Below are 57,671 nucleotides of genomic sequence, written 5' to 3'. Positions count from 1 at the left end.
GGTAAGTTTGCTGGAAGTCTTTCGATAGCTTTTTGGACGATGCCGTTCCCCGTCGTAGGTCGTGGATCTGCTACGATTACAACTTCATCTAGGGAAGCAACATCTTCTTCAAGAAAAATATCGGAACCATTTTCAAAGCTTTCAATTACCACGTTATAGCTTTTATAACCTATAGAAGAGATAACCAAAGTATCATTTAAATGTTCTTTGGGAACTTTTAAGGCAAAATTACCATCACTGTTAGAAATAGTTCCAATGGTAGTATTTTTGATATACACACTAGCACTTTCTATAGGCTGAAAAGTTAAGAAATCTGCAACCTTCCCATTTAGGTTGGATTGTGAAAAGGCGGTCGCAGTTATGAACATCACGATCACACTTACTAAATGCTTTAATTTAAAGTGCTTCATTATTTTGAAAAGATTAAAATATTAAACTTTGAATATCCATTATTTTACATTAGAACTTTAGGGCTATTTGGTATTCTTTTTAAATATCAGCTTTAAACCTACAACGAAATAAAACCCGATCAACACCGGGCACGATAATCAATAAAAAAGACATTAAAAAAATGATTGTAGATAGTATCTTTTGACTCAATTTCAATCAGTTTTAAAATGTCTTCTTTCCTAACTTCCAAATTTAAAGCTTAGGTTATGTAGCTGGTTTGTACGATACTCCCTCAATAACCATCTTAGAAATAATTTCTCTTAGAATTTCAGACGTACCACCACCAATAGGACCTAATCTGCTATCGCGTAATAATCTTGCCAATGGATAATCTTCCATATAACCATATCCTCCTAAAAATTGAAGACATTCCGTCATTACCTCATCTGCTACCTTAGTTGAAATAAGTTTACTCATTGTAGCTTCTTTTACAACATATTCCCCATCGTTTAGACGTTGGGCAGTTACGTAGTTAAATGTTTTTGCCACTTCTACTTCACTTGCTAGTTGTGCAACTCTATGACGTAGCGCTTGAAACTTCGAAATACTCTTACCAAAAGCAAATCTATCTTTCATATATTGAATGGTGTAATCTAATGCAAACTCACTACGTGCGTGTGCGTTAACCCCCATAATAAGTCTTTCTAATGCGAAATGTTGCATAATATATGGGAACCCCATGTTCTCCTCACCCATTAAGCTTGATGCAGGGATTTCAACATTATCGAATGCTATTTCTCCTGTATCACTTGCTCTCCATCCTAGTTTGTCGAGTTTAGTTGCAGAAATACCTTTGGTATCACGGTCCATAACAAAAATGCTAATCCCTTTGTTACCTAGTTCTGGAGCGGTTTTAGCAGCAACTACTAAGTAATCGCTGTAAATTCCATTTGTGATAAAGGTTTTAGAACCGTTGATTATATATTTATCTCCTTTTTTAACCGCAGTTGTACGCATTCCAGAAACATCACTTCCTCCAAATGGTTCGGTAATACACAAACAGCCAATTTTATCTCCCGAAATACTCGGTGCTAAATATTTTTCTTTTTGTTCGTGATTAGCTTCTTTTTTAAGATGTGTCATTGCAAGATAAGCGTGTGCCCACATTGCTGCAGCAAATCCACCACTGTTTACTTTTTGTAATTCTTCTAAGAAAATCACCGTATAGAAAAGATCTAAATTTAATCCGCCATATTCTTCAGGCTGATAAATTCCGAAGTATCCCATTTCACCAAATTTTTTCCATATAAAACGGTCGATGGTACCTGTTTTTTCCCACTTTTCAATGTGAGGTACTACTTCTTTTTGAAGAAAATCCTGAAAACTTTTTCTGAAAAAATCGTGTTCTTCTGTAAAATGTAAATTCATCTGTAAATCTTATCTTGAAATTATTATGTTTAATATTATTGAGTGACACCCACTAATCAAAGTTCTACAAACACACTTTTACCGTATGTAGAACGATGTGGCAGCATTTCTAAGCCTTACTCAGCAGACAAATATAACTGAATTAGCTGTAACTTTCTTTGGCTCATACCTTCAATTTTATTTAGTTCTTCCACGTTCGTAATTTTTTCACGTAGTCGTCGATATTCCCATATCTTTTTAGCCAACTCAAAGGATACTCCTGGAATAGTTGCAATATCTGATGCCGAAGCATGGTTTACGTTAATCTTACTTATTTCTTTTGGTGTTTTTACAGTAAAGACGTTTAATGTTCGTTCTACAACTTCGGGGCTTAAACCATAAACTGCATAAAGCTGTTTTTCGTCACTAAAACCACCTATCGATTCACGATAAGAAACAATTCGTTTACTTAGTGTTTCTCCAATACCGCTCACCTGTTGTAATTGAGTTTCGGTTGCTTGGTTTAAATCTATTTTTTTACTGAATGGTCGCGCTACAAAACCTTTATTTTGATTATATGAAGTAGCACTTACTTTTGAAGCAGAATTATTTACCCAAGCTGGAAATTTAAAATAAGGACTTATCTCGGATAATAATGAATCAGAAACTCCCGTTACTCTTTTAAAATCTGCGGCAGAATTTATCCACTTCCCATCCTTCCTATATTGAAGCAGTTTATCTATTTCTTCATTAGACAATCCTAAAACATAACCTGAATAATCTGTTATGAAATTAGGATTAAACTCAGACCTCTTTGGTTTCCGTTTCTCTATTTCAATTAGACGAAGAGAATCTATTTCATTTTTTATGGAAGTGATTTCTTCAGAAGAAATATCAAAACTTTCCGATTCAGAAAAATCGACAAACCAAAACAAGCACAGTAAAGTGACTATAAGTAACAACAAAAGCAAAATCCCACTTCGTTGCTGTTTCGAGAACGTGAAGTGGGATTTTAATTCCATAATAACTCTAGTTATAAATGTTTGGACATATCTTCTAGTCCGTCGTCGATAGCCTGGTGTTTAATTTTTATGGCTTTCATATATCGGTTAAGTTCCTTGCGTACTACAGGAGTTAGTAACACCACCCCTATAATATTAGGCACTACCATTGCGAAAATCATTGCATCGGAAAAGTTAATTACCGATCCAAGGCTAATAACCGAACCAATCCAAATAAAGATACAAAATAGCAGTTTATATACAAGTTCAGTTACTTTTCCTCTTCCGAAAAGGTAAACCCAACCTTGCATTCCGTAATAAGACCAAGAAATCATCGTAGAGAAAGCAAACATTATAACGGCAATTGTAAGAACGATTGAAAAGTGAGGAATTACACTATCAAAAGCAGTTGCCGTAAGCTCTACCCCTTCCTTAACTTCTACTCCGTATTGAATTATATTGTTGTCGAAGTTTGTAATTACAATCACTAAAGCCGTCATAGTACAAATAACCACTGTATCGATAAACGGTTCTAAAAGTGCAACAATACCTTCGGAGGCTGGATACTTAGTTCGTACTGCAGAATGAGCAATAGCCGCCGATCCAACTCCGGCTTCATTAGAAAATGCACCACGACGAATACCTTGAATCATAACTCCTACAAGTCCACCTGCAATACCAAGTCCAGAAAAAGCTCCTTCAAAAATAAGAGCAAATGCCTCACCTATATGATTGTAATTTGCTATTAGTATAATAAGTGCACCAAGTACATAAATACCGGCCATAAAAGGAACAATTTTCTCAGTAACCTTTGCAATTCTTTTAATACCTCCAATTATAACAAAGGCTACAATTATAGCCATTACAATTCCAAACCATATCGATGCACTCGTACCTTGAAGGTCGAAGAGTTGAACAAATTGTGCTGCGGCTTGATTGGCTTGAAACATATTTCCTCCACCAAAAGAACCACCAATAACAAAAATTGCAAATATTACTGCAAGTACTTTTCCAAGTCCGCCCATCCCTTTTTGAGCCAACCCTTTTTTAAGATAGTACATCGGACCACCATACACAGTTCCGTCTGGACCTACATCTCGGAATTTAACCCCTAAGGTACATTCGGCAAACTTAGAAGCCATACCCAATATACCAGCTAAAATCATCCAGAAAGTTGCACCTGGACCACCAATAGATAGTGCCACAGCAACTCCAGCAATATTACCAAGACCAACAGTAGCAGAAAGCGCAGCCGTTAATGCTTGAAAGTGTGAAACCTCACCATCAGCACTATCATCGCGAATCGTTTCTATAAGGTTTTCTTGTTCGTTTGGAGTAACATCACCGTATAAGGTATCCACCCCGTGCTTTTCAATGTCTTCATACTTACCCATTACAACTTTCACAGCCGTATAAAACCCAGTAAGATTTATAAGTTTAAAATAAATAGTGAAGTAAAGCGCTCCTCCAATAAGTACTATTAATACCCAAGGAATTTGAAAGGATTCAGAAAATGGAATTTCATAAAAAATACCATCAACAAACCAACCTGTATATTTTTTAAAATTTAAATCTATCCTTTCAGAAGTGGAAAGTTCTTGTGCGAAAGTGAAAAATGGAATGATAAAAGTGATAAGTGAAAGAAGAAATTTCTTCATAGTGGATTTTTAAAATTTAACATTGTTATATTTAAAACAAAGCAAGATGCTTAAAAAAAATTAGAATTTCAATAAATCACCCTATAAATTGTTAAGGCTTTCCTAAACCCCGTATTCTCTTTTAAGACTTTCAATTTGTTCAGGACGACCAATCAAAATTAATTTTGAATCTTTTTGTATCAATAAGGATGGTTCTGGATTTACTATATATTCACCTGTACGAGCCCTATACCCTATAATAGAACATCCGGTTTTTTTTCGAACATCTAAGTCTTTTATAGCTTGTTCTTTTTCATCAGGACACATTTTTTCGAAAGGGATTTGCTCTACGTTAATACTATCTTGTTCTCCAGATATCGTAAGATTGTCTAAAAACTCAACTAAATCTGGCACCACAACTAACGAAGCCATATGGTCGCCTCCTATTTTGTCTGGCATTATTACATTATCAGCACCGGCAAGCTTTAGCTTTTTATAACTGGTTTCTTCACTAGCACGACTTATAATTTTCAAGTTTTTATTCATCTGCCTGGCAGAAAGAACCATAAATAAATTATCAGCATCATTAGGAGTAGTACAAATTAGAGTAGATGCTTTTTCTTTTCTAGCTTTCAGTAAAACGTCATCTTCTATTGCATCCCCTTGAACGAAAAGTATTTTTTCATTAGAAAAACGATCGATCACTTCTTCATCTTTTTCTATTATCACAAATTGCTTAATATAAGCTAGAAGTTTTTGAGCAGCTTGTTTTCCATTCCTACCGTATCCACAAACTATTATATGGTCTTTCATAGATTTTAATTTTTTTAGAACCGTTTTCTCTCTAAAACGTCCCAAATTTTTGCTTATTAAATACTCCGTAATTACAGAAATGGCGTAACCCACAATAAAGATACTCGAAATGATAAAAAGAGATCCAAAAACTATTTCTTGAGGATTCAAAGGCATAACCTCTCCATATCCAACCGTTGTAATGGTAATAACGTCCCGTATAAAAACTGTGCGAGCTGGCGAGCGTGATTGTCCGCTGGACAATCAGCAGAGCAAGCGAACACAGGTTTTCGATTCAAAAACAAATTAAGCATTGTTTTTATATGTTGTTACCAAAATTACCCCCGCCCGAGTGAGTTGTCCTTGTCGTCCGTATTTTTTCTTTTCTAGGTTTGAATCGGCGCACGCTGCGCTTTAATCGGTTTTAAAGTCTTTTTTCCGTACCTCTTTTAAATATGGGTTTTTAAAGGTCCTGCATTCTTTAAGAGTTAGATTTTAATTTTTTTATCCTACTATTTATAAGGAGTGCTACCTATTTTATAATAATTTAATTAATTCCACTTCTAATTCTGAATCAGAAGGTCTTTTTGCGCTAAAATCATATATTTTACCATTTTTGTCAATAATGACATATCTTGGCAAAGCTTGTATCATATAATCTTCTTTAAGTTTTTTTTCAATTTCTTTATCGGCGAAAAGGTTGATTCCTTCTATGTTTTGGTTTAAAACCATTCTCTTCCAGGTATTATATTCGCTTTCGATACAAATATTTAGAAATTTTATTTCTTTATCTTTTAGTTTTTCTTGAAGTTGAGAAGAAGGTTTTATTTCGGATAAACAAGGTTTGCACCATGTAGCCCAAAAATCAATATAGATTATATTTCCTCTCAAATTTTCTAAGGAAATTAATTTTCCCTCACTATCTCTAATAGTAAAATTTGTTGCAGGGCTACCTTTTGAAAGACCTTTGATTTTTAGATATCTATTAGTTATTTCATTTAAGTATTTTTCATTTTTTGTGTAATTTTTGTATAACGTAAAAACTTTATCGAGACTGTCAGTTTGTTCAAAAGTCCAATCAATTGTTCTATACGCTACTTCTTCTTTCAATTTCTTATTTTTAATTCTAAGACTGTCTAAAATTACATACTTTAAGGTTTCAAGACTTTTATCAATTGATTGATGTTTTCTATTGTGAACTTCACTTACAGTATTGAGAAACATTAACACTGTATAGAAGGGTAGGTCCATTAATCTTTCATCATTAATGTCTATTGTTTCAAAAGTTTTCGGAAATCCATTTGACGCTATATAAGAAGGATCAACAGATTGTCTTGCTTTTGGATAGTTCAGATATTTATGAGCTTTATCCAATTTTGCAAAAGTCTCCTCAATATATTTGAATTTGGAATTCTCTAAATTCCATTTTTCAATTAAATTAATTCTATACCGATAAATTGAGTTAGCATGTTTTAAAAATTCTATTTCGTTTAAATTTGAATAAAAACTTGAAAAATTTTTTGAAGATATATTTTTATCAAATTTGTCTCTTTGTAGTAAATAGTTATTCTCTTTTTCGCCCAAGCCAGTAATTCCAATTTGTTTTTTTGATATATTAAAGTTTAACTGGAATCCATTTTTAAGATAGACTAAAATTGTTTTTTCATTAATAGTCAAATCATAATAGCCTTCTCCGACATTTAAGGTATCGTTAAAACTGTTTTTAGAATGGTTTAATTTTATAGTTGCAACCGGTTGTTTATATAATTTAAATAATTCATTTGTTTTTATTTCAAGATGTGTTATATCATTTTCTTCAACTAAACCTTTTAAAATTACTACATCAGAGTTTATTTCCTTTTTACAAGAGCTTAATAACAGAATCAAGATTATAATTCTAAATATGTCGTTCATTTTAGGGTGTTTTTGAATTGAATTTTTTAATCATAAATCGAATACTGAAGTGCGCTTAGTATTAACAAGATCCTTAAGTTTTAATAAAAATGCCATGGTAAGATATATAGCAAAGCCAACACCTAATGTGGCAAACGAAACGTATATAAAGAATAGCCTAACGCTTTTGGCACGCATCCCTAAACGGTCTGCCAATCGTGAAGACACATAAAAACCTCTTTTTTCAAGGTAGTGACGTAATTTATAAACGGCTTGCAACATATTCGCAAATTACAATTTTGTAGTTAAATACAGTAATACGGAATCAAAATTAAAAGTTTATTATTTCCCTTCTTCTGAATTCATAATCGAGTTTCCAATTGCGCATTGTAAACATTTATTTTTATCGCAGTATTCATTTTTAAGCTGAAGTAATGCTTGACTTTGATAAGCGTTTATGGAAATAGACTTTAAAGAATTAAACTTTTTTACAATGGAATTTTCTTCTGAAGCAATTTCAGAAGTTAAATTTATTATCTCCTCTGAAGCATCCCTTCCTTCTCGTCTAGCATAACAGAACTTAATAGGAATAATAGTATTGATAATAAGAAGATCTATAAAACTTTTCGTTATTTGCTTTTTTCTATTAGCGGAAGGAACTCCAAAGTTATAATGATTATTCCAATAGGAACTTGCCTCTATATCAAAGAGCCTATATAACTCATCTAGCTTTTCTGAAGCAATTACCTTTGAAAAAAGATTTGTTTTATTAGCATACAAATTAGCCAATTGCGATAGCCTAATAGTTGGAAAATTAGGAGGTCTTAACCTGAAGTATTTTGGTATTATCACACTACTATTTTCAAGCTTAAATTTGTGTTTCAAATATTCGTATTTACTTTTTAAAGCTTTAAAGTATTGATCTTCCTTATCGCCCTCAAGCATTCCTGCCTGCCCTAACAGCAACGCTTCCAAACTCTCTAAATCCTGACTACATTTTTTTACAACTGAAAAGTTTATCGACTTTCCAATGCTAAAAAACGAATCGCCATTAATTTTTAGGCCAAAGTTTTTACACAGCATTTTAAATAGCAAGCTTTCCCAATGATTTTGAGAATCTTCCAACTCACTTATAATTAAGGTTTCTTTCTTTTGTAGCCTTTCGAAATAAAGCCGCTCCAACCAATTTTCAATCACAAACTCATCTACATCAGCAAAGTCGTTTTCACAATTAATCCATTTCTTAGATTTTGAAAACAGCTTTTGATATTGTGTTATTGCACTTTTTGGAGTGTGGTTTTTAATTACAAAAGTCGGAATCACTGAACCGTCTTTTCTATGAACCTCAACATCGTGAATCCAAACAACGTGGAGAATTACATTGTCATAAGCGGGATCCAATTCGTGATTGTGCGCATACCAATCTGAAGATTTGATATGAATTTCAACATTGCCAGCCCAAAGTTGATTATCTATTTCAATTTGGGCATTAAAGAAATCGGGGCCTGAATTAAAGTTATGGCTCCCTTGATTTACAATGTGTAATTTCTCATTCGTCGAAGTGTAAAACTTAGATGTATCGAACTTCTGAAATTTCCACAAATAATGTAGAAAGTCCTCGTTCATTTCAAAAATCATTAAGAATTTTAAATAAGCCTTAGTAAATATACTGAAATATTACTTGGCTTCCACTTCAACCCTAGAGTCTTTAGGTTGTTGCTTTTTCTCTACTGGTTCAGGAATTGTATCGACAAATAAAATACGATTCCATTTATAAAGCCTACGCATAAGTAGCATATACCTGATTATACCAACAGCTAAAAAAATAACACATACTCCAAGGGCTACGTATCCCAACCACTTTATACTCTCAAAATCTTTTAACTGTAAAATTCCAATCCCCCCTAATAGCAAATATAACGAGGAGCGTATATATGAAAGTAACGTTCGCTCGTTGGCTAACTTTGTGCGCTCCAATGCTAAAATCTCATTAGTATTTGTTGGCACAGGCTTAGTACGTAGAAAGCGGAAAAGTTTTTTAGCTTCGTTTTTCATTATTACAGTTAAAGTTTAATTTTTTCTACTCCGAGAATTCCTTTTGCCTGATCTATGTTAAGATATACTTAGTCATAGGCTTTTTCCTAATCCACAATAGCTCACACCTAAAAGGAACCTCTTTATGATGATTACATAAGTAGACTCTCTAGAGCAGCTCAGTTAAGATACAAAAATATAACTTATAGCCTTAAAACCGATTAATCAGTTATAATCAAGGAATAATCTTAGTTACTTATTCCTCGTCCTCCACAAAGCCTTGCTCACGCATCCACTCGTCGTTATACATTTTCCCAACGTAACGACTTCCGTGATCGTGGAAAAGAACTACAACCACATCATCTTTTGTAAAATGCTCTTTTAATTGAAGCAGCCCTTTAATCGCTGCTCCAGCAGAATTCCCTAAAAAGAAACCTTCCATTTTAGCAAGTTTCTGAGTATAAATTGCCGCATCCTTATCGGTTACTTTCGTAAAACCATCGATAATACTGAAGTCTACATTTTTCGGTAGAATGTCTTCACCAATTCCTTCTGTTATATACGGATAGATTTCGTTTTCGTCAAAAATCCCCGTTTCGTGATATTTTTTGAAAACACTTCCGTAGGTATCAATTCCCCAAACTTTCACATTTGGATTTTGCTCTTTTAGGTATTTGCCTACACCGCTAATTGTTCCGCCAGTACCAACACCAACTACAAAATGAGTCACTTTTCCATCCGTTTGTTTCCAGATTTCCGGCCCTGTACTTTGGTAATGTGCTTTTGCATTACCTGGGTTGTCGTATTGGTTTACATACCAACTATTAGGTGTTTCTTCTGCTAATCTTTTTGAAACAGAATAATAACTGCGTGGATCTTCGGGAGCAACATCTGTTGGACAAACTACTACTTCGCTACCTACCGCTCTAAGAATATCAACTTTTTCCTTACTCTGCTTATCGCTAATAACACAGACCATTTTATACCCTTTTACGATGGCAGCTAGGGCTAGCCCCATTCCTGTATTTCCAGAGGTTCCTTCTATAATTGTTCCACCTGGTTTTAACCTACCATCAGCCTCAGCATCTTCAATCATCGTTAATGCCATACGGTCTTTAACCGAGTTTCCAGGGTTGAAAGTTTCGTATTTGGCAAGTACCAAGGCGGGGATATCCCCAATTATTTTGTTGATTTTTACCATTGGTGTATTACCAATAGTACCAAGTATATTTTCTGCGTATTCCATAACAAATTTTAGAAGTGCAAAGGTACAATTTAATGCTGAAAAGAAAAGAGCTGGATGGTTTTTGAAAATCTAATGACATCATTGTTACCTAATTATTTGTAAAATGATGTTTAATGAGAGTTTTTATAAAACTACTCAAATCGAATAGCCCTAACCGGAGATATTTTTGAAATAATAAATGAAGGAATCAAAAGCATTATTAAACACAGTAGAAAAGTGCCTGCATTTAAAATAAGAATATAGTCTAAGCTTAAATAAACAGGAGCTTCGTTAACGTAATATGTATCTGGATTTAACTTGAAGATTTTACCGTATTTCTGAATTAAAAGCAATCCAATTCCTATTACATTCCCCCAAAAAAGACCAACCCCAATTAAGTACATCGCATTGTAAAGAAATACTTTCCGAATGCTCCAATCACTGCTTCCTAAAGCTTTTAGAATACCTATCATTTGGGTGCGCTCTAATATTAAAACCAATAAAGCTGTAATCATATTAATGCCGGCAACCAGGATCATTATCCCGATAATCATAATGATGTTGAAGTCAAATAGATCAAGCCATTCAAATATGGAAGCGTATTTCTGACGGATAGTCTGTGTGTCAAGAGTACTACTGGTTTCATTATAAACCTCATTCCCAATTGGAATTATTTCGTCAAAATCATTCACAAAAACCTCAAATGCTCCAATTTGATCGTCTTCCCACTTATTTAATCGTTGAATATGTCGAATATCAGCTATTAAAAACTGCTCATCAAACTGTTGAAAACCGCTGTTATAGATCCCTACAATATTAAAACCGCGAGGCCTTGGCGATTTTGACACATCATCGTTTAAGAAAAAAGTGGTCACTTTATCACCCAATTTTAGATGAAGTCTATTGGCTAAATATTCTGAAATTAAGATTTCTGAATTTAAATCATCTTTAAAATTTGGCAATTTCCCTTCAATTAAATAATCTTCAAAATACCCCCAATCGTAATCGCTGCCTACTCCTTTTACAACTACACCTTCAAAATCGGTTTCTGTACGGATTACGCCACCTTTGGAAGCAGTAATTTGCACGTGTTTTATGCCTTCGATGTTTTTGAAAGTTGGATAGAAATCCTGATTTTTTGAAATAGGATTTTGAGAATCGTTGGAAAAGTTAGTGTCGAAATTGGAAATAACAATATCGCCATTAAAAGCTGAAACCTTTTCGCGAATCTTTTTTTGAAGTCCAACACCTGTGGCGATGGAGATAAGCATCATAATAATACCCAACGCAATTGCCGTAATTGCAATTTTTATAATCGGTGCCGAAATACTACTTTTATAGTCCTTGGAAGCAACGATGCGCCGAGCGATGAAAAATTCAAAATTCACTACGATTATATGGGCTTAAATTTTTTCAAAAATACAGTTTTATTGCTTGTTTTAACCATTTTTTCTTGCGGAAGTTCTACTGAGAAGAAAGAGCAGAGAGAAGAGAGAAAAGAGAACCAAGTAGCAAACGCCAAGACTCAAGACGACACCTTGGCATCATTCGGTGACCAAGAAATTGTCGTTGGGGCGGAACAGTTTCAACTGTATTCTGACCTTTTAAAAGATAAAAATGTGGGGGTGGTTGCAAATCAAACCTCTTTTTTAGAAAGTGAAAATCAGCATTTGGTAGATTTTTTAATTTCTAAAAATGTTTCGGTTAAAAAAGTTTTTGCTCCAGAGCACGGCTTCCGTGGGACAGCTGATGCTGGCGAACACGTTAAAGATGGTGTTGATTCAAAAACCGGGGTACCATTAATTTCACTGTATGGCAGTAACAAAAAGCCGTCACAAGAACAACTAAAAGGAATTGACGTCGTGATTTTCGACATACAAGATGTTGGTGCGCGTTTTTACACCTACATTTCTACATTGCATTATGTAATGGAAGCTTGTGCCGAAGCAGGGATTTCAGTTGTCGTTTTAGACCGTCCAAACCCAAACGGGCATTATATTGACGGCCCCATCTTAGAAGCGGAAAATCAAAGTTTTGTAGGGATGCACCCAATTCCTATTGTACATGGAATGACAATTGCCGAATACGCAAAAATGATTAATGGCGAGGGCTGGCTAAAAAACAGTGTAAGATGTGAGTTGAGTGTGATAAGTATGAAAAACTACAATCACAAAATGGAGTATTCGCTTCCTATAAAACCTTCACCAAACTTACCGAACGCCCAATCTATAAACCTCTACCCTAGCCTTTGTTTTTTTGAAGGTACATTTATAAACGCTGGTCGCGGTACCGATATGCAATTTCAAGTATTTGGAGCGCCAAGCTTACCTGCTTCAAAATATAATTTCACATATACTCCACAATCTAATGAAGGGGCAAAAAACCCAAAATTTAAAGGAGAACTTTGTTACGGGAAAGACTTACGAAATGAGCCTAAACTTAAAAAAATTAACTTAAAGTGGTTGATTGATGCCTACAATGCCAATGGCAGAAAGAAGGATTTTTTCAATTCATTCTTCGTAAAACTAGCAGGTACTGAAAAACTGCAACAACAAATTGAACAAGGTCTTACTGCCGAAGAAATCCGAGCCACATGGAAGGAAGGACTTAATGAGTTTGGAAAAGTAAGAGCGAAGTATTTATTGTATAAGTAATTTCATTTCAACTCCGCTCAATGACCTATTCAAACACCGTTAAAAGACTGGTTTTAATATCATAGCGGAGCCGAAGACACTATTTACTTCGGCAAGCGTTTCTTCATTTCCTCTACAATATTAAAAGCTGCTGGACAGATAGCTACATTTTTCATTGTTAAGTTAGAAATCTGCTGAAACTTCTTTCTATCGGTATGTGGGAATTCGCGACATGCCTTAGGGCGTACATCGTAGATGCTACAGTAATTATCCGCACCTAAAAAGGTACAGGGAACACTTTGCAGTACGTAATCTTTATCTTCATCAATCCGCAAGTAGGATTCAATAAACTGTTGCGGTTTCATTCTAAAATGCTTAGCAATTCGTTCGATATCTTTATCGGTGAAAAGTGGGCCCGTGGTTTTACAGCAATTGGCACAAGTAAGACAATCTGTTTTTTCAAACTCTTCCTCGTGTAACTCTTGCATTAAAGTATCGAGATGCTTAGGCGGCTTCTTTTTCAGTTTGGCAAAAAACTTTTTGTTTTCGGCTTCGGCTTCTTTTGCTTTTTGTGGAAGTTGATTTAGAATGTTCTTCATTTCAATATTTCTTTGCGCTCTTTGCGCTTCTGCGGTGCATTCTTACCGCAAAGTCTTTATTTATTTGGCTTCGTAAACCAATTCACCATTTATAAAAGTGGCAATCACCTTTGTATTTGGCAATTCCTTTTCATCAACAGTCATTATATCTTTATCAAGAATTGTAAAATCGGCAAACTTACCTACCTCAATACTCCCTTTTTCATCTTCTTCAAAATTTGCAAAAGCTGCCCAAATAGTCATTCCTTTTAACGCTTCCTCACGTGTTAAAGCATCTTTCATTTGGAAGCCTTCTTCTGGAAAGTGCTCTAAATCTTTTCTAGCTACCGCCGAATAGAATGTGTACATCGGGTTTACGTGTTCCACAGGAAAATCGGTTCCTAATGCAATACTTCCAGCTTTATCTAATAAACCTTTGTAAGCATAAGCCCCTTGCATTCGCTTTGATCCTATCCTATCTTCGGCCCAATACATATCGCTTGTACAATGAGTTGGCTGCACAGAAGGAAGTATGTTGTTATGGTCGTTAAAATATTCAAAGTCTTCCATAGTGATAATTTGAGCGTGTTCTACCCTCCAACGCTTATCATTTTTACCAGTTAATGCCTCTTTGTAGGCACGTAGAACAGCAATATTTGCCGAATCACCAATTGCGTGTGAATTCATTTGAAACTCTGAATTAGCCAACTTAGTTGCAATAGATTCTAACTGTTCTGAAGAAGTCATCATAGCTCCATAATGGCCCGGCATATCACTATAAGGCTCTCGCATGGCAGCTCCTCTCGAACCTAATGCTCCATCGGAATAAATTTTAAACGATCGCACATTAAGCCTGTCGGTTTTATAAGTTCCTTTATCTAAATAATAATCTAAGTTCTCCGGACTATTACTCACCATTGCATACATTCTAAGCTTAAATTTCCCTTGCTTTTGAAGTGTATCAATCAAATCAATAATGTTTCTATCTAAGCCTGCGTCGTCTACAGTAGTTAGCCCATATTTTAAAGCTTCTTTTTCTGCATCTAATAGTGCTTCAATGGAAACTTCTTTAGTTATTTCTGGGTACGTTTTAAAAACCAATTCCATAGGGCTATCTACCAAAACCCCTGTTGGCTGACCATTTTCTAAAATAACTTCCCCACCTGGCATTTTCGTTTTTGCTGTAATTCCAGCCATTTTTAAGGCTGTAGAGTTTGCTAAAAGGGCGTGACCATCAATTCGTCGTAATGCCACAGGAGTATTTGGGAAAAGTGAATCTAATTTTTCCTTAGTTGGAAAGTTTTTGTCCTCCCAATCATTTTGATCCCATCCCCGACCAATGATGTAATCTGCATTCTGTTCCAATTGGAATGTAACAACCCTTTCTAACACCTCGTCATAGCTCTTAGTTCCAATTAAGTCTACTCTTTGTAAGCCTAAACCTAGACCGTATAAATGTGCGTGTGCATCGATTAACCCAGGAACAACCGTATTGTTTTTTGCATCATAGGTTTCCTTGATTTTATATTTTAATTCGAGTTCTGGCTTTAGGCCCATCTCTAAGATTTTTCCATCCTTTACAACTAGCGCGTTCGCCACACTAAAATCTTTATCTACTGTATAAATTGTCGCATTTTTAATGAGCAAATCGGCAGGGATTTTCTCAGGCGCACAGGAAAAAATAAAAGCGGTAAGTAAAAGGAGTAATAGTTTTTTCATCGGAATGAAGTGTTTTAGTAAAGCTGTAAAAATAGAAAACATCCGCCAAAGACGGATGTTTTCAAAGGGTTATTTAAAAATGATTACCAATCAAATTTATATGTAACTCCAGCTAGGCCTTGGATTCCTTGAACTGGATAATTCATCCACTTTTTATAGTTGTCACCAAATAAATTGCTTCCTTTTACAAAGGCTGAAAGTCTATCTGTAAATCGATAACCAAAACTAAGATTAGCATCAACATAAGCGTCTAAGGTAATTTCTTCACCTATAAAACCTGCGTTTGATATATCCTTTCGCTCTCCAATATAAAATAAGGATGCACTACCATACAGTTTTTCAGTAATATTAAAATTAGAGAATACAGAAGCCTTTAGGCTAGGTAAATTCCATGCTTCACTTTGCACATCGGTACTATAACTGTAATAGTTAGCATTAACCCCAATAGAAAATTGTCCTGAAACATCAACCTTAACTTCTCCGAAAAACGCCAATGTATTTATATCGTCATACACTACATTAAACGAATTTCCATAATGATACCCTTCGTTTTGTGAAGTAGTAAAATTTATATCGTTCGATTGAAATAAAGTACTGTTTTCATCTTTACCATAAGATACTCTCGCGTTGTAAGCGAAAGCATTAGAAAGCTTTCCTTTAATCCCTCCAAATGCTTCATATAATTTTTTAGTAGGTGCAATATTTAAGGTTGGGGAAACAAATGGATTTTCCTCCTTAAAATCATAATAGGTATTCTGCTTAATTCCACCCTCTGCACCACCATACGCAATTACAGTTTCGTCAAGCAATCTATACGAAACATTCACTTTTGGATAAAGTGAAAAGTTGGTGTCGCTATTTTCAGTGTCTAAACTCACATAACCTGCAACCCCCAAAGAAACACTAAGATCGTTGTTTATAAAGTTGATAGATGGCGCTAATCCTACATTTAAATAACTGTATTTTATATCGGTTGAGTTTGAATAATCGTTATCAAAACTCCCCATCAAATAATCTAAATCCCCATCAAGTTTGAAGGTCACATTTTCTAAGGGAAAAGAGAATTCTGGTTTCAATTTAGCGTTTAGTTCAGAAGAAGAAAACGAATCTCCGGTATAACGTATAGAAGCCGCTGCCTTATCAAAAAACGAATCGTCTAAAGCAATGCTACCTCCCACATATCCGCTTAAATAGTTTTGCTTGGTATCAATTCCGGCTAAGATTTCATCTGAATAATACCCTTTTGGAACTCCATACCAATTAAATAACTGATGTTCAACTCCTGCATCCAATCTATAGGTAACATCCCTTTGTCTACTTGTGTAGTTTACGTCTAGACTAGTATCGTAATAGTGGTTGTCTAGTTTCACCCCTTTTATATCTCCTTGTGAAGAATTATGTCTGAAAAAGAAACCCGCATTATCCGTACGGCTTAATTCGAAATTACTGTATAACTCTCCTAAAATTGAAGTGTAATTCCCAAAACCTAAAGTGGCATAATTATCATATAACTTAACAGGTTTCGCTTTTTCTACATTTGTAGCTTTTCCTTTGGCAGGAGTGAAGGTTGATGCTACAGGAACAGAAAATATACTATACTTCACATCTTTTTTAGCGGTAGAAACCGAATCGTTTAAGGACGGGGTTTCCTTTACTTTAAATGCATCTGAAATAGTTGGAGTATATGGTTTTACAATATTAACCACTTCAGGATCTAATTCCTTTTCCTGTGCATTTGCAGAAAAATGAAAAAGAAATATTGCTGAGATTGAAAATAAAACTATTTGTTTTATGGACATATTTTCAAAAATTTATATTTATTGTTTTAATAATTTCTTTGCGTTCTTGACGTCTCAGTGGTACAAATCACACCGCAAAGTCGCAGAGAGCGTCGAGGTTTTAATTTCTGGTGTCTACAGATGAATTTGTTTTTGCTTCAGCGTTTTTAATCAGTGCTAATTCTGCTTTTGCTTCTTCAACTACTTCTGTAAATTCAGTGAAGTTTTTAGTAACGCTTTCCAAAATATAAGTTGCTTGATACGCGTCGTTTAGCGCATAAAAGTTTTTAGCCATTAGCACCAAACCTTTTGCTCCATACAACTTATATCCCGAATAATCTTTAGCTAATTTCTGAACCGATGCATTTGAAGCCTCGTAATTTCTTTCTTTGTTTTTGAAATAGGCATCGAAGTACAATGCTTCAGCAGCAAGCTGGCCTGTTGCAATTTTTTGAACTTCGGCATAGGCTGTTTTAGCTTTAGCTTCATTGTTTGTTTTCATCGCAGAACGTGCAATAATTACTTGCGCATCACTCTTAATAGCGTTATCAATTTTTGAATTTTGTAAAACCTTTTCGGCATAGTTTACTGCTTCAGCATACTTCTTCAACTCGTAAGAAGCCTTCATACTGTTAGTCTGTGCAAAGATGATATTCTGTGGAAAATCTGCTTCAGCCTCTAATCTTGTTAAGTATTTTAAAGCATTCTTATAATCTTGCTTCCCTAAATACAATTCTGAAACTCTCGATAGTGCCTGTTCTGTAAATTCACTTCTCTCGCGGTTTACAACATATTCAAAATGTGGAATAGCTTTATCTGAAGCTTTGTTTGCAAAATAAATCTGACCTAAATAAAAGTGCGCTTTTAAAGCGTGTTGCCCGTTTGGAAACTCTTTTAAATATTCTTGAAAACGACCTTGTGCTTGTGACTGTTTGTTTTCTAAATATGGTTGTTCCGCTGCTAAATAAGTTGCATCATCAAGTTCTGTATCGCCAACTTGCACATAATCTAATCCTTTTACCCAACGTGCATATTCATCTACATTACCTTGGTCTATATAAATGATTTTTGCAGACGATACTGCTTGTAAAGCTTCTTGTGTAGATGGAAAATCTTTCGCTACTCGTTTAAAAATAGCTAAGGCCTCATTACTCCTTCCGGTGTTGTCGTAAATAAGTGCTTTTTTAAGCAATGCCTTCGGCACGAAAATACTGTTTGGGGTATCGCGAATCATTTGATCGTAAGCCGAAATAGCTTCTGTGTTTTTATTTTGAGCTATATACGTATTTCCTAATTCGTATAAAGCATCATCACGGTAAACCGACTTTGGATATTTCTTAGAAAACGCAATTAACTCCTCTATTTTCTTTTCGCTTCTATCTACGAATCCATAGCTTATTGCTTTTTGGAATTCTGCATAGTCGTTGTTACCGCCCATTTCAACGGCAGCATTGTAATTTTCCATTGCCGGCCAGTATTGACTCGTTACAAAATAACTATCTCCCAATCGCAAATAAGCATCTTTCTTTCTTACATTTTCCGCCGAAGGCGAACTTACATAACTCTTAAAGTTAGCAATTGCATCTGCATAATTTTTTAATTTGAATTGATTGTAAGCTAAATTGTACTTCAAATTTTTATACTCTGAAATATTTTGAGACCCTGCTAACTTTGCAAACTTATTATAGCCACTTAAAGACTTTTCATAGTTTGCCAATTGGTAATCACTTTCTGCCTTCCAAAATGTTGCGCGAGCAGTGAAGTCTTGGTCTTGTGGTTCTTTCAAACTCTTATCGAAATACATAATAGCTTCATTGTAATTCGATTCGTTATAAAGTTCAATTCCTCTGAAAAAAGCTACTTTTTGATAAGCTGCTTTATCTACGAAGTTCTTGTTGTTTTCCAACAAATCTAGAGCCTCTTTATAGTTTTTTGAAGTGATATAGCTGTCTATCAGTAATTTTTTAAGCTCCTCATTATTAGCATTGTTTGGATATTTTTCTATAAAAGAAAGAATAACTTGTGGCGTGCTTTTGTAGCTATTCCCAATTTCGTAACTCAGTTTTGCATAGTTTAAATACGCATCTTCTTGAATTTCGGCACTGAAATCCATTTCTGAAGCATTTTTAAAAGCGTTTAATGCTTCTTGTTTTTTATTCAGTTTTAAATAACTCTCGGCTAAATGGTAATAAGCGTTTTGCGCAACTGCATTTTTTCCGTCAATAATTTTATTGAATTCACCAATAGCTTTTTCAAAATCTCCTTGTTTGTAATACGCATAACCTAGCAGGTAATAATCTGTATTATTCCATTTACCACGCGTTCCTTTGTACTCCTTTAAATAAGGAATAGCTTCGGAATATTGCCCTAGGTTAAAATAGCTTTCACCTATAATTTTTGAAAGCTGGCTTTTTTCGGCAGGAGAAGAATTATTAAACTGTTCCTTGCCCATATCAATAGCTTTCTGGAAGTTGCCAAGTTTAAAGTTCATATCGGCTTGGTAGTAGCTTAAGTCTTCCGAATAGCGCTCCTCCCCTTTTACATCTTCAAAGTTTTTATTTGCTTCCTCGTAATCATCACCTTCATAGGCGATAAACCCTAAATAGTATTTTGCTTGCGAACCGTATTCTTGTGATGTTATCACTCTATTGAAGTAGTTTTTTGCCTCATCGTAACGTTTAGCTTTAAAATAAACGTATCCATTATTAAAGTTAAAACGCTCTTTCTCGCTTCGGCTTAGGCTAGATTCATCAACTTTGTTGTACCATTTCTGAGCGTGAGAATATTTTCCGTTATCAAAATAATAATTCGCAACATCTATATATGCAGAGTTTCGTTTTAAACTAGTAGGATGATTTTCAACAAACGACTCCATTAATTGATCGGCATTTTGTTGATTTAAGCGAACAGCTGCATTAGCAATGTAGTAAGCACAGTCGCTTTGCACTGTTTCATCATCTGAGCTATTTTTTATTTTATCGAAAAGACTTTGGGCTGCTAAATACTGCCCATTATTATACATCTCCAAAGCCTGATTGAATTCTGCCAGGTGATTTGTAAACACGGCCGTTTGCTGTGAAAAAGATGAAAATGAAAGGAATAGAAAAAGCGAAAAGACTAGAAAATTCTTAATCATTATTTACAGTTTTTGAATGCGTAAAGATATTTAACTTTAAGTGTAGCTTTCTTCGATACTGTAACTTTTAAGGTTTTATTAACGATTGATTTTTAGTGTGATTTTCTAGAGAATATAACGCTATAATTGGGAAATAAGTATGTAAAGTTATGAGAGAATTTAACATTGACTAAAACACTTGAAAAAAATACTGTAATTTTAAAATTTTTAAAACATTAATCCTGTTGTTATGAAGAAGTTATTAATTATTGGTGTGGTTTTATTGACGGTTTCCGCCACTGCCCAACGCAATCCTTTTAAGAATTTAACCGAGAAAAATGGCAAAATAGGAATTGGGACTTCAAATCCAGACCAATTATTAACTGTAAAAGGAAAAATACACACCCAAGAGGTTTTAGTAGATTTGGATGGCGCGGTTGCTCCAGATTATGTTTTTGAAAAATACTTTACAGGCACTTCTAGCTTGATGCCCGAATACAACTTAATTTCATTAGAGGAATTAGAATTGTATTTAAAAGAAAACAACCACTTGCCAAATATTCCATCAGCCGATACAATGAAAGCGGAAGGCATATCGTTAAAAGAAATGAACTTGCTGCTTCTTCAAAAAATTGAGGAATTAACGCTGTACACCCTTCAGCAGCAAAAAGAAATTGATGCTTTAAAAGAAAAAATTTCAGATAATAAATAAGTCCCAGTAATCTATTGCAGTTTGCGGTAATTCAAATTACTTTTGTCTCTCGGCTTCAATGGGAAACCTTAAACACTTATTACGCTAAACGCTTAACATACAACTTAAAAATGTCCAACCACGTATTACAATTAAAAGATGCCGTAATCTATCAAGGAGATAATTTGGTGCTTTCAGACGTTACTGTTTCTGTAGATAAAGGTGAGTTTGTTTACCTAATCGGAAAAACTGGGACAGGAAAGAGTAGTTTTATGAAAACACTTTACGGAGATCTACCGCTTAAAGAAGGTCAGGGTGATATTGTTGGCTACGATTTGGCTACTTTAAAAGAAAAAGACATTCCATTTTTAAGAAGAAAGTTAGGAGTAGTTTTTCAAGACTTTAAGTTGTTAAACGACCGTACGGTAAACGCGAATTTGCATTTTGTACTTACAGCAACCGGCTGGAAGGATAAAGCTGCTATGGAAAATAGAATTAACGAAGTGCTTGACAAAGTAGGGATGAAAACCAAAGCTTTTAAATACCCATATCAGCTTTCTGGTGGAGAGCAGCAACGTATTGCAATTGCTCGAGCATTATTAAACGACCCAGAATTAATTCTTGCCGATGAGCCTACGGGAAACTTAGACCCTCAAACTAGTGTTGAAGTGATGGAAGTTTTACGTGAAATAAACAAAAACGGAAACACTATTTTAATGGCAACTCACGATTATGCCTTACTACTAAAATACCCTTCAAAAACGCTAAAATGCGACGAAAATCAGATTTTTGAAGTTGTACAGAAAACAGTATAAAAAAATTGATAGTTGGTAGTAAAAGTCTTGGCCCTCAACGAGGTTTTACAAAACGTCAATTCAAATTTAATCTTTCATAATACTTGGATCGCGTAATTGAAGCTCACACTCCTTTTGAAGTGTTGGATCTATTTGTAGGTGGATTTTCCCTTTCGCATTCGGCTTTAGCACAGTATTTTTTCCAATTGTAATTCCTTTTTTAGACGTTAAGTTTAAACTGGCATCGTCTTTAAAAGTTTGATTTTGCAGTATTACTTCAGCGTGAGAAGTGAGTTTAAAATTCCATCGATTAAAACTTTGGTTTTCAATTGTAACAGGGCCCTTTTCAGCAAACATATCAAACACCATTTTTACAGCCCGTCCAGTATGTAGCATCCCTGCTCCGTATTTACCGGCAAAAGGTTTATTAGCTTCAATATGATCGATATTAGTAGATGTCATCTTCAAAATACTTTCAACTTCTGTAACCGGTAAACAAGGATAAAGCGAAAACATCAACCCTATAGTTCCTGAAACTAATGGCGCTGCTGGTGAAGTTGCTTCAATAGTAATATAAACAGGTTTTCCTTCTTTAATACTATGAGTAAAACGCAATTGCCCATTGGATGGCGCTAAAATATCCACATCCTTATTTAAAGTGGTTACTGAAACAGGGTAAGTGCTAACGGCTTGAGTAATGTCGTTATTTTTAAACCCTCCTGTTCTCCCTACATATCCACGAATGTTTTCAATATAAAATTTATTATTATCGCTTTTTAAAATATTGTCTTCAATATTTTCGTATTTATAATTTACGGAAGAAACGGAAATAACATTATCATAGGAAGCTGGAAAGTAACTCATTTCGCCTTTATTTCTTTCCCATCCACGATTTCCGGCAGCTGCAACTAGTATGGTACCTCGCGCAAACATTTCATTAACCTCATCTTGCACTTCTGGCGTGTTATAACTACCTACCCAACTACAATTAATAACTTTTGCCCCTGCTTTTGAAAGCTCTTGCAGTATTTCAAAAGTTCTAAATCTGCCATAGGTAGTGCCGTAGATAGCACAATCATAACAAACGCCAGGAATACCGTAGCCGTTATCGCCTTGGGCTGCGGCTATCGCTGCTACCGAAGTACCATGACCATCAACATCGGGAGATTTGTGGAATATCTTTGTTTTATCTTTTAAATCTATATTAGTGGTATCAATAGCTCCATCTGATATACCAATAATCGTTCTGCTATCTCCTGTAGTATAGTACCAAGCTTCGGGCAAGCCGAGGAAGTCTAAATAATCAAGGTTTGCGGCAAACCCCTCATTCCCTCCTATCGTACTTGTAAGCCCATAATCATTAGGTTCAAAAATTTTCTTTTGTTCGTCAGGAATTATTTCCCCTCTTTTAAATAAACCTCCAGAAGTTTGAAGTAGGTCTTCTAGTAAAAACGAATTGTCTGCAATTACAAAAAATGTTGCATCTAAATCTTCCTTTTTAGCTCTTCGATAGGTTTTTTTGAATTCAGAAATCTTATAGTTTTCGAAGACAGATTTCAACCTTGAATTGTTGCCGGTATATTTTAAATAATTCCCTTCTTTTACAAAGGGCACCTCAACGGTAGAATCTCTTGCGGTTAAATAAAACCAAGAATCACTCTGTGCTGTGGAGGGTATGGAGATGATTAAACAAAATATAACTATCAGGTAATGTTTCATAGTTTAGCAAAATTAGTGACAAGATAAGAAGTTCGTTTGACTTTTGCCGTTAGTTACTTAATTTCTAAAAGTCTTTAGCGTATTTTAGCAAGTTGAAAAGCGATTAGCGAAATGATATCTATTTTAATACCTACATTCAATTGCAATATATTTCCATTAGTAAACACCTTGTATTTACAGTGCGAAAAGTCAAATATTGATTTTGAAATCTTGGTAATGGATGACGCTTCTACCGACAAGCAATATTTACAAGAAAACCTAAAAATTAATCTCTTAAGGAACTGCAAATTTCAAACTTTAGAGAAAAATATTGGACGTAGCGCAATACGCAATCTATTAGCTCAAAATGCAGTTGCTGAAAGTTTACTATTTCTAGATGCAGATGTAATGCCTTTGAGGCCTGACTTTATTGATGAATATATTTCGAAGTTAAATCTAGATGCAGAGATAATATGTGGGGGAATAACTTACGATGGAGTAAAACCTAAGAAAAACGAGAACCTCCGCTATATTTATGGTGTAAATAGAGAACAAAAATCTGTTTCTAAAAGACAAAATGAATCGCATTTTATAGTATCTGCTAATATTCTTATTTTAAAAAAATGCTTTTTAGAAATTAATACAATGCTGGATAACCTTTACGGAGATGATTTAGTGTTATCGAGTAACATTAAGAAAAAGCAAATAAAAGTTATACATATAGACAACCCTGTAATTCATTATGGATTAGAAGATAATGGCAAATTCATTAAGAAAGCACTACAAGCCGTTGAAACTATTGTTACACTTGAAAAGAAAGCGTTTTTAGAAAATGATATAATGCCAATTCAAAATGCATTTATAAAACTTAAAAAGTATCATTTATTAAAAAGTTTTAGTTTCATAGTTTCTCGGTTTAGAAAAACCATGGAGCGTAATTTTAATTCTGAGAACCCAAATTTATTCTGGTTCGATCTTTATAGATTAAACTATTACATTCAACTTAAGAAAGAGCAAAATGCCTAGATTTTCTGTAATTATACCACTATATAACAAAGAAGAGGATTTTCCATCCACTCTAAAAAGCGTTATGAGTCAAACCTTCAAAGATTTTGAAGTGATAATAGTTAACGATGGCTCTACAGATAACAGTTTAGCAGTAGCAGAATCCATTAAAGATGGTCGCATAAAAATATATAGCAAAGAAAATGAAGGTCTAGCAGCCACACGAAATTATGCTGTAGCAAAAGCCACTTCAGAAAATGTTGTATGGATAGATGCAGATGACTATTGGTTGCCTTGGCACCTAGAAAATATAGATGCTATTTTAGCTAAGTTCCCTGATGCCATGTGGTTTTCAACAGCTCACGAAGTAAAATACAACACCAAATTAAAAAGAAGAATAATCACTCCTTTTTCTGATATGACTGAGGATTGGATTGGGCAGGTAAACTTTTTTGAATATAGCCTAGCCGATTCTGCAGCACATCCTTCAAGTGTCGGGTTTAAAAAGCGGTTTTTTCAGAGCCTTGGAGGTCATAACACCAATATAACTTTCTCTGAAGATACCGATTTATGGATAAGAGCTGCATTAAAAGCACCTTTGGCTTTTTCAAATAAAGTATCTGCTGTTATAAATCTAGACTCGAACAATCGCCTTAACCACAGTAGCTTAAAATCACGAATTTACCCAGATTTCGATCTTTATGACAAAGAAGCAGAAACCAATCCGGCACTAAAGCAATATTTAAATGTACACAGATATTCTATTGCAATTCAGTATAAGCTAGCAGGAGATAAAGCAAATTTTGAAAAGTATAAAAGCAAATTGATTTTGGAAGGATTAAACGCCAAGCAAAAATTATTACTTTCCCTACCAAGGCAAGTTTTAATAAAGTCGAAAGCGTTTAAAGAGTTTTTACATCAATCTGGCTTCTATTTCAGTACTTATCGGTAAAATTTCTCAAATTCTGAATATTCACGGATGTAATCCGACTCTAAGAAAACATCTGAAGAAAACACCACACAAATCGCTCCTGAAGAGAAATTACCAAGTTCACGCCAAATACCTGTAGGAATAAGCAATCCTTTATTGGGCTTGTTTAAAGTAACTGTTTTCTTATTTATTCCATCGTCCAGTATTACCTCAAAACTTCCGCTAACTGCTATTAGGAACTCTTGTTGTTCTTTGTGGGCATGTCCTCCTCTATGGGCATCACTAGGAACATCATACAAATAATACACACGCTTAAAATCAAAAGGTAAGGTGTCTCCTTCTATAACCGCCAAATTTCCACGATGATCGGCAATTTTAGGAATATCTAACACCTGGCAATTATCAATTGTATTTTTCATTTGGTTTTGTTTTGTTGTAATCGGCTATACTTTCAAATCCAACTTTTATTTTATGAGGCACCTCCGACAGTGAAATATATTTTTTTCTATAGATAAAGAACACAAATTTGAACACCCAAATATAACTGAAAATTCCATAGTCATATGTTTTAATGGCCGCCTTAGCATACAGCAGTCTATCACTTTCTACATCATCACTAGAAGATAGTGGAGGATGTATGGTTATATATTCAGGATAAAAATATGGCGTTAATCCAAGCTTTTTTGCATCGGTAAGAAACACAAAGTTTTCAGCATCTTCAAATTGTGCCCCTAGTCCAAATCGTTCATCAAAAAACAATTTTTTATTTAAGACCTCAGCAAGCTTAAATGATATTTCAATAGACAGGGTTTTCTGAGTTACAAACCTGTTGTGAACCATCCCTTTTTTAGGATACTTCCAATAATCTTTGCTTTCAGTAGTTAGCGTTTTAAAGGTAATTATTGGATTTGGATGTGTATTGTAAGCTTTTACAATTACAGCTGCAAAACCTTTCATAAACACTACGTCATCATCTGTATTAAAACACAATGGCCCAATTGCATTTTGAATGGCTAGGTTTCTACTTTTTGAAAGTCCTTTTTCAAAGGAATTGATTACACGAATGTTTGGGTTACTAGATTCTAATATTGAGTTTTCATCCGTTTGATTAACAATCAACACTTTAAACCCTTCCATTCCAGATTCCGCAAACATAGCATTTAGAAAGTCCAAGGATGTTCGGTGCATGGTCGCCACCAAAATCTCCAAATCTGTGGTTTTATATGTATATTCGGGCATCAATTTTCGTTTAAGCAAATGTATCGAAAATGAAATCGAAATCGAAGTTGAAATCGAAATCGAAATAATAAATTAGAGAATATTACATACCGATGAAAGTTTTATTAATAGGTGAATATAGCCGACTGCACAATTCATTAAAAAAAGGATTAGAGGTTTTAGGACACGAAGTAACGCTTGTGGGTACTGGCGATATGTTTAAAAAATTTCCTGTAGATGAAAGCATTAGAGCAGAATGGCTAAGTGATAAAACTTTCCCTTTATTGTTTAGAAAAATATGGTTACGTCTCTTTAAAAAAGATCCCGCACAGTGGGAAATAGGCTATCGTTTTAAAAAATTACTGCCGAAACTTAAAGATTATGATGTTGTTCAACTCATAAATTCGCATAGTATTGGCACCTATCCTGAATCTGAAATAAAGCTTCTAAAAACACTATTTTCACAGAATGGAAAGGTGTTTTTAATGGGTTGTGGCGATGATTATCCGGTTATAAAATCATATCTAGAAGGCAGTATGCGCTACCATATGCTTACGCCCTATTTAGAGCCAAATTCAAAAATGAAGGCAGATTTTGCCTTAAAATACCTTACCGAACCCTACAAAGAACTGTTTCACTTTGTATATAAAAATGCAAAAGCTGTTATTCCAAGCGATATGGATTATGTGATTCCTTGGCGAGGTTGGGATAAGGTTGCAGCACTTATTCCTAATCCAATTATTATTTCAGAAGAATATACTCCCATTAAAATTGAAAACAGAAAAATTAGAATCCTGTTTGGAATAAACACAATGAACTATGAGAAGAAGGGATATCGATTTTTTGATGAAGCATTAGATATAATCGAAGAGAAATATCCAAACCTAGTAGATATAAAACGCACCAAAAACTTGCCGTTCAGCCAATATGTTAAAGAATTGGAACAATGTGACATTTTAATGGACAACGTTTACGCTTACGATCAAGGATATAATGCCCTAGAAGCTATGTCTCGCGGGAAGGTGGTATTTGGAGGAGCCGAAAAAGAATTTATGGAGCATTTCAACCTTAAGGAAAGAGTAGCCATAAATGCACTGCCCGATGCTAAAAAAATTGCTGAAGAACTTGAATATCTAGTTTTAAATCCTGACAAAATTGAAAGCATTGGAAATAATGCGAGGGAATTTATTATAAAAGAACATGATTATGTAGAAGTGGCGGAGAAATATTTAATGAAGTGGAATTAATTAAGCCGATAATAACTGTGAATATTTAACTTTGTATAAAAATTTTTAAATAATGCCAAATAACATAATTTCAGAAAAAGCTAAAATTGGAAAAAATGTAGAAATCGGTTCTTTCTGCATAATCGAGGATGATGTCCAAATTGGAGATAATACAGTTATTAAAAATTATGTAGAATTACGTAAATCTACAATAATTGGAAAAAATTGCTATATAGACTCTAGAGTTTCATCTTCTGGTAATTGTACTATTGGAGACAATGTAATTATTCGTTATGATAGTATTATTGCAAGAGGAATAAAAATTGGCAACAACACCTATGTTTGCCCTAAAGTTATGACCAACAATCTAAATACTGAACACGAACAAATTGGAGGTGCTCAAATAGGTGAAAATGTTTTTATTGGAACTGGTTGTGTTATTCAACATGGAATTAACATTGGCAATAATACTATTCTAGGCTCTATGTCATTTATAAACAAAGATGTTCCTAGCAATGAAATTTGGTTTGGCAACCCTGCAAAATTCCAAAAGAAAAATTTGAAATAACTTACTTTACCCTTTTACTTTCTAGGAGCATTTCTTTTTCGCTTTCCCAATCGCGCGCAAAATTATTTTTAATCAGTTTTGCAGGTATTCCTCCTATTAATATATTTTCTCCAAGATCTGTATAATCCTTATTGCAGATTGTGTGTGATGCTATCACGCAATTATTTGGAGTTTTAGTTCCTGGCATAATTGAAACCGAATTGGAAAAAGCATTATAATTACCCAATTCTATTGACGAAGATATCGGATAAACCTTACCTGTCAGTGTATTTTTCATTGGATGGGAATTTGTATCAATAATCTTTGAATCATATCCTATACCACACCATTTTCCGATGATAATTTTTTGGGTACAAATAAGCTTTACATTGGATCCAAGACATCCCATAAAACCAAATTCACAATAACCATCTTTATCAATTAGAATGGCGTAATCTAATCCTATATGAGCATTGCTTTTAAAACAAAGATTCCCTTTCAACGAGAGTTCTGCCGTACCTTTTGAAGTGGAGGGAAATTCAAACTTTTGGCCAAAACCAATCATAGCTTTTTTTATGGGGCCTTCAATACTTACATTCCCGCTTAAATTTGAAAATTTAACTTTTCCATAGAAAAATACAGGAAGTTTTTTGGCTGTATTGTATGGAAACATTTTATAGTTAAAATAAATTGTCTTTATCCAGTTTACAGAATAAAAAAACCTGAAATCCATTCGAAGTTTTCGATATGTTTTTTTTAATGATTCAATCATCGGTTTCGTTTAAAAATCTTACTAATCAATTCTTTTATATCCATTTTCTTATCCAATTGTATATAAGAAAATACAATAGATAACAACGACAATACTAATAACGATGAATATCTAAGATACGGATTTTCAATATAAGTTAATGCGTAGGACAAGCCACAAATCAAAACACATATATTAAAAATTGTGTAAAATCCTTCTTCAAAATAAAAGTTATAACGCAATTTAGTAATAACTCTAATTGCCATAAAGTGAATTATATAATACACTAGAAAGCTAATTCCTAGACCTTCTAATCCGCCGTAATAATACCCTAAAACATTCATTGTTAAAAGTAGCGCATTAAAACCAATTGCCGTTTTTAAAAAAAGTCGTGAATCGCCTTTTGCGATTAATATATAGCCCATAGAGAAAGAAACAGCTTTAAAAATCATTCCCAAAATCCCCCAACGCACCATTTCTATAATTGGCGTAAACTCTTTGGTATAGAGCAAAACTATAATTAATGGAGCTACAGTTAAAAACACAACCACTATAGGTGTAATCAGTAAAATTGCTATAAAAGCTTGCTCGAAAACAGTTTTACGAATAGCTTCTATTTTATCAGCAATGGCAGAAAGTCTAGGAAAATAATCTGTTTCCATTGCAGTAAAAATTAATCCAACATACGAATTTAAGATTACAAAGCCTGCATTGTATAAACCAACCTCTTCTACGCCCCCTGTTTGGCTGATAAATACTTGAATAATATAAGCAACCAACAAACCTATCATACTACTTATACTTAGCATCAATCCCAATCTTATCATTGGTTTCCCCTCAGTAAACGCTTCCTTATTGGTAAGCTCAATCTTTTCTATGTTTTCAGTTTGCGAATAATAATAGGTAAAAATAAATGCTACGAGTGACGAAATAATAATCGCCGGCACTATTGCGTCAATTCTATAAAAATAATATAGTGGCAGTGTGATAAGTAATGCAACCAAATTACCGTATAAGTTTGCTTTAGCGAGTTTTTTCAACTTTCGAAGCCCTTGTAATACCGCTAACTGCCCACTTGAAAGTTGCTTAAAAAGCAAGGCTAAAGAAATCATTATAAATGAAAGTGTGTATTCCCGACTTTCAAATGCAAACTCACTCAACCAAGGTGAACCAATAATCATAACCAAAGATCCTAAAATGGCTGTGAACCAAATCAGTCGTCTTAAAATATGTATTGTTCGGGGAGTCTTTTCTGGATGTTCGTTATTATTAAACGAAATATCTTTTACGGCACTCCTATCTAAACCGAAATTGGTAATTCCGTTTACTAACCCCAAGGTAGATGTAAACAGTGCAGCAATCCCATAACCTGTTGGACCAATCCACAATGCAATGAACTTAGACCGGACGATTGAAACCAAAATATTAAATACCTGGACACCTCCAAAAAGTGAGGTGGCTTTCATTACTTGTCTATATGAGTTTTTTGGGTCTTTCATTTTAGATAAAGTAGATACTACTTACTATTTTATGCTACAGAATCTTTTTTGGTCGAGTTATTATTATTTTTAAAATATCTGAAAACCAAGTAGGAAACCAGGAGAAAATAGAGTACATATCTCAAAAAGTGAGCAATTACAACTCCTTCAACTCCGTAAATTTCAACAAAATAATATGAAAAGCCGTAAAAAAGAGAGAGCGATATTATTTCAGAAAAAATAAAGTTGCGCACCATTTTTTTTGCAAGAAATTGATATCCTAGGATCAAAGCTGCTAAACGAACAAAATCACCTAAAAGTTGCCATTTAAACAATGGAGACATTGCGTAAAAATCAGGATAGATAATTTGTATTACATAATCACGTAAAAAATAGACCAGCAACATTCCCACTCCAAACAGCGGCATCAATGTTTTATAAATATTTGCAAGCTCTACCTTAAAATCTGTTTTAGTGTAAATCCCTGCAAACTTTGGTAATACATAGAGCGAAAATATAGCACTTGAAAACACCATATAATTTTTAGAAATATTGGTCATCGCTGTCCAAATCCCGGCATCTACTTCTGATAATCGGTTAGTCACCATAACACGAATATCTAATTCTACATAATTTAGTAGTACAGTAGAAAAAAATGACATTAATGAAAAAGCCAATAAGCTTTTTGCCATTGGTATTTTGAATGATAATTTAGAAAACTGAACGTACTCCCTAAGGATGCTAGTCATAATAAAAAGCAAGGCTAACAACTGTACTACTGGAGTTATGGCTATAGCTATAAGTGCTCCATCGAGGTTATGAATAAGTAGTAGTGCAACGGTTAAAGCTGAACTAAGTATATAGCTTATAATCTCGATTTTAGCCAACACTTTATACCTCGAAAGCCCATTAATAACAGCTTTAAATATGCGATACATCGCTATAAACGGAACAACTACTGCTAATAACTTGATTAGGTATTCGTATTTTAATGAATCGAAAATAGTTTCACTTAAATAACCTGCACCAAAAAAAAGTACAGCTGCGACTGTAAATACTCCAATAATAGTAAAAACTAGGGTAGTTGAAAATAATTTCTGAAGTTGGTCTTTATCATCTTTATATTCTGCTACATATTTTACAACGCCAGTAAAAACACCAACCGAGGTAAAAGAACCAAGCATTTCTAATAGATTGCGAAGAGATCCTATTTTAGCAACCCCAGCTTCGCCTACCATTTCGGCTAGCAGACGTTGAATAAAGAGGGAAATAAATAAACGTATACCAATAACCCCTGCATTCAAAGAGGTCATCTTCAACAATAAATTCCTCTTTATAAAACCTGGAATCTTCAACTAGTATGCGTTTAAAGTTTTTATAATCTTTTCCACATCAGCATCCGTCAATATCGGACTTATTGGAATACTTATTACTTCATCATGAATCTTTTCAGTATTTGGAAAACTCAAATGTGAATATTCTGAAAGGGCTTCTTGCTTATGGGGTGGAATTGGGTAATGTATTAAATGACCAATTCCATTTCTATCCAAGTAATCTATAAATCCGTTTCTATTATCAACGCGAACCACAAACAAGTGAAAAATATGACTATCACTTCCGTCGTATTTTGGAAGGACTATCTTTTTATTGCTAATTTCAGCTGTATATTTTTTCGCAATCGTTCTTCTGCGTTCATTATCATCGTCTAAGTAAGGTAACTTACAATTCAAAAAAGCGGCTTGAAGCTCGTCAAGTCGAGAATTGAAGCCTGAAATTTCATTTACATATTTAGTGGTAGCGCCATAATTACGAAGTTTAGTAATTACTTCGGCTAAGGCATCGTCGTTCGTGGTAACCGCTCCCCCATCGCCTAAAGCGCCAAGATTTTTGGTTGGGTAATAACTAAACCCCGCAGCATCCCCAAGATTCCCAGCTCGCTTTCCATTATTTGCTATTGCCCCATGGGCTTGGGCAGCATCTTCAATCACCAAAAGATTGTTTTCTTTAGCAATCGTTAAAATTTCATCTATAGCTGAAATCTGCCCGTAAAGATGCACAGGCATAATTGCTTTTGTGGTACCTGAAATTGAATTTTGTAAGGAAATTAAATCAAAATTGTAAGTGTTTAAATCTGCTTCTACAAGTACAGGTTTTAATCCCGCTTGCTTAATGGCGAGTATCGTGGCTATATATGTATTGGAGGCTACTAGCACCTCATCGTTCTCTTTTAGCTTCCCAAGAACCTTGTACCCTTCTAAAATCAATCGTAAGGCATCCAATCCATTTCCTACACCCACACAATGATTTGTACCACAATAGCGCGCAAAATTGGCTTCAAAGAGCTTTACTTGGCTTCCCAAAATATAATAGCCTGAATCTAAAAACTTTTGAAAGCTATTTTGAAAGGCTGTTTCAAAGCGTTGATTTATACCTTTTAAATCTAGAAATGGAATCATACAAAAATGGATTCTAAGTTTTTATAGTTTGAAGTTTTCACTTTATAAAAAGACTGCGCGATACTTCTACCGCCAAAACATTCTTTCCAATAAAGTAAGCCTTCGTTAATATTTTTTCCTTGATTTTCGTTGGAAGCTCCAAAGTCAAAATACAACTTTTTAGCAAAGCGCTCTCGCAACAAGTATTTAAATAAAAAATCCAGAGTGCCCAGTTGTTGTTTATCCTGATTAGCCGAAATATATTGCGCGTGTGCAACTGTATCTGTTTCAAAGATAGTTGCACCGCCAACAATTACAGTATCTTTATAAACATTAAATTGCTTAATGTTTTTAGGAAAAGAATTAGCTAATAATTTAATTTCCGCCAAACTATGAACAGGCGAAGCTCCGTGTTTCTGTGAGAGGTTTGGAATAAGGATTTGATTCCAAAACGCTTCAAAATCATCAGTCTCTTCAATTTTAAGGTTTTGGTTAATTCCTTTTTTAACTCCTTCCATTCTATTAGACGCAATTTTAATCGGGTTTCTATTATCAATTACACAAAGTAAATCTACGCGATAAGGCTTTGCTTCCACAATATTTAACAACCAATCTAATTCGTCTGAAGGCACCCGATGATATATTCTAGGCGTTTGCTTTATGGAAACCTCAGCAATCTCCGCTTCATCCAAATACTTTAAAATACTTTTAAAAATAAGAGCCGTCTCTTTAAACTTAACCGAAGTCTTGAGAATTATTCCGCCGTAACTAAGCCCTTGATGCGAGTAAACTTTGTTTTCTATCACATTGGCAGGAAATACGCCTACTACTTTGTTTTTCTTGTAAACAATTAGCGAATGGTCTTCAAAACGATCGGAATGATAGTCCATAAAAGCTCTATGGAATAGAAATGTGCCGTTTTTTGAAGACATCACAAAGTTATTCCACAAAGCTTTATCTTCAGGCGCATATTTTTTTACTGTAAAAGTACTAGTGTCCAATGATTTTGCTTTTAAAAATGACATTTTACATTATCCTGTAAAACTAAAATTTATTTTTAGTTTTACAGTTCTATAAATAACATATTAAAACCTCCAATTAATTGAAATATTCTTTAAAGTTTATAAAAGTTTCAAAAAAGGATATTTTATGGCTATTACTATATATTGGCGTTTTTACATATTTTGTTTTTCAACCTCCAATATATTCGCCAGACACTGGAAGCTATTGGCATCTGGATGTATTTCGATACCCCATCTACCCGCTGTTTTTAAGAGGATTCGAATTTATTTTTGGCAATAATTATTGGACTGCCGTTGTGGCTTTTCAATTACTATTCGTTTTAGGTTCTATTCAAGTTTTCTTTAAAAACATCTCAAATTTACTGAAACTAAACTTTGTATTGGAGTTGCTATTATTAGCAATCCTATTATTCCCGATATTTCCTCCCTTACTTACCGCAAACAACTTAGCTTCCGAAGGACTTTCGTACCCGCTATATTTATTATTAATATCCTTCGCAATAGACTTTCTATTTAGAGAGAAAACAAAAAGAATTTATTTCTTTTCAGCCGTCTTTATTGCTTTAGCACTAACTCGTGGGCAGTTTGTAATTATCGTTCCAATTATTGTTTTCCTCTTACTTCTGAAACACAAGAAAAATATTTTCAGAAAATCGCATTTAAAATATTTGTTGTTGCTTATCCTACTACCCATAATAACCAGCACCCTAGACGCCATTTATAGAAAAGCAGTTCATAAACACTTTATTACTACACCCTTTACCTTTACAAATGCTCTTACGCTTCCTCTGTATATTTCAGAGAAAAAAGACAGTTTACTTTTTGAAAACCCAGCCCATACAGCTATCTTTCTTAAAACGTATAAACGCATAGATAGTTTAGGGTTATTGAGCTCCAAAGTTGAAGGGGATTATAGCCAAAAATATCAAGTTTTTCACGATAACTTTCCTTATATATGCAATCAAAGTTTTCACAATATAGGGAGGGAATATTACAAAGATGAAAACGATCCCTTTAAAAGCGCTATAGATACAGAAATAGCTGCGAAGCAAATGTTTCCGGTACTCTTAAAAGCACATTTTAAAGATTATATTTCGCTTTATTTCACCAGTGTAATGCACGGCTTTTATTCGGTATTTATTTTTATTTTCTTTGTTATTATCTGTATTTACAGCGGCTTAAAATGTTTGAAAAAATTTAATTTAGAAAACGGTTTACTGTTTTTTGGAAGTCTTTTAATATTATCTAATGCATTAATTGTAGCTGTGGCAGTTCATACAATTATGAGGTATATATTCTATAATTTTGCAATGGCATTTATTATAATAGTATTACTCTCTAAAAAAATAACCTACACAAGATGAATATAGAACTAAGCATAGTAATGCCTTGTCTGAACGAAGCTGAAACACTTGCAGTTTGCATAAATAAAGCGCAATCGTTTTTTGAACGCGAAAATATTAACGGGGAAGTAATTATTGCGGATAATGGCAGCACCGATGGTTCTCAAAAAATAGCAACTGACCTAAACGCAACGGTGGTTAATGTGCCTCAAAAAGGTTATGGAAGCGCCTTACGCGGGGGCATTGAAGCTGCAAATGGAAAGTATGTAATTATGGGTGATGCCGATGACAGTTACGACTTTAGCAACCTGATGCCTTATGTGATAAAACTTCGTGAAGGGTATGATTTAGTAATGGGTAACCGTTTTAAAGGTGGTATTAAAAAAGGGGCTATGCCTTTTCTTCATAAATACTTAGGGAATCCTGTGCTCTCATTTATTGGAAGGCTATTCTTTAAAAGTAAAATTGGAGATTTTCATTGTGGTCTGCGTGGGTTTAGTAAAGAAGCCTATTACAAAATGGAGCTTAAAACTACAGGAATGGAGTTTGCCAGTGAGATGATTGTAAAATCCAGCCTTAAAGACTTAAAAATTACTGAGGTTAACACCATTCTCTCTCCAGATGGACGCTCCCGCCCTCCGCATTTAAATACTTGGCGAGATGGATGGAGACATTTACGGTTTTTAGTGCTTTACAGTCCTAATTGGCTCTTTTTAATCCCAGGATTGTTACTTTTTATCTTTGGGATTATAACTTCTAGTTTTTTACTGTTTGGCACGGTTAGCATAGGCTCAGTGAATTTTGGGGTTCATACACTTATCTTCACATCAGGGTTTGTGTTGATTGGCTTTCAATTTATTCTTTTTTATGGCCTCACTAAAGTGTTTACCGTAGAAAATGAATTGCTCCCAAAATCGAATAAATATGACAAACTCTTTAAATTAATCAATTTAGAGAAAGGTTTAATTGTTGGGGCTATACTAGTGATAATTGGAATAATACTAAGCTTTTCTGCCTATTTTGATTGGCAAGCAATAAATTTTGGAGATATAGAAAATACTTCTACCCTCCGAAGCGTTATTCCCGCAATTACCCTAATGCTATTAGGCGTGCAAGTAATTTTGTTTAGCTTATTTTTCAGCATCCTAGGATTAAAAAAATAGCAGCTTTTCTTAAATGCTTGTTGTAATAATTTAAATACTCTAGAGCTTCTAAAAAGGTAAAGTAATAGTCTCTGGTTTGATAAATTCTTTAGAATACGGATTTTCTAAAAAACTTAGCGGTGGTTTCTGAAACCTAAGAATATCTTCTCGCTCTATACCATAGACACTCCAATAATTAGAAAGCAACTGTGCAAAAATATTTTCATCCCAAAATCCAAAAATTGGTTTTTCAGCAGTACCTTCTATTGGAAGCGCCTCAATAGTAATCCCATTTTCACTACTTTCAATATTAAACTCAGGCTTGTACTGTAGAATATAGTCGGAATAGTGGAAACGTGCATATAACTCTTCAAATTGAATAGGATGTAATACGTGTCCTTTCATTTTATCTAGAATATCTTTTTGACTTTCACCAATGATACCAGCGTCTTGCAAAGAAGCAATAAATCCGAAGCCATTTACACCAAACGAAAACATCAAGTTAATAGCATCATCGCGGTAGCTAAAGATATCCGCTGAATACTTAAGCGGGAAAATTGCAATACTCCAGGGCTTTTTTCCAACAAATGAAACAGGCTCGATAATAGATTGAAGCATTAGGTGAAATTGTCCAAAACGCTCTCTTAAGGCTAGCGAGAGTTTAAAATCTTCACCTAAGCGTAATAGCCTATCTCTTTCATATAGCATTTCGTAATAAAGCAAGCCATACACCATTCTGCCCGACCATTGGAAAACAAGCTCTTCGTCTAGCGTCGCCATTCCTTCATAGCCATCTTTGTATGCTTCTTGAATTTTAAGGTCTAATTCATCAAAAGCTTTTTTCACTTTAGGCGAACACGGTAATTCCAAATCGGCATATGTATAAGACTTGGTTTTATCCATCATCTCAATCTTTTCATCTCCAAACTTAAAATGATCCATTAACCACTGAGGGAAAACCGACATTTTTTCATTTGTTAAATCTCCAGTAAGAAAACAAAAGTGTTCATCGAAAATTAATTCTAAGTAAGGATTAAAAAGCATTTCGGCCATAAAAGTTCAGGAATTAATCTTAAGGTATTTTTTTTTGCAAATATAGCCATTAGCTTACATTAGGTCTGATGCATTTGCAAAAAGATTGTTCCAAAAAAAAACGTAAGACTTGAATTTAGTTTAAAAACTAAAATCAATTGTCTTACGTCCTTTATAAAAAAGGTTATTTACCTTTTATTATATTTTGTTTCTCTTACGATCAACCTCTTTTAAGTGAATCTTACGAATTCTCAAGTGGTTAGGAGTAACCTCAACGTATTCATCTTTTTGAATGTATTCTAAAGCTTCTTCTAATGAAAACTTAATTGCAGGAACAATCTTCGCTTTATCATCAGCTCCAGAAGAACGTACGTTCGAAAGTTTTTTAGTTTTAGTGATGTTCACGGTCATATCATCTTGACGAGAGTTTTCACCAATTACCTGCCCTTCGTAAATATCTTCACCTGGATCTACAAAAAACTTACCTCTATCTTGTAACTTATCTATAGAATAAGGAATCGCAGTTCCTGTTTCCATAGAAACTAAAGATCCGTTTTGTCTTTCTGGAATTCCACCTTTTAGCGGTTGGTATTCTAGAAAACGGTGTGTCATAATTGCTTCACCTGCAGTTGCTGTAAGTAATTGGTTACGCAAACCAATAATACCACGAGATGGAATAACGAATTTACAAACCATACGATCTCCTTTTCCTTCCATACTCAGCATTTCCCCTTTACGAATGGTCACCATATTAATAGCGGTTCCACTTACGGTTTCAGGTAAATCGATAGTCATTTCTTCAACTGGCTCACATTTTACACCGTCAATTTCTTTAACAATAACTTGTGGTTGCCCAATTTGAAGTTCATAACCTTCACGACGCATAGTTTCAATTAAAACTGAAAGGTGCAAAACGCCACGGCCAAAAACCATAAATTTATCGGCACTATCCGTCGGCACCATACGCAACGCAAGGTTTTTCTCTAATTCTTTTTCAAGTCTTTCCTTAATATGGCGCGAGGTAACAAATTTTCCATCTTTTCCAAAGAAAGGTGAATCGTTAATCGTGAAAAGCATACTCATTGTAGGCTCATCAATCGCTATAGTTTGTAGTGCTTCAGGATTTTCTGCATCGGCAATAGTATCACCAATTTCGAAACCTTCAAGACCTACTAAAGCACAAATATCTCCAGGTTGCACTTCCGTAACTTTCTTACGGCCCATCCCTTCAAAAGTGTGGATTTCTTTTATTTTAGACTTTACAATAGTACCATCTCGCTTCACTAAGGCTACTTGTAAACCTTCTTTTAATACACCTCTTTGTAAACGACCAATTGCAATTCTTCCTGTAAATGAAGAAAAGTCTAAAGATGTAATCAACATTTGTAGCGACCCTTCTTCTGCTTCAAATGAAGGCACGTGCTCTAAAACCATATCTAATAATGGCTCAATAGAATCGGTTGGTTTTTTCCAATCATCACTCATCCAGTTCTGTTTTGCCGAACCGTAAACAGTAGGGAAATCAAGTTGCCATTCTTCAGCACCTAATTCGAACATTAGGTCGAAAATAGATTCGTGCACGTCATCTGGAGTACAGTTATCTTTATCTACTTTATTTACAACCACACAAGGCTTTAAACCTAGATCGATAGCTTTTTGCAATACAAATCGAGTTTGTGGCATTGGTCCTTCAAAAGCATCTACTAAAAGTAATACTCCGTCGGCCATATTCAATACTCTTTCTACTTCACCACCAAAATCGGCGTGACCAGGAGTATCGATAATATTTATTTTTGTGTCTTTATAAACTACAGAAACGTTTTTTGAAGTAATAGTAATTCCTCTTTCACGTTCAAGATCATTGTTATCTAAGATAAGCTCACCAGACTGTTCGTTTTCACGGAAAAGACTACAGTGGTGCATAATTTTATCAACCAAGGTAGTTTTACCGTGGTCAACGTGGGCAATAATGGCGATGTTTTTAATTTTCATAAACTTCCTCCTTTTTTTTGGAGGGTGCAAAAGTAGTGTTTATAAGTGGATTAGAAACAAAAGTTAACATTTTATTTTTATTTAAGCAAACAAGTTAATTTTCAATTATTAACATCAAATAATATATGCATTATATCAGAAGTGTAAAATAACTATCTTTACAGTGTTAAAAATAAAATATGAAACTCGAATTAATCCCCCATATAAAACACCTCAATTCCAACAATTTTTTCTTACTTGCAGGACCTTGTGCTATTGAAGGTGAAGAGATGGCAATGCAGATTGCTGAAAAAATTGTAAAAATTACCGACACGCTTGAAATTCCTTTCATTTTTAAGGGTAGTTTTAAAAAAGCAAACCGAAGTAGGATTGATAGCTTTACAGGAATTGGCGACGAAAAAGCATTAAAGATTCTCAAAAAAGTATCCAACACTTTTAATGTACCAACAGTTACCGATATTCACGAAGTAAGTGATGCAGCAATGGCTGCGGAATATGTTGATGTATTGCAAATCCCTGCATTTTTGGTTCGTCAAACAGACTTAGTTGTGGCTGCTGCTAATACAGGAAAAGTTGTGAATTTGAAGAAAGGACAATTTATGAGTCCTGAAAGCATGAAGCACGCGGTTACTAAAGTTACAGATTCTAATAACCAGCAAGTACTAATTACCGACCGCGGAACAATGTTTGGTTATCAGGATATGATTGTGGACTTTAGAGGCATTCCTACTATGAAACAATACGCGCCAGTAGTTTTAGATGTGACTCACAGTTTACAGCAACCAAATCAATCGGCTGGAGTTACAGGTGGACGCCCAGAAATGATTTCTACAATTGCAAAGGCTGGAGTTGCAACTGGCGTAGATGGGATATTTATTGAAACCCACTTCGATCCTGCAAATGCAAAAAGCGATGGTGCCAATATGTTAAATCTAAATTTACTTGAAAAACTACTATCAGATCTTGTAGCGATTAGAAAAACAATTAACCAACTGTAACTGTACTCCTATTTAAAATAAGGATTGATTGTAGAAGCTATACATAATTTATAAATAAAATAAAGTGCCCTACCATCTCCTCAAATTGGTAGGGCACTTTTGGCTAAAAATCCTTATAAAAAAGACTCTTACATTTTATATCCAATTCTAAATAACAATTAAGCTATAAGAGTTTAGATATTTTACTTATTAACTCCCCAATTAAATAAGTATTCAAATATCAGTTTAATTACACATACAAAACAAGAGGTAAATCCCCCTAAATTTACAACTAACCCCTGATTTTCAATATTTTAATAAAAAACTCTAACGAAAGATGGCTGTTTCACTAGTTAGGTATAAAAAAGAAGAATAATATTTAAGCAATTCACTCAGATAGAATTGTTACTGACCTACTTTCCTTAAGCAACCAAACACTCCTTTAAAATAAAAAAGGCTGTCTATTAAAGACAACCTTTTTTTTAGAATACTACATATTAACTCCCCAATTAATGTCTAGTGATGCAAAGATGTAACTTTTGTAAACGCGCTACAAGGGGGAAATCCCCCAATTTTTAAAAAAATGAGAGTTTTTTATAAAACATGTGTAATTCCCTGATCCTAAACCCCTAACTAAACCTTTTAATACAAAAAAAGCATTTACGAAAGTATGATGTATATAATTTTGGTCACTACTTATTAATACTTCCTTTTTCCCTTAAAACCACTTTAAAAGTTTTGTAGGAGTAATAAATATTTTATTTTGCGAAGGATATCTGTTTTTTATTTTATGAAATCTGAAAAGATCTTTTTTCTAGTTTTACTTCTAACCTTTTATTCCTTGCACGCTCAAAGTCCACGTTATAAAAAATTTGGAGAACCCACTAGTCATGATTTTGCAATAAATAAATATGATCCTGAACCTGATTCTCCAGGTGCAATTTTATATGAATCGGGAAATTATTACGCTAAGTCTGTCGGTATTCGTATTTATTTAGTTAAAGAAGTTTATAGAAAGATTAAAGTTTTTAATGCTAAAAAATTTGATTATTCCGATGTAACTATTTCCTATTATGAAGGAAATGGCAGGTATAAAGAAGAAGTTTTAGAATATGAAGCTATAACGCACAATGGCACCAACCAAAGCCATGTCCCCGAAAGTGCATTCTTTACCGTAGAGGAGTCGAATACCAGAAAATCATTAAAATTTACCTTTCCAAATGTTCAAGATGGAAGTATTTTAGAATACAAATACACCAAATTAAGTCCGTTTTTTTATGATCTTAATGGGTGGGAATTTCAACATGAATTACCTACAATTTATAGTTTATTTCAAACAGTAATTCCTGTCAATTTTAAGTATAACCGTATATTATATGGTGATCAGAAATTAGTAATTAACAACACAGCCCTTAAAAAAAATGGTTTTAAGCTTCCAGATGATAGGAGAGTTGATTCTGAAGTTCACTTATTCTCAATGGAGAATATTCCCTCTTTTAGCGAAGAAGACTATATGCTTGGAAAAAAAAATTACGTTTCAAGAATAGTTTACGAACCTGTATCATTTAAGAGTTTTAATGTTGAATGGAAAAAACAAGTTTTTACCCGAAATTGGAATGATATAGATAAGCTATTTAAAGAGGACGAGGATTTTGGTGATCAACTTGTGCGAAAAAACTATTTTAGAAGAAAATTACCAAAAGATATTTTAAATATTGAAAACGAACTAGAACGGGCTAAAGCTGTATATAGATTTATTCAAAATGAATACACTTGGAATGAACAGTACTTTAACTATAATGTAAACGTAAAAGAAGCTTTCAAAGATAAATTAGGAAGTGTATCTGCTATAAATTTATCTTTAGTAAATGCCTTAGAAGCCGCCGGCCTTAAAGCTAAACCTGTGTTATTGTCCACACGTAAAAATGGCTTACCTACAAAAGTTTATCCAATCCTTTCAAATTTTAACTATGTGATCTCAGTACTGATGATAAACGATGAGTTTATATTATTAGACGCTACAAATAAACAAGCACCTTTTGGTATAATTCCTTTTCGCGCTCTTAATATACACGGTAGGGTAATGGACTTTAACAAAGGCAGTTATTGGATGCCTATAAAGCCTTATAATAAAAACATTCTATTTGCACATTCAAAAATTTTAGCCGATACAAACGGACATTTTAAAGGAGTAGTAAATCAGGCTAATTATGGTTATATAGGATTTGAAAAACGAAATACAATTGAAAAAGCAACGCTACAACAATACATAAAAACTCAAGAAAATAAAAGCGCTGGAATTGAGGTCGAAAACTTTCAAATAGAGGAGCTTTATAATATTGAGAAACCGCTTAAAGAAAACTATGAGGTAACTGTTGAACCTGAAATAATAGGCGACAAAGTAATACTTCATCCTTTTTTCAATAAAACTTATATTTCTAAAAACCCATTTAATTTGAATAAGCGAAATTACCCCATAGACTTTGGGTTTCCGTTTACTAATACTTATTTGGTATCAATAGATTTAGACGATAAATATAAAGTTGAACATCTTCCAGATAGTAGAAGCATAAAACTGCAAGGTGATGATGGTGAATGTTCTGTAACCTATATAGCTGATGGCAACAAAGTGAATATTCGTTTTAATATGAAATTAAATTCATATCGTTATGCTCCCGAAGCATACCCAGCCCTCAAAGAATTTTTTGGCACTATGGTTACCATGCTGAAAGATGAACCTATAATTTTAAAAAAAATATAATCCAACCATTCCTTATAATACCAATATGCTTTACTTCAAACACAGTATCCTAATTTTATTTTTATTTGTTTTTACTTTTACATTTTCACAATCACGAAAAACTGCGGTGTTTGGCGAACCTACTTCCGAAGACTTCAAAATAAATTCGTATAATCAAGATCCTGAAGCAGCTGGAGTTGTTCTTTTTGAAAGCGCTAAAAATTATGTAGAACTAGTGGATAATCAAGTGAAACTAATTAAAGAGGTTCACGTAAAGACAAAAGTGTTTGATATTAGCAAATTCGATCAAGCGACAGTAAGAATACCATTTTACAACAAAAAAAATAACAGTGAAAAAGTCACTAAAATTACCGCGATAACCCATAATGGTGCTGTAAAGACATTTGTGAGTGATAAGGATATTTTTACTACAGATGAAACCCCCAAATGGTCGATTAAAAAATTTACTTTCCCAAACATACAGAACGGTAGTATTTTAGAATATACCTACCGAGTAGAATCTACTTATTTTTCAAATATTCGAGGTTGGAAATTTCAAGGACCACTTCCAAAATTATATGTAGAACTGTATACCGACATTCCTGGTAATTTTAAATACAATAGAACGCTTTACGGAAATCTACCTTTATATATTAACGACGCAATTAAATCTAAAGCCTGTTTCTCTATTGAAGGCTTTGATGTTCACGCCGATTGTGAAAAAGCGACTTACGCTATGATAAATGTACCAGCCGTAAAAGAGGAAAAGTTTATGCTTTCTCCCGACAACTATTTAGCTAGCATGAAATACGAGCTTATTGAATTTGTAGACTTTAATCGAACTGTTCACCGATATACCAACGAATGGAAAGATGTAGATAAACATTTTCAATACGATAAAAATTACGGGCGACAACTTAAATATTCTAAGTTCTTTAAAAATGAACTTCCAGCTTCGTTATTATCAAAGCAAGATAAGGTTGAAAAAGCAAAAGACATTTATTACTACATTCAAAGTAATATGAATTGGAATGGACGATATGGGTACTCGGAAGACGTACGCGTAAAAGATGCATTTAATGAAAAATCTGGAAACAGTCATGAGATTAATTTCGCTCTATACAACGCCCTTGATGCAGCAGGTCTGAATGTGAATACAATGCTTATTTCTACCCGAGAATACGCCCTTCCTACAAAACAATACCCTGTAATTGCCGATTTTATTTATGCAATTGTAGTTTTAGAAATTCAAGGTAACAAGTACTTTCTAGACGCAACAGACAAATTCACGCCCTTTGGCGTCTTACCCTTTCGCGCCCTTAGTACAGAAGGACGTTTAATGGACTTTAACAAAGGTAGTTATTGGGAAAACATCATTCCTTTTAACAAAAATCTACATTATGTAAATATGCAACTTACTGCAGACGAATCTGGATTATTCACTGGGAAAGCAAGTCAAGTTTCTACGGGATATGTATCGGTTGTAGAACGGAAAGAGTACAACGATTACAGAAAAGATATAATCGACAGAAAGAAACAAAGTAGAAATGAAAGCTTGGAGATTTCCGATCTTAAAATTGAAAATGAAAAAGACCTAGACAAGCCGTACAAAGAGACCTTTAATTTAGTGCTTCACGAACAGCCAATAGCAGATAATCTTTATCTATATCCGTTTTTAATGGAAACCTATTTTGGTGAAAATCCTTTTGTGAAAAAAGAAAGAATTTACCCTATAGATTTTGGTTTTCCGGTAATGAACAACTACTTAATAGCTATAGATGTAAATGATCAATATAAAATTGAAAAAGTTCCTGCCAATAAGATTCTAAAACTTCCAGAAAACGATGGCGAGTTTTCAGTGGTATACGATGTTTCAGGGAGTAAAATAAATATCCGACTTAGTGTAAAACTGAACAATCCAAGTTTTGCTCCAGAAGCTTATAAATCTCTACAAGAATTTTTTACTGAATTAATTAAAGTTCAAAACGAAGAGCCCATTCACTTAAAAAGAATTTGACATTCAATAGTAGTAAGTCACTAATGATCCCGATTCTTTTCTTGTATTTTACGAATTATGGCAGTTGAAGTACGTCTCGGTAGAAAGCGAGGAAGTCTAGATAGAAACCTATTAATTTTACCTGGAACTGCCACAACTTTTCCCTTGAGCATTGCTTCATAACCATATTTAGCTACCTCTTTAGGACATCCTATATTGAATTTAATTTTATTATTCGATGCCTCAGCACCATTTGAAACTACTTGCTGAAATGAAGTATTGGTTTGTCCAGGACATAAACAGGTAACCGTTACGCCAGTTCCTTTTAACTCATTGGCTATAGCTTCTGAGAAAGAAAGAATATAGGCTTTAGATGCATAGTACAAGGACATCAACGGGCCCGGCTGAAATGCGGCAAGAGAGGACATGTTTAAAATTCTCCCCTCACCTCTTTCAAGCATTCCCTTTAAAACTAATTTGGTTAAATGTGTGGTAGTCATCACGTGAAGGTTTAGCATATCCATCTCACGCTGCCAATCGGTATTACTGAAAGTTCCAAATATTCCAAAACCTGCATTATTAATTAATACGTCTATAGGTTTGCCGTGAGTAGCTTCAAAAATTTGTTCTGCAACATTATTCTTACTCAAATCCTTTACAATAAGTTGAATTTCTGAAGCGTATTGACTTGCAAGATTTTCTTTAGCTTGTTGCAGTTTGTCTGCATCAATATCTGCTAAAATTAAATCATACCCATCCCTTGCTAATAACAAAGCAAGTTCGAACCCCAAGCCCGAAGCAGCTCCTGTTACTATTGCTATTTTTTTATGTGTTTCAATAATTTAGAATTTTTACAATTATTTAATTCATTATTTACTCAACACCATTTACATAATCGTTAAGGTATTTAAAATTAGAAGTTAGCTTTCCTGTACTAGTCGTCATTTGTGCACGCTTCAAAACACCATCCTTATCGTTATTAAAAAAGGCTGGCATTACGTGTTCCATAAACATCTCGCCAAAACCTTCACTAGCATCTTTTGGCAATTCGCATGGTAAATTATCTACAGCCATAACCGCTATAGACCCAGGAGCTCCTAGCTCGGTTTCACTTTCGGTTACTGGGTCGTAACCGTAAAACGGATTAGCAATAGTTGATGCTCGAATTGTACAAGCCACGGGACCATCGATATCGCAAGAAACATCAGCAACAAAATTGATTTTAAATTCAGGGTTTCTAGCATCTTCTCTTGTAAAAAGATAAGGAGCATTATTTCCATAAAAGTGGCCAGAAATAAACATATCGCTCACCTTCGCATATTTCATAAAATCACTTTCATAGCCTGAGGGATCTTTATAAAATTCTCTTTTATTGAACTCACCCCCATCTTTGCGTTTATTGTATTCAGAAACATCAATCAAGCAATATACAGGCTCATCAAATTCTTTAGTTAGGTAATCTTCATCACTTACTTCACGAATTTTTAAATGGTCTAGAACTCGTTTTGCTCCTTTGGTTACTTTTCCTGTCCCTGAAAGAACAATTTTCATGTTCGGGATGGTAATTTTATCTAAGGCTGCCTTAACAGCATTTAAATCTGGCAAGTTTTCAACCTTAGGTAATGCATATAAATTATCACGTAAACCTAGGCCTCTAATTCCATTGTAAGCACCAACTAGTCCAGCGTAATAACCGAATCCAATTAATCGCTTATTAGATTTATTTACTATAGTTTCATGATCGAACATTTCTATATTTCTTTCCAGCATTGCCCTTAATAACTCACGGTTATAGGGCTGTTTTTTAATTGTATGACTGAAGTAGAAATATTTTTTATTAGGAATTAACGCCTCAACCGGAACTTCCTTTACTCCCAACATTACATCTGCCTCAGACACATCATCCAAAACGTCAAAGCCTGCATTGCGATAAGCCTCATCAGGAAAAACACGAACATCCGAAGATTCAACGATAATACGGGCATCGGGAAACTCCTTTATGACTTCTTGACACATTTCTGGTGAAAAAACTACACGACGGTCTGGCGGATTCTTACGTTCTTTTATAATAGCAAAGGTTATTGGCATTTTGGTATATTTTTTGAACAAATGAATAATGGAATTTCTAGGAATGCAAATGTAATAGATTTCTTGTATCTTTGCACGTTTGTTAGTAGCTAGATGATAGAGAAAAGGTAGCGTAAACCTTGTTTATTTCTGTTAATTCTCTAAAAATCACTGACAAATAAATGGGGCCGACTGGTTTTGACAGCGGGTCTAATTGTATTGTAAGCATGCCGAGCGCTGGGATATAGCTCGTAAATATCATATTTCACACTTTTTAAACGGCGAGAATAACTACGCCCTAGCTGCATAATCTGAATCATAGTAGGATGTGCCTCGGCCCACAAGGTGGGCAAGCAGGAAGTCACTCAACGGCCTTGGTTTACGGCGGTTGATTTAGTGGCTTCGTAAAAGTAAACCTAGCGATGTTAGTGCTTTGATGGCATCGTGAAACTCAAGTAAAGATAAGGAGTGCGTTGGTAGTTTTCGACCGGCAATCTCTCGAAAACCTAATTGAAAACTAAGCATGTAGAAAGCATTATGGTTGCACGTTTGGACGGGAGTTCGAATCTCCCCGGCTCCACTGATCACTTAGAAAACCGCGCCAATAGGCGTGGTTTTGTTATTTTATGAAGAAATTGAGCTCGCTCAAAATTTCGGAATAAAATCACAAAGCTAAGACGCAGTCTGTGGTTTTCTATTTGCAGGACTGGTGCCCATGGAGATCATATGTTCTTTATAATCTCCCCGGCTCCACTGATTACTTAGAAAACCACGCCAATAGGTGTGGTTTTGTTATTTTATGAAGAAATTGAGCTCGCTCAAAATTTCGGAATAAAATCACAAAGCTAGGACGCAGCCTGTGGTTTTCTAATTGCAGGACTGGTGCCTATGGAGATCATATGTTCTTTATAATCTCCCCGGTTTCACAATAAAAAATTACATAAATAATAGTTCGAATGTTTAAGGCAGATACTCTTCGACCAACAGCTTTACCCCTGTTGTGGCTTTTTCTTTAAGTACTAACAGATTTATACCATCTTCCACATCAGGCTTTATGTCGATATAAACTGTTTGAGCATCTACAGGAACAGACAGTAACAATGATCCCGCTGGTTGCACTACCATTGAAGTTCCTACAATTACAAACAAATCTGCCGTTTCAACTATTGAAATGGCTTTCTCAATTTCCGCAACTTCTTCGCCAAACCATACTATATGTGGTCTTAATTGACCTCCATCGGCTGCCAAATTACCAACTTGAATATCTTTAGTATACGGGTAAATAAGGTTTTCATCTTTAATACTTCTACATTTAGTCAGGTCACCATGCAAATGCAAAACATTTGTAGAGCCAGCTCTTTCATGTAGGTTGTCCACATTTTGTGTAATCACAGACACTTCATACTTGTCTTCTAGTTCAGCAATTAATTTGTGCGCTAAATTTGGCTGAGCTTTTTCAACCTCCCTTCTTCTTTCATTATAAAAGTTCAATACAAGTTGTGGGTTTTTACTAAAGCCTTCTATAGACGCAACGTCTTCAACTTTATGGTTGGACCAAAGTCCGTTGTTATCTCTAAAAGTGCGAATACCACTTTCCTGACTAATACCTGCACCTGTAAAAAACACTATGTGATGTTTATGTTTCATAAGTTTGTTTTTCTATATAGTAATTACTTTTTTTCCCTCTAATTTTATCTTCTTGGCAAATGAGAATGACTTACCATCGAATATCACACTATAATCTAAATTCCTTTTTATAAACTCATCCTGGAGTAGCCATACATCCATTTGCATTCTAATGCTGAAATGTTTTCGACCAACGTACGTATTAAACAATTCTATAAGCCCTAAATCGTCAAGCTTAGACAGCTTCTTAATATATTCTACTCTAGATTCTGAAATAGGCATATGGTTCATTTTGGCACTTCTTAGAACAGATTTTTCTGCCTTCTGTACACCTATTTGTTTCCAAACATTAAATTTAACGAATGGAAAATTATATGCTTCAATCTCTTTCTCAACTGTTTCTTTATACCAAACAAAGTTCCCATCTGCTGTAATCAAGCTGCCTAACCAAGGAATATTCTTACAAGCAAGGTGAGGCTGATTAAGGTAAGGTGTATATGAACCTCCAGCACCACGTATTAACTCTTCGTCAACAAATACATAATCCAGCTTATTTACAAAATTCAAAGGGCGAAGCCGATTTTCAACTATTTGAATAAGGTTGCCAGGTGGAGTGACTATCTCAGCTACTATTAAGAGTTTTCCATTAGTCTGTCCATTTAAATCAAACTTTGAAATAAAGTCTATCAATGTTCCAAACTTCTTGTTAACCGACGCCACATTTATTATAAGGCTTGAAAAGACAAAGGGCATCTGGTCGCTATCTAGAAATTCAGGCCCGTTTTCCAATGTATTATTTTTATTTTCCATAAATTCAGAATTATATTATCAAACTAACTTCATTACATTTTTTAGGAGCGTGCTTGTTATAATACTGGCTTTTGAGATTCCACAAAACAATATACTTCGCACGTGTTTGAATTCTAAAAGATCCTTTACCCGAAATCAAACTAAATCCTTTTCCTGAGAATTTAAATTCATCATCGAAATACCAAATCTCATAGGGTGATACATTGGTGAAATCTAATAAAGCCACGACACTCTCAGCTGGTAAGCATAACAAATAAGGAAATCTATTTTGTGTAACAATTTCTGATACATCAATGAAATCTTTTTCTATAGTAGCAACAACCACATCAATTGGTTGTGAGATTTTTGAATTGGTTAATTTGACATTAATGGTATTCATATTATTTATTAATTCTTAGTTGTTGTGATATTAGTTTATAAAAACACTTTTATGGTACTACCCTTTACATAGATTAAATAATTGAAAAGTAATTATAAACTTCTTGTTTAGAGTAGGAGATTTGATTATCATAGCGCAATCCAAATTGCTTTAAAACATCTCGTATAGTTTCAGTCTGCTATAAGTTGCTTAAAATTTTCTACATCCGTAAGTGATAAACGTTCGGATTGTTCCTCCTTATTCCTTTAAAAAAGAATCCACCCATTTCTGGTATATTTTCAATTAAATCAAAAGAGAGACATTCTTTAGGAAGGTTTTCGAAGATTAGGGTAAACGAGAAAATCGTACCAGATGCAACAAAACTCCATTTAGGGTATATTGCAATATTTTCACTAAAAAGCAACTTAGACGTTCTTGCAGTTTGCTTACATTTTAGATAAGTGTTATCCCAAATTCGCAATCTTTGGCTATCGCGATATGGCCCCGAATCGATATGAACAATTACCTGAGACTCAGTATCTGTTTTTGTAGTAAATTTTTTCTTTATCTCCTTGACGATTTGAATTTTTGGATCTTTTATTTCTACACTTAAATTTGGAATATCAGAGTTTTCGTTAGTGCTTAAAACGGTATCTTTAAAATCAACTGGTGTTTTATTTAATCTCCTGAAAATTGCTTTACGCATAGCTTGTATACGTAAACCCTGAAGGTGCTCGCCACCTGTGTTGGTTTTAAGTGCATTTTTGTAGGCTCCTATAAGTTCCTCGTCACACAAGGTTTTAAAAACTTCTAAGAAGTTTGAGATATGCAGTTCTCTCTCCTTTATGCTTAATATAAGATGTTCCATAATAGATTTAATTAAAAAATTAAACCATTACAAAAAAACAAATGAAATGTGTAGGATAACATATTTTTCCCGGACTGGCTCATCGTTTTAGCACCTTCGCCTGTTTAGGCAGGTTGCTGTTTCAATTAAGAAACTCGTAATGATATTGCATAAATACAATTTATTATTTAATAATACAAGAATAAATTATGTTTTTCTCAATATACAAGGAAACCAGTTCCATAATAATTCGCTTCAGTGGCAATGTAGTTATAGCGGCATATATAGGTTTTTTAAGCTTTATACTATACCTAAAATCCAAGATAATAGTTGAGCCAGTTTGATGTGCCTTTGCCGATATAGCAAAGTATTTTGTAAAGTAAAAAAATCACTTTTCAGTCATAGCAAAGAAGTGATTCGCAAAGTGCATTCAATAGAAATTTCAATCATCAACTTATTACTAGGCCGATAACCGATTTCACGATTAATCACCAAGGCGATATTTTAGAAATAGACTAATTTTTTAGAGGAAAATTTTCTTGAATAGGAGATTAATCTTAAATTTTATTGCTTAGACGCTTTTCTACTTCCTTCATACATTTCGTATCGCACAAGTTTGGATTCTAATTTTCCGTTGAACAATTTAATTTTTCTTGAAGGTCGAAGTCCAACAAATTTAAGCGCTTCCATATTTGAAGTTATCATCCAAGCCTGAGTCCCAGGATACCCACGCTTTAATGTATTCCCAATAGAGCTATAAAACTCCCGAATATCATTTACAGATATTCTTTCATCATACGGTGGGTTGAAAACCATATACAACGACTTTTCGCCTTGCTTTTTACTTTCAAAAAAATCTTGTTGTCTTACCTCAATAAATTCTTGAAGATTTGCACTTTTTATATTCTCCTTAGCTTTATGAACAGCAACAGGATCAGAATCGAAACCATAAATTTTATGAGGGAAATCACGAACTTTTTTAAGAGCTGCTTCTTCTATTTTCTCATATAAATCTATATCAAAATCTGGCCAAGTTTCGAAACCAAATTCCTCACGATTTAGATTTGGTGGAATATTACACGCTATCAATGCAGCTTCAGTCAACATAGTGCCACTCCCACACATTGGATCTAAAAAGTCACACTGCCCTTGCCAACCAGATAACATTAAAATACCTGCAGCTAAAACTTCATTTATTGGGGCAAGAGTACTTTCTACTTTATAACCACGTTTGTGTAATGATTCTCCAGAACTATCTAGTGAAATAGTACAGATATTACGATCTATATGTACATTTATACGTAAAGTAGGGTGGTCTAAATCCACATCTGGCCTAACTCCTTCCCTATCGCGAAAACGATCTACAATAGCATCTTTTGTCTTTAAAGCGATATATTGAGAATGTGTAAATACATCTGAAAAAACAGTAGCATTCACTGCTAATGAACCTTTTACGTCCATATAGTTTTCCCAGGGCATCTCATAGACTTTTTTATATAAATCTTCTTCTGTGAAAATATTAAAGGCTGTAATTGGCTTCAGAATTTTAATTGCAGTACGGCAGCATAAGTTTGCTTTATACATAAAGCCAGTGTCTCCTTCAAAGGAAACATTTCGGGTCCCTAATTCAATCGAAGACGCTCCTAATTGACGAAGTTCCTGAGCCAGTAGCTCTTCCATCCCGAAAAGGGTCTTAGCTACCATTTTAAAATTCTTTACCATAATATATAATCAGTTTTACTGCAAAAATACAGTATTTTAGCAGTGCGAAACGATAACTATGCAAAAAGAAAAAAACAATTGGTACGCTTCCTGGTTTAACACGCCTTATTACCATATTCTCTACAAAGATAGAGACCACAGAGAAGCGGCGTTGTTTATGAACACGCTCACTAATTATTTAAAATTAAAAGAGAACGACAGTATTCTAGATCTTGCCTGTGGAAAGGGCAGACATTCAAAATATTTATACCGACAAGGATTTAATGTAACAGGAGTAGATCTTTCTGAAGAAAGTATTGCTTATGCCAAACAATACGAAAAACCTAGACTCCAATTTGAAGTCCACGATATGTGTTTACCATTTCCAAAAAAATTTGACGCTGTATTTAATCTTTATACAAGTTTTGGTTATTTTGAAAAAGAAGAAGATAACTTAAGGACAATTAAAGCAATTAAATCTGAATTAAAACCAAACGGATATGGGGTTATAGATTTTTTAAATGTCGAATTAGCTATAAAAAAATTAGTTCCTTCAGAAAAAAAAGAAGTTGGTGGAATCTTATTTGATATTGAAAAATATGTTGAAGATGGTTATATCATAAAAAATATCCGATTTAATGATGAAGGAGATGACTATTGTTTTACTGAAAGAGTAAAAGCATTAAGATTGGAAGGCTTTAAAGACTACTTTGAGAAGGCTGGAGTAACGTTAAAAGCAGTATTTGGAGATTACAAACTCAATAAATTTGATGAAAACACCTCAGAAAGATTAATCCTGATTTTTAACTAATGAATTATATTTTACTTTTTTTAGCCGTAGTAATAGGTTACATAGTCGCACTTTTTTTAAAGAAAAAAGAAATGCGCAATATGGAAGTTTTTCTAGCCTTTAGCGGTGGATTTCTATTATCTATAACAGTTTTTGAATTGTTACCACACGTATTTGAAGACCATTCTAAAAGTATTGGAGTATATATAATGCTCGGAATACTCTTGCAAATATTTCTAGAGTTTTTTTCTAAGGGGGCCGAACACGGACACATTCATCTACATTCAGAAAACAAACATTTTCCTTGGATACTCTTTATAAGTTTGGGCATACATGCCTTTATGGAAGGTTTTCCTATCTCGGAAGAAAACAATTTACTAACAGCTATTATTATTCATAAGGTGCCTGTCGCCATCATACTATCCTTCTTTTTTATAACCGCTGGGTATCGAAAATCGACTACATTGTTATTCTTATTCTTTTTTGCCTTAATGACACCTCTAGGAAACTATCTTTCGACTCATTATGACTTCTTTCATCAATACGAAACGCCAATAACAGCAATAGTAATCGGAATCTTTTTACACGTTTCAACAACAATACTTTTTGAAAGTTCTAAAAACCATAAGTTCAATCTCTCTAAAATGACAGCAGTTATCCTAGCTGTGATCATTGCTTATTTTATTTAATTTACTTTAGATGAATTGGCTTGAGATTTCGCGCCTTTCTTGAGCTGAAGTACATTGGCAACCATTCGTAAGTCACCATAAGTGAATTTATCGTCAATTTTGCTTTTTAAATCGCCGAAACCCTTGTAGTCTTCGGTTTCCATTATTTTTTTGAGTTCAAGATATTTTTCCACAGGCATTAATTCGGTAATTTTAATTTCACCCGTAGCAAGAAAAGTGCTGAGATGCCCTTCAATAGTGCCCATTGTAAAACCTCGTTCTTTAGCAATTTCAGCAACGCTCATACCCGATTTGAATAATTTGAAGGAGATATTCTGTGTTTCGCTTTTTCTAGGAACCAATTTGGTTTCCTTATTTATGGTTATTGCGTTATCTTCACAGTATTGATTAATTACCTCCAGGATTGCAGCACCGTATTTTTTAAGTCTAACTTTTCCGATATCGGAAATTTGTCGCAATTGCTTTACGTTTGTTGGTAATACTTCGCACATTTCAAAAAGCGCTTTTTGGGTAAAAACTTGATAGGGCGGAATAGCTTCTTCTTCCGAAAACTTGGTGCGCAGTTCTCGCAGAAATTCAAATAATTGATTATTTTCAATTGAAGGGATAAAGTCGGCGTTTTTCCGTTTTGGTATTTCTACTTCTTGTAGTGCAGCTTTAGCCCGTAAATCAAGGTATTTTGAGGTATTGAAACCTTTTTTTAAACCTTTAAAGCAATATTGTTTTACAGCTATCAATTCTTCCAAATTATTAAGCTGATTTGTAATATCTTCTTTAATTGCTTTATTATCTGTTGCAAAATTTAAATTAGCTAAAGGTTGTACAATAAAATTTTCTAGGTGCTTTTCAAAATAAAAAACCGCTTTTTTGAAGCGTTCCTGTAGTATAACATTATTTTCTGGAGCCTCGTGTTCACTTAAGTTTTTTATTTGAATTTGGAATTTCGTATTAACTTTTAAAAGTTCGGTCACACCTTTTTCTTTTAAAATGGTTAATTGATCGAATAAATTTCCGCTAATGCTGCCTTTATTTATAAAGCATATATCTATAATTCTACTAACCGGTTGTAGAAAAGAATGGAAATTAAAAATTTCGTTAATCAAATTAAGTTGATATACTATCTGCGAAGTTTCCAAAATAGAAGAATCTGGCTGGTTCTCTTCGGCATTTTTGTTAAAGGAAGCGACTTCACGATTGTTGATAATACTTTTTTGGAAGAGCGGACCAGTTAAAACTATCCCTTCCAAAGTTTTGCATCGGCTTAAAGCTACATAGGTTTGTCCGTGGGCGAAGGCTTCTTGGGCATCGATAATTACTTTTTCAAAAGTGAGCCCCTGACTTTTATGAATAGTTATAGCCCAAGCCAAACGCAGCGGAATTTGTGTAAATGAACCAATTTCATCTTCCATTATTTCTTTTGTCTTTGGATTTATGGAATATTGAATATTCTTCCATATTTCTGGGCTGGTTACAATATCAAATTTATCATCGGGACATCGCACTAGCACTTCACCTTCGTCTAAATCGACCACAGTCCCAATCTTTCCATTGAAATAACGCTTTTCCGGAGAGCTGTCATTTTTAACGAACATAACTTGCGCACCTATCTTGAGTTCCAGCTCCGAATGAGTGGGATAGGTATATTCGGGAAACTTTCCATCTATTTCTGCGTCGTAAATAAAGCTTTTCGTTTTCAGCTTTTTCAGTTCTGCAGCATTAATTCTGTCGGCTCTATTGTTATGGGTGGTCAAAGTGATATACCCAGCGCCATTATGTGCCGAAAACTCGGGAATATACTGTTTGTTGAGTATTTCGGAAGATTCGTGAGTCAAGGAATTATTTCTAATTTCGTTCAATATTGTTATAAAATCTTCACTTTCTTGTCTGTAGATGTGTTTCAATTCAATGGTAAGCGTATTCGAGTTCTGAAAAGAATTGCTTCCAAAAAAAAATCCTGTGCTGTAGTATTGTTTTAAAAGCTGCCATTCATCATTTTTAATTACTGGCGAAAGCTGTTGCAAGTCACCAATCATTAAAAGTTGGGCGCCACCAAAGGGTTTGCTTCTATCTCTAAACCTACGCAAAACTTGGTCTATTCCATCGAGTAAATCAGCTCGCACCATACTTACTTCATCTATAACCAACAAATCTAAAGACTTAATAATATTGATTTTCTTTTTACTGAATTTTTTAGAGAAAGAATTGTCTTGCGTATTTGCAGACTCGGGTAATATGGGCCCAAATGGCAACTGAAAAAAAGAATGAATAGTTACCCCTCCTGCGTTGATAGCCGCCACTCCGGTAGGTGCAACAACTGCCATCCTCTTTAAGGAACCCGTTTTTAACCTATGTAGAAACGTAGTTTTTCCAGTCCCTGCTTTCCCGGTCAGAAAAATATTCCTATCGGTATAATTGACGAAGTTCCAAGCCAGATCGATTTCAGGATTTTCAATCATAACTAAAAATTGTGGAGGAGATTAATGTATTGGATTATTAAATATAATAAATATAGCGTGGAAACAAAATTGGAAATTAAAACCTACAGGTCATAGTTTGCATCAATAATAATTTAGCCTTAAACTAATTGTTGAGTAAACAGCAGTTTTTCAAGCTTTAATCGAAATGAGGTAGGCAGTTCAATTAAATATGAAAATGATTTGATTTATGTGAATTATACTGTGGTTATAGCAGAATAACAAATCGCTTACTTAAAACTAAGCCTAAGAATATTTAATTGATTTTTTTTGTAACTGATTAGGCCTTCCATAATAGCAACGCCAGGGACAGCAATAAGATTCTAACCAAATACAAAAATTTTACCACCCAGTAAAGTATTTCAGTTTAAAGCAAAAAAAATGTTACTCAACTCCAGATCTATAAGGTTTACAAAAAAAGAAAAAGCCGGCTTGGAAAGTGTAAACGGTTCTTGCAGGGTTACTTTGGTAACGCTGCAATCACCACCCACGCTGTCAGTTTAGGGCAAAAAAAATGTTACTCAACTCCAGATCTATAAGGTTACAAAAAAGGAAGGCGGCTGGAGGAGTTAAAAACGGTTCTTGCAGGGTTACTTTGGTAACGCTGCAATCACCACCCACGCTGTCAGTTTAAGGCAAAAGAAGTTTTATTCACCTCCAATACTATAAGGTTTACAAAAAAGGAAGGCGGCTGGAGGAGTAAAAACGGTTCTTGTAGGGTTACTTTGGTAACGCTGCAATCACCACCCACATTGTCAGTTTAGGCCAAAAGAAGTTTTAATCACCTCCAATACTATAAGGTTTACAAAAAAGGAAGTCGGCTGGAGGAGTAAAAACGGTTCTTGCAGGGTTACTTTGGTAACGCTGCAATCACCACCCACGCTGTCAGTTTAGAACAAATAGAAGTTTTGATCACCTCCAATACTATAAGGTTTGCAAAAAAGGAAGGCGGCTGGAGGAGTAAAAACGGTTCTTGCAGGGTTACTTTGGTAATGCTGCAATCACCACCCACGCTGTGGGAGTGTAGGTCGTTCTATTTATAACTTTAGAAAAACAACTGTCAAATAAAAGGAAGAAGAACAATCTCCT

47 protein-coding genes, 1 other RNA gene, 1 pseudogene and 1 riboswitch (1 of these 50 running past the window's edge) are annotated in these 57,671 nt (G+C 34.3%); of the genes and pseudogenes, 15 read left to right on the top strand and 34 right to left on the bottom strand.

What is annotated here, in order from left to right:
* The 12 genes and pseudogenes from K8344_RS12630 to K8344_RS12575 form a co-directional block, all read right to left on the bottom strand.
* Positions 1 to 410, bottom strand: the start of a protein-coding gene (locus K8344_RS12630; protein ID WP_237609045.1) for a carboxypeptidase-like regulatory domain-containing protein. It extends 1,009 nt beyond the left edge of the window; only the first 410 of its 1,419 coding nucleotides appear in the window; the start codon lies at positions 408 to 410; its stop codon lies beyond the left edge, outside the window.
* A gap of 244 nt (positions 411 to 654) precedes the next feature.
* Complete coding sequence (locus K8344_RS12625) at positions 655 to 1,818, bottom strand: acyl-CoA dehydrogenase family protein (RefSeq protein ID WP_237609044.1); 1,164 nt, start codon at positions 1,816 to 1,818, stop codon at positions 655 to 657.
* A 116-nt stretch (positions 1,819 to 1,934) separates the two neighbouring features.
* A complete protein-coding gene (locus tag K8344_RS12620) occupies positions 1,935 to 2,819 on the bottom strand; it encodes a ComEA family DNA-binding protein (protein ID WP_237609043.1) in 885 nt (294 codons plus the stop codon).
* An 11-nt stretch (positions 2,820 to 2,830) separates the two neighbouring features.
* The gene (locus K8344_RS12615) at positions 2,831 to 4,456 is read right to left on the bottom strand and encodes an alanine/glycine:cation symporter family protein (RefSeq protein WP_237609042.1); all 1,626 of its coding nucleotides are present in this window, start codon (positions 4,454 to 4,456) and stop codon (positions 2,831 to 2,833) included.
* A 102-nt stretch (positions 4,457 to 4,558) separates the two neighbouring features.
* Entirely contained in the window at positions 4,559 to 5,248 is a 690-nt protein-coding gene (locus K8344_RS12610; RefSeq protein ID WP_237609050.1) for a potassium channel family protein, read from the bottom strand.
* A gap of 69 nt (positions 5,249 to 5,317) precedes the next feature.
* Positions 5,318 to 5,491, bottom strand: a pseudogene (locus K8344_RS14170) (ion channel); the annotation flags it as partial.
* 273 nt (positions 5,492 to 5,764) lie between these two features.
* Entirely contained in the window at positions 5,765 to 7,141 is a 1,377-nt protein-coding gene (locus tag K8344_RS12600) for a TlpA family protein disulfide reductase (protein ID WP_237609041.1), read from the bottom strand.
* A 30-nt stretch (positions 7,142 to 7,171) separates the two neighbouring features.
* Positions 7,172 to 7,402 carry a PspC domain-containing protein gene (locus tag K8344_RS12595; protein ID WP_139856226.1) on the bottom strand — a complete coding sequence of 77 codons (231 nt, stop codon included), beginning with the start codon at positions 7,400 to 7,402 and terminating at the stop codon, positions 7,172 to 7,174.
* A 60-nt stretch (positions 7,403 to 7,462) separates the two neighbouring features.
* On the bottom strand, positions 7,463 to 8,758 hold the full coding sequence (locus K8344_RS12590; protein WP_338144602.1) for a DUF2851 family protein: 1,296 nt from the start codon (positions 8,756 to 8,758) through the stop codon (positions 7,463 to 7,465).
* 39 nt (positions 8,759 to 8,797) lie between these two features.
* Positions 8,798 to 9,175, bottom strand: coding sequence for a DUF202 domain-containing protein (locus K8344_RS12585; RefSeq protein WP_237609040.1), 378 nt, complete (start codon positions 9,173 to 9,175; stop codon positions 8,798 to 8,800).
* Between the two features lie 235 nt (positions 9,176 to 9,410).
* Positions 9,411 to 10,400 (bottom strand): PLP-dependent cysteine synthase family protein, encoded by a 990-nt coding sequence (locus K8344_RS12580; RefSeq protein ID WP_237609039.1) that lies wholly within the window; start codon positions 10,398 to 10,400, stop codon positions 9,411 to 9,413.
* A 131-nt stretch (positions 10,401 to 10,531) separates the two neighbouring features.
* Positions 10,532 to 11,767, bottom strand: coding sequence for an ABC transporter permease (locus K8344_RS12575; protein ID WP_237609038.1), 1,236 nt, complete (start codon positions 11,765 to 11,767; stop codon positions 10,532 to 10,534).
* A gap of 9 nt (positions 11,768 to 11,776) precedes the next feature.
* On the opposite strand from K8344_RS12575, the gene K8344_RS12570 reads away from it, so the two are divergent.
* Positions 11,777 to 13,033: an exo-beta-N-acetylmuramidase NamZ family protein gene (locus K8344_RS12570; protein ID WP_237609037.1), complete on the top strand. Its 1,257-nt coding sequence runs from the start codon at positions 11,777 to 11,779 to the stop codon at positions 13,031 to 13,033.
* Positions 13,034 to 13,116: 83 nt separating this feature from the next.
* On the opposite strand, the gene K8344_RS12565 is transcribed toward K8344_RS12570, so the two are convergent.
* From K8344_RS12565 to K8344_RS12550, 4 genes are all read right to left on the bottom strand, one after another.
* The gene (locus K8344_RS12565; protein ID WP_237609036.1) at positions 13,117 to 13,611 is read right to left on the bottom strand and encodes a YkgJ family cysteine cluster protein; all 495 of its coding nucleotides are present in this window, start codon (positions 13,609 to 13,611) and stop codon (positions 13,117 to 13,119) included.
* A 60-nt stretch (positions 13,612 to 13,671) separates the two neighbouring features.
* Positions 13,672 to 15,309 carry an amidohydrolase gene (locus K8344_RS12560; RefSeq protein WP_237609035.1) on the bottom strand — a complete coding sequence of 546 codons (1,638 nt, stop codon included), beginning with the start codon at positions 15,307 to 15,309 and terminating at the stop codon, positions 13,672 to 13,674.
* A gap of 83 nt (positions 15,310 to 15,392) precedes the next feature.
* Entirely contained in the window at positions 15,393 to 17,108 is a 1,716-nt protein-coding gene (locus tag K8344_RS12555) for a TonB-dependent receptor (protein ID WP_237609034.1), read from the bottom strand.
* Positions 17,109 to 17,208: 100 nt separating this feature from the next.
* Entirely contained in the window at positions 17,209 to 20,223 is a 3,015-nt protein-coding gene (locus K8344_RS12550) for a tetratricopeptide repeat protein (RefSeq protein WP_237609033.1), read from the bottom strand.
* A 229-nt stretch (positions 20,224 to 20,452) separates the two neighbouring features.
* Here K8344_RS12550 and K8344_RS12545 point away from each other — a divergent pair, with 229 nt between their 5' ends.
* Positions 20,453 to 20,914 (top strand): hypothetical protein, encoded by a 462-nt coding sequence (locus tag K8344_RS12545; protein WP_237609032.1) that lies wholly within the window; start codon positions 20,453 to 20,455, stop codon positions 20,912 to 20,914.
* A 110-nt stretch (positions 20,915 to 21,024) separates the two neighbouring features.
* Positions 21,025 to 21,708, top strand: a complete 684-nt coding sequence (locus K8344_RS12540) for a cell division ATP-binding protein FtsE (RefSeq protein ID WP_139856241.1) — start codon at positions 21,025 to 21,027, stop codon at positions 21,706 to 21,708.
* Positions 21,709 to 21,774: 66 nt separating this feature from the next.
* Here K8344_RS12540 and K8344_RS12535 read toward each other — a convergent pair whose 3' ends face one another.
* Positions 21,775 to 23,406, bottom strand: a complete 1,632-nt coding sequence (locus K8344_RS12535; protein WP_237609031.1) for a S8 family peptidase — start codon at positions 23,404 to 23,406, stop codon at positions 21,775 to 21,777.
* Positions 23,407 to 23,517: 111 nt separating this feature from the next.
* Here K8344_RS12535 and K8344_RS12530 point away from each other — a divergent pair, with 111 nt between their 5' ends.
* Together K8344_RS12530 and K8344_RS12525 are read left to right on the top strand one after the other, a co-directional pair.
* The gene (locus tag K8344_RS12530) at positions 23,518 to 24,411 is read left to right on the top strand and encodes a glycosyltransferase family 2 protein (RefSeq protein ID WP_237609030.1); all 894 of its coding nucleotides are present in this window, start codon (positions 23,518 to 23,520) and stop codon (positions 24,409 to 24,411) included.
* A complete protein-coding gene (locus tag K8344_RS12525) occupies positions 24,404 to 25,342 on the top strand; it encodes a glycosyltransferase family 2 protein (RefSeq protein WP_237609029.1) in 939 nt (312 codons plus the stop codon). Before K8344_RS12530 ends, K8344_RS12525 begins: the two co-directional genes overlap by 8 nt.
* Here K8344_RS12525 and K8344_RS12520 read toward each other — a convergent pair.
* Both K8344_RS12520 and K8344_RS12515 read right to left on the bottom strand, forming a co-directional pair.
* Positions 25,333 to 25,740: a sugar 3,4-ketoisomerase gene (locus tag K8344_RS12520; protein WP_237609028.1), complete on the bottom strand. Its 408-nt coding sequence runs from the start codon at positions 25,738 to 25,740 to the stop codon at positions 25,333 to 25,335. The two genes, K8344_RS12525 and K8344_RS12520, sit on opposite strands and share 10 nt — an antisense overlap.
* Positions 25,724 to 26,560 carry a glycosyltransferase family A protein gene (locus K8344_RS12515; RefSeq protein ID WP_237609027.1) on the bottom strand — a complete coding sequence of 279 codons (837 nt, stop codon included), beginning with the start codon at positions 26,558 to 26,560 and terminating at the stop codon, positions 25,724 to 25,726. The genes K8344_RS12520 and K8344_RS12515 overlap by 17 nt, the downstream gene beginning before the upstream one ends.
* Positions 26,561 to 26,652: 92 nt before the next feature.
* Between K8344_RS12515 and K8344_RS12510 the strand changes: the two genes are divergently transcribed.
* Entirely contained in the window at positions 26,653 to 27,786 is a 1,134-nt protein-coding gene (locus K8344_RS12510; RefSeq protein WP_237609026.1) for a glycosyltransferase, read from the top strand.
* Between the two features lie 52 nt (positions 27,787 to 27,838).
* Positions 27,839 to 28,333, top strand: coding sequence for an acyltransferase (locus K8344_RS12505; protein ID WP_237609025.1), 495 nt, complete (start codon positions 27,839 to 27,841; stop codon positions 28,331 to 28,333).
* 1 nt (position 28,334) lies between these two features.
* Here the strand turns inward: K8344_RS12505 and K8344_RS12500 are convergent, their stop codons facing one another.
* Genes K8344_RS12500 through K8344_RS12480 form a run of 5 tightly spaced genes read right to left on the bottom strand, consistent with a single transcriptional unit; the run spans position 28,335 to position 34,001 of the window.
* Positions 28,335 to 29,084, bottom strand: a complete 750-nt coding sequence (locus K8344_RS12500; RefSeq protein ID WP_237609024.1) for an acyltransferase — start codon at positions 29,082 to 29,084, stop codon at positions 28,335 to 28,337.
* Positions 29,081 to 30,562 carry an O-antigen translocase gene (locus tag K8344_RS12495; RefSeq protein WP_237609023.1) on the bottom strand — a complete coding sequence of 494 codons (1,482 nt, stop codon included), beginning with the start codon at positions 30,560 to 30,562 and terminating at the stop codon, positions 29,081 to 29,083. Before K8344_RS12495 ends, K8344_RS12500 begins: the two co-directional genes overlap by 4 nt.
* Positions 30,563 to 30,591: 29 nt before the next feature.
* Positions 30,592 to 31,896, bottom strand: coding sequence for an O-antigen translocase (locus K8344_RS12490; RefSeq protein WP_237609022.1), 1,305 nt, complete (start codon positions 31,894 to 31,896; stop codon positions 30,592 to 30,594).
* Positions 31,897 to 32,997: a DegT/DnrJ/EryC1/StrS family aminotransferase gene (locus tag K8344_RS12485; RefSeq protein ID WP_237609021.1), complete on the bottom strand. Its 1,101-nt coding sequence runs from the start codon at positions 32,995 to 32,997 to the stop codon at positions 31,897 to 31,899. It abuts the gene before it with no gap.
* Positions 32,994 to 34,001: a GNAT family N-acetyltransferase gene (locus K8344_RS12480; protein ID WP_237609020.1), complete on the bottom strand. Its 1,008-nt coding sequence runs from the start codon at positions 33,999 to 34,001 to the stop codon at positions 32,994 to 32,996. Before K8344_RS12480 ends, K8344_RS12485 begins: the two co-directional genes overlap by 4 nt.
* 77 nt (positions 34,002 to 34,078) lie before the next feature.
* Here K8344_RS12480 and K8344_RS12475 point away from each other — a divergent pair, with 77 nt between their 5' ends.
* Together K8344_RS12475 and K8344_RS12470 are read left to right on the top strand one after the other, a co-directional pair.
* Complete coding sequence (locus K8344_RS12475) at positions 34,079 to 35,362, top strand: glycosyltransferase family 39 protein (RefSeq protein ID WP_237609019.1); 1,284 nt, start codon at positions 34,079 to 34,081, stop codon at positions 35,360 to 35,362.
* Complete coding sequence (locus K8344_RS12470) at positions 35,359 to 36,504, top strand: glycosyltransferase family 2 protein (RefSeq protein WP_237609018.1); 1,146 nt, start codon at positions 35,359 to 35,361, stop codon at positions 36,502 to 36,504. Before K8344_RS12475 ends, K8344_RS12470 begins: the two co-directional genes overlap by 4 nt.
* A 48-nt stretch (positions 36,505 to 36,552) precedes the next feature.
* On the opposite strand, the gene K8344_RS12465 is transcribed toward K8344_RS12470, so the two are convergent.
* Positions 36,553 to 37,536 carry a hypothetical protein gene (locus tag K8344_RS12465; RefSeq protein WP_237609017.1) on the bottom strand — a complete coding sequence of 328 codons (984 nt, stop codon included), beginning with the start codon at positions 37,534 to 37,536 and terminating at the stop codon, positions 36,553 to 36,555.
* 177 nt (positions 37,537 to 37,713) lie between these two features.
* Positions 37,714 to 39,507 (bottom strand): translational GTPase TypA, encoded by a 1,794-nt coding sequence (gene typA, locus K8344_RS12460; RefSeq protein WP_237609016.1) that lies wholly within the window; start codon positions 39,505 to 39,507, stop codon positions 37,714 to 37,716.
* Between the two features lie 179 nt (positions 39,508 to 39,686).
* Here typA and kdsA point away from each other — a divergent pair, with 179 nt between their 5' ends.
* The 3 genes from kdsA (at position 39,687) to K8344_RS12445 (ending at position 45,241) form a co-directional block, all read left to right on the top strand.
* Entirely contained in the window at positions 39,687 to 40,505 is an 819-nt protein-coding gene (gene kdsA, locus K8344_RS12455) for a 3-deoxy-8-phosphooctulonate synthase (RefSeq protein ID WP_237609015.1), read from the top strand.
* Between the two features lie 769 nt (positions 40,506 to 41,274).
* Positions 41,275 to 43,245 carry a DUF3857 domain-containing protein gene (locus K8344_RS12450; protein ID WP_237609014.1) on the top strand — a complete coding sequence of 657 codons (1,971 nt, stop codon included), beginning with the start codon at positions 41,275 to 41,277 and terminating at the stop codon, positions 43,243 to 43,245.
* Positions 43,246 to 43,270: 25 nt separating this feature from the next.
* Complete coding sequence (locus K8344_RS12445) at positions 43,271 to 45,241, top strand: hypothetical protein (protein ID WP_237609013.1); 1,971 nt, start codon at positions 43,271 to 43,273, stop codon at positions 45,239 to 45,241.
* A gap of 20 nt (positions 45,242 to 45,261) precedes the next feature.
* Here K8344_RS12445 and K8344_RS12440 read toward each other — a convergent pair whose 3' ends face one another.
* Both K8344_RS12440 and K8344_RS12435 read right to left on the bottom strand, forming a co-directional pair.
* Complete coding sequence (locus tag K8344_RS12440) at positions 45,262 to 46,035, bottom strand: SDR family NAD(P)-dependent oxidoreductase (protein ID WP_338144603.1); 774 nt, start codon at positions 46,033 to 46,035, stop codon at positions 45,262 to 45,264.
* 58 nt (positions 46,036 to 46,093) lie between these two features.
* Positions 46,094 to 47,302 (bottom strand): NAD(P)-dependent oxidoreductase, encoded by a 1,209-nt coding sequence (locus K8344_RS12435; RefSeq protein ID WP_237609048.1) that lies wholly within the window; start codon positions 47,300 to 47,302, stop codon positions 46,094 to 46,096.
* Between the two features lie 169 nt (positions 47,303 to 47,471).
* Here K8344_RS12435 and ssrA point away from each other — a divergent pair.
* Positions 47,472 to 47,870: a transfer-messenger RNA gene (ssrA, locus tag K8344_RS12430) on the top strand.
* Positions 47,871 to 48,247: 377 nt separating this feature from the next.
* Here ssrA and K8344_RS12425 read toward each other — a convergent pair.
* The 5 genes from K8344_RS12425 to K8344_RS12405 form a co-directional block, all read right to left on the bottom strand.
* Positions 48,248 to 48,934 carry an SIR2 family NAD-dependent protein deacylase gene (locus K8344_RS12425; protein ID WP_237609011.1) on the bottom strand — a complete coding sequence of 229 codons (687 nt, stop codon included), beginning with the start codon at positions 48,932 to 48,934 and terminating at the stop codon, positions 48,248 to 48,250.
* A gap of 12 nt (positions 48,935 to 48,946) precedes the next feature.
* Positions 48,947 to 49,723, bottom strand: coding sequence for a hypothetical protein (locus tag K8344_RS12420; protein ID WP_237609010.1), 777 nt, complete (start codon positions 49,721 to 49,723; stop codon positions 48,947 to 48,949).
* A gap of 10 nt (positions 49,724 to 49,733) precedes the next feature.
* Complete coding sequence (locus K8344_RS12415; RefSeq protein WP_237609009.1) at positions 49,734 to 50,102, bottom strand: hypothetical protein; 369 nt, start codon at positions 50,100 to 50,102, stop codon at positions 49,734 to 49,736.
* A 199-nt stretch (positions 50,103 to 50,301) separates the two neighbouring features.
* Positions 50,302 to 50,949, bottom strand: coding sequence for a hypothetical protein (locus K8344_RS12410; protein WP_237609008.1), 648 nt, complete (start codon positions 50,947 to 50,949; stop codon positions 50,302 to 50,304).
* A gap of 52 nt (positions 50,950 to 51,001) precedes the next feature.
* A riboswitch (SAM-I-IV-variant riboswitch) is annotated at positions 51,002 to 51,097 on the bottom strand.
* Between the two features lie 395 nt (positions 51,098 to 51,492).
* Entirely contained in the window at positions 51,493 to 52,650 is a 1,158-nt protein-coding gene (locus K8344_RS12405) for a THUMP domain-containing class I SAM-dependent RNA methyltransferase (RefSeq protein ID WP_237609007.1), read from the bottom strand.
* A 58-nt stretch (positions 52,651 to 52,708) separates the two neighbouring features.
* On the opposite strand from K8344_RS12405, the gene K8344_RS12400 reads away from it, so the two are divergent.
* Both K8344_RS12400 and K8344_RS12395 read left to right on the top strand, forming a co-directional pair.
* The gene (locus K8344_RS12400; protein WP_237609006.1) at positions 52,709 to 53,440 is read left to right on the top strand and encodes a class I SAM-dependent methyltransferase; all 732 of its coding nucleotides are present in this window, start codon (positions 52,709 to 52,711) and stop codon (positions 53,438 to 53,440) included.
* Positions 53,440 to 54,108, top strand: coding sequence for a ZIP family metal transporter (locus K8344_RS12395; protein ID WP_237609005.1), 669 nt, complete (start codon positions 53,440 to 53,442; stop codon positions 54,106 to 54,108). The genes K8344_RS12400 and K8344_RS12395 overlap by 1 nt, the downstream gene beginning before the upstream one ends.
* Here the strand turns inward: K8344_RS12395 and K8344_RS12390 are convergent.
* Positions 54,105 to 56,564 carry a helix-turn-helix domain-containing protein gene (locus K8344_RS12390; RefSeq protein ID WP_237609004.1) on the bottom strand — a complete coding sequence of 820 codons (2,460 nt, stop codon included), beginning with the start codon at positions 56,562 to 56,564 and terminating at the stop codon, positions 54,105 to 54,107. The two genes, K8344_RS12395 and K8344_RS12390, sit on opposite strands and share 4 nt — an antisense overlap.
* Between the last annotated feature and the right edge of the window lie 1,107 nt (positions 56,565 to 57,671).

Origin of the sequence: Aequorivita xiaoshiensis (genome assembly GCF_022008395.1) — a bacterium.
In the GTDB taxonomy this organism is placed as follows: Bacteria; Bacteroidota; Bacteroidia; order Flavobacteriales; family Flavobacteriaceae; genus Aequorivita; species Aequorivita xiaoshiensis.
This window is presented reverse-complemented; position numbering and strand designations above follow the sequence as displayed.

Coding starts and splice junctions, on each gene's coding strand:
- K8344_RS12625 (WP_237609044.1), bottom strand. CDS start 1,818: ATGAATTTACATTTTACAGAAGAACACGATTTTTTCAGAAAAAGTTTT.
- K8344_RS12620 (WP_237609043.1), bottom strand. CDS start 2,819: ATGGAATTAAAATCCCACTTCACGTTCTCGAAACAGCAACGAAGTGGG.
- K8344_RS12615 (WP_237609042.1), bottom strand. CDS start 4,456: ATGAAGAAATTTCTTCTTTCACTTATCACTTTTATCATTCCATTTTTC.
- K8344_RS12610 (WP_237609050.1), bottom strand. CDS start 5,248: ATGAAAGACCATATAATAGTTTGTGGATACGGTAGGAATGGAAAACAA.
- K8344_RS12600 (WP_237609041.1), bottom strand. CDS start 7,141: ATGAACGACATATTTAGAATTATAATCTTGATTCTGTTATTAAGCTCT.
- K8344_RS12595 (WP_139856226.1), bottom strand. CDS start 7,402: ATGTTGCAAGCCGTTTATAAATTACGTCACTACCTTGAAAAAAGAGGT.
- K8344_RS12590 (WP_338144602.1), bottom strand. CDS start 8,758: ATGATTTTTGAAATGAACGAGGACTTTCTACATTATTTGTGGAAATTT.
- K8344_RS12585 (WP_237609040.1), bottom strand. CDS start 9,175: ATGAAAAACGAAGCTAAAAAACTTTTCCGCTTTCTACGTACTAAGCCT.
- K8344_RS12580 (WP_237609039.1), bottom strand. CDS start 10,400: ATGGAATACGCAGAAAATATACTTGGTACTATTGGTAATACACCAATG.
- K8344_RS12570 (WP_237609037.1), top strand. CDS start 11,777: ATGGGCTTAAATTTTTTCAAAAATACAGTTTTATTGCTTGTTTTAACC.
- K8344_RS12565 (WP_237609036.1), bottom strand. CDS start 13,611: ATGAAGAACATTCTAAATCAACTTCCACAAAAAGCAAAAGAAGCCGAA.
- K8344_RS12560 (WP_237609035.1), bottom strand. CDS start 15,309: ATGAAAAAACTATTACTCCTTTTACTTACCGCTTTTATTTTTTCCTGT.
- K8344_RS12555 (WP_237609034.1), bottom strand. CDS start 17,108: ATGTCCATAAAACAAATAGTTTTATTTTCAATCTCAGCAATATTTCTT.
- K8344_RS12550 (WP_237609033.1), bottom strand. CDS start 20,223: ATGATTAAGAATTTTCTAGTCTTTTCGCTTTTTCTATTCCTTTCATTT.
- K8344_RS12545 (WP_237609032.1), top strand. CDS start 20,453: ATGAAGAAGTTATTAATTATTGGTGTGGTTTTATTGACGGTTTCCGCC.
- K8344_RS12540 (WP_139856241.1), top strand. CDS start 21,025: ATGTCCAACCACGTATTACAATTAAAAGATGCCGTAATCTATCAAGGA.
- K8344_RS12535 (WP_237609031.1), bottom strand. CDS start 23,406: ATGAAACATTACCTGATAGTTATATTTTGTTTAATCATCTCCATACCC.
- K8344_RS12530 (WP_237609030.1), top strand. CDS start 23,518: ATGATATCTATTTTAATACCTACATTCAATTGCAATATATTTCCATTA.
- K8344_RS12525 (WP_237609029.1), top strand. CDS start 24,404: ATGCCTAGATTTTCTGTAATTATACCACTATATAACAAAGAAGAGGAT.
- K8344_RS12520 (WP_237609028.1), bottom strand. CDS start 25,740: ATGAAAAATACAATTGATAATTGCCAGGTGTTAGATATTCCTAAAATT.
- K8344_RS12515 (WP_237609027.1), bottom strand. CDS start 26,560: ATGCCCGAATATACATATAAAACCACAGATTTGGAGATTTTGGTGGCG.
- K8344_RS12510 (WP_237609026.1), top strand. CDS start 26,653: ATGAAAGTTTTATTAATAGGTGAATATAGCCGACTGCACAATTCATTA.
- K8344_RS12505 (WP_237609025.1), top strand. CDS start 27,839: ATGCCAAATAACATAATTTCAGAAAAAGCTAAAATTGGAAAAAATGTA.
- K8344_RS12500 (WP_237609024.1), bottom strand. CDS start 29,084: ATGATTGAATCATTAAAAAAAACATATCGAAAACTTCGAATGGATTTC.
- K8344_RS12495 (WP_237609023.1), bottom strand. CDS start 30,562: ATGAAAGACCCAAAAAACTCATATAGACAAGTAATGAAAGCCACCTCA.
- K8344_RS12485 (WP_237609021.1), bottom strand. CDS start 32,997: ATGATTCCATTTCTAGATTTAAAAGGTATAAATCAACGCTTTGAAACA.
- K8344_RS12480 (WP_237609020.1), bottom strand. CDS start 34,001: ATGTCATTTTTAAAAGCAAAATCATTGGACACTAGTACTTTTACAGTA.
- K8344_RS12470 (WP_237609018.1), top strand. CDS start 35,359: ATGAATATAGAACTAAGCATAGTAATGCCTTGTCTGAACGAAGCTGAA.
- K8344_RS12465 (WP_237609017.1), bottom strand. CDS start 37,536: ATGGCCGAAATGCTTTTTAATCCTTACTTAGAATTAATTTTCGATGAA.
- typA (WP_237609016.1), bottom strand. CDS start 39,507: ATGAAAATTAAAAACATCGCCATTATTGCCCACGTTGACCACGGTAAA.
- kdsA (WP_237609015.1), top strand. CDS start 39,687: ATGAAACTCGAATTAATCCCCCATATAAAACACCTCAATTCCAACAAT.
- K8344_RS12450 (WP_237609014.1), top strand. CDS start 41,275: ATGAAATCTGAAAAGATCTTTTTTCTAGTTTTACTTCTAACCTTTTAT.
- K8344_RS12445 (WP_237609013.1), top strand. CDS start 43,271: ATGCTTTACTTCAAACACAGTATCCTAATTTTATTTTTATTTGTTTTT.
- K8344_RS12425 (WP_237609011.1), bottom strand. CDS start 48,934: ATGAAACATAAACATCACATAGTGTTTTTTACAGGTGCAGGTATTAGT.
- K8344_RS12420 (WP_237609010.1), bottom strand. CDS start 49,723: ATGGAAAATAAAAATAATACATTGGAAAACGGGCCTGAATTTCTAGAT.
- K8344_RS12415 (WP_237609009.1), bottom strand. CDS start 50,102: ATGAATACCATTAATGTCAAATTAACCAATTCAAAAATCTCACAACCA.
- K8344_RS12410 (WP_237609008.1), bottom strand. CDS start 50,949: ATGGAACATCTTATATTAAGCATAAAGGAGAGAGAACTGCATATCTCA.
- K8344_RS12405 (WP_237609007.1), bottom strand. CDS start 52,650: ATGGTAAAGAATTTTAAAATGGTAGCTAAGACCCTTTTCGGGATGGAA.
- K8344_RS12400 (WP_237609006.1), top strand. CDS start 52,709: ATGCAAAAAGAAAAAAACAATTGGTACGCTTCCTGGTTTAACACGCCT.
- K8344_RS12395 (WP_237609005.1), top strand. CDS start 53,440: ATGAATTATATTTTACTTTTTTTAGCCGTAGTAATAGGTTACATAGTC.
- K8344_RS12390 (WP_237609004.1), bottom strand. CDS start 56,564: ATGATTGAAAATCCTGAAATCGATCTGGCTTGGAACTTCGTCAATTAT.